49 protein-coding genes and 1 pseudogene (2 of these 50 cut by a window edge) are annotated in these 57,671 nt (G+C 38.0%); 29 read left to right on the top strand and 21 right to left on the bottom strand.

Annotated elements, in window-relative coordinates; all coding sequences use genetic code 11:
- From ACTJIV_RS08440 to ACTJIV_RS08425, 4 genes are all read left to right on the top strand, one after another.
- Window positions 1-9, top strand: partial view of a DegT/DnrJ/EryC1/StrS family aminotransferase gene (locus ACTJIV_RS08440; RefSeq protein WP_440626816.1) — the end only. The gene continues 1,116 nt to the left of window position 1, outside the view; the window shows 9 of its 1,125 coding nt (coding positions 1,117-1,125); the start codon falls outside the window, past its left edge; the stop codon is at window positions 7-9.
- A 4-nt stretch (window positions 10-13) separates the two neighbouring features.
- On the top strand, window positions 14-463 hold the full coding sequence (locus ACTJIV_RS08435; protein WP_440626814.1) for a hypothetical protein: 450 nt from the start codon (window positions 14-16) through the stop codon (window positions 461-463).
- A 21-nt stretch (window positions 464-484) separates the two neighbouring features.
- On the top strand, window positions 485-1,504 hold the full coding sequence (gene galE / locus ACTJIV_RS08430) for a UDP-glucose 4-epimerase GalE (RefSeq protein WP_440626812.1): 1,020 nt from the start codon (window positions 485-487) through the stop codon (window positions 1,502-1,504).
- Window positions 1,505-1,610: 106 nt separating this feature from the next.
- Entirely contained in the window at window positions 1,611-2,063 is a 453-nt protein-coding gene (locus tag ACTJIV_RS08425; RefSeq protein ID WP_111957629.1) for an adenylyltransferase/cytidyltransferase family protein, read from the top strand.
- A 39-nt stretch (window positions 2,064-2,102) separates the two neighbouring features.
- Here ACTJIV_RS08425 and ACTJIV_RS08420 read toward each other — a convergent pair whose 3' ends face one another.
- The 5 genes from ACTJIV_RS08420 to pnuC all read right to left on the bottom strand — a co-directional run bounded on the left by ACTJIV_RS08420 (window position 2,103) and on the right by pnuC (window position 8,119).
- Window positions 2,103-4,658, bottom strand: coding sequence for a TonB-dependent receptor domain-containing protein (locus ACTJIV_RS08420; RefSeq protein WP_111957627.1), 2,556 nt, complete (start codon window positions 4,656-4,658; stop codon window positions 2,103-2,105).
- Window positions 4,659-4,826: 168 nt separating this feature from the next.
- Window positions 4,827-5,852, bottom strand: coding sequence for an endolytic transglycosylase MltG (mltG, locus tag ACTJIV_RS08415; protein ID WP_440626809.1), 1,026 nt, complete (start codon window positions 5,850-5,852; stop codon window positions 4,827-4,829).
- A 30-nt stretch (window positions 5,853-5,882) separates the two neighbouring features.
- Window positions 5,883-6,650: a diaminopimelate epimerase gene (dapF, locus tag ACTJIV_RS08410; protein ID WP_223558814.1), complete on the bottom strand. Its 768-nt coding sequence runs from the start codon at window positions 6,648-6,650 to the stop codon at window positions 5,883-5,885.
- A gap of 90 nt (window positions 6,651-6,740) precedes the next feature.
- The gene (locus tag ACTJIV_RS08405; RefSeq protein WP_440626806.1) at window positions 6,741-7,445 is read right to left on the bottom strand and encodes a hypothetical protein; all 705 of its coding nucleotides are present in this window, start codon (window positions 7,443-7,445) and stop codon (window positions 6,741-6,743) included.
- Complete coding sequence (pnuC, locus tag ACTJIV_RS08400; protein ID WP_440626804.1) at window positions 7,442-8,119, bottom strand: nicotinamide riboside transporter PnuC; 678 nt, start codon at window positions 8,117-8,119, stop codon at window positions 7,442-7,444. Before pnuC ends, ACTJIV_RS08405 begins: the two co-directional genes overlap by 4 nt.
- Before the next feature lie 166 nt (window positions 8,120-8,285).
- Between pnuC and ACTJIV_RS08395 the strand changes: the two genes are divergently transcribed.
- From ACTJIV_RS08395 to hemN, 3 genes are all read left to right on the top strand, one after another.
- Window positions 8,286-9,830, top strand: a complete 1,545-nt coding sequence (locus ACTJIV_RS08395) for an APC family permease (protein ID WP_111957619.1) — start codon at window positions 8,286-8,288, stop codon at window positions 9,828-9,830.
- A gap of 53 nt (window positions 9,831-9,883) precedes the next feature.
- Complete coding sequence (locus ACTJIV_RS08390) at window positions 9,884-10,897, top strand: WD40/YVTN/BNR-like repeat-containing protein (RefSeq protein ID WP_111957617.1); 1,014 nt, start codon at window positions 9,884-9,886, stop codon at window positions 10,895-10,897.
- A gap of 179 nt (window positions 10,898-11,076) precedes the next feature.
- Window positions 11,077-12,435, top strand: coding sequence for an oxygen-independent coproporphyrinogen III oxidase (gene hemN / locus ACTJIV_RS08385; RefSeq protein ID WP_223558816.1), 1,359 nt, complete (start codon window positions 11,077-11,079; stop codon window positions 12,433-12,435).
- Between the two features lie 50 nt (window positions 12,436-12,485).
- Here the strand turns inward: hemN and ACTJIV_RS08380 are convergent, their stop codons facing one another.
- A complete protein-coding gene (locus tag ACTJIV_RS08380; RefSeq protein ID WP_440626801.1) occupies window positions 12,486-13,856 on the bottom strand; it encodes a PQQ-dependent sugar dehydrogenase in 1,371 nt (456 codons plus the stop codon).
- 218 nt (window positions 13,857-14,074) lie between these two features.
- On the opposite strand from ACTJIV_RS08380, the gene secD reads away from it, so the two are divergent.
- The 6 genes from secD (at window position 14,075) to ACTJIV_RS08350 (ending at window position 21,111) form a co-directional block, all read left to right on the top strand.
- Complete coding sequence (gene secD, locus ACTJIV_RS08375; RefSeq protein ID WP_440626799.1) at window positions 14,075-16,984, top strand: protein translocase subunit SecD; 2,910 nt, start codon at window positions 14,075-14,077, stop codon at window positions 16,982-16,984.
- Window positions 16,985-17,295: 311 nt separating this feature from the next.
- Window positions 17,296-18,531: a TCR/Tet family MFS transporter gene (locus ACTJIV_RS08370; RefSeq protein ID WP_111957609.1), complete on the top strand. Its 1,236-nt coding sequence runs from the start codon at window positions 17,296-17,298 to the stop codon at window positions 18,529-18,531.
- Window positions 18,532-18,851: 320 nt separating this feature from the next.
- Window positions 18,852-19,187 carry a Sec-independent protein translocase subunit TatA/TatB gene (locus tag ACTJIV_RS08365; RefSeq protein ID WP_111957607.1) on the top strand — a complete coding sequence of 112 codons (336 nt, stop codon included), beginning with the start codon at window positions 18,852-18,854 and terminating at the stop codon, window positions 19,185-19,187.
- A gap of 3 nt (window positions 19,188-19,190) precedes the next feature.
- Window positions 19,191-19,757, top strand: a complete 567-nt coding sequence (locus ACTJIV_RS08360) for a phosphatase PAP2 family protein (RefSeq protein WP_111957605.1) — start codon at window positions 19,191-19,193, stop codon at window positions 19,755-19,757.
- Window positions 19,754-20,566, top strand: a complete 813-nt coding sequence (locus tag ACTJIV_RS08355) for a tetratricopeptide repeat protein (protein ID WP_111957603.1) — start codon at window positions 19,754-19,756, stop codon at window positions 20,564-20,566. Before ACTJIV_RS08360 ends, ACTJIV_RS08355 begins: the two co-directional genes overlap by 4 nt.
- Window positions 20,567-20,652: 86 nt before the next feature.
- Entirely contained in the window at window positions 20,653-21,111 is a 459-nt protein-coding gene (locus tag ACTJIV_RS08350; RefSeq protein ID WP_440626796.1) for a tRNA (cytidine(34)-2'-O)-methyltransferase, read from the top strand.
- A 38-nt stretch (window positions 21,112-21,149) separates the two neighbouring features.
- On the opposite strand, the gene ACTJIV_RS08345 is transcribed toward ACTJIV_RS08350, so the two are convergent.
- The gene (locus tag ACTJIV_RS08345; protein WP_111957599.1) at window positions 21,150-21,623 is read right to left on the bottom strand and encodes a 23S rRNA (pseudouridine(1915)-N(3))-methyltransferase RlmH; all 474 of its coding nucleotides are present in this window, start codon (window positions 21,621-21,623) and stop codon (window positions 21,150-21,152) included.
- Window positions 21,624-21,967: 344 nt separating this feature from the next.
- Here ACTJIV_RS08345 and ACTJIV_RS08340 point away from each other — a divergent pair, with 344 nt between their 5' ends.
- The gene (locus ACTJIV_RS08340) at window positions 21,968-22,978 is read left to right on the top strand and encodes a YihY/virulence factor BrkB family protein (RefSeq protein ID WP_111957597.1); all 1,011 of its coding nucleotides are present in this window, start codon (window positions 21,968-21,970) and stop codon (window positions 22,976-22,978) included.
- Here ACTJIV_RS08340 and nhaA read toward each other — a convergent pair.
- The 12 genes and pseudogenes from nhaA to ACTJIV_RS08280 form a co-directional block, all read right to left on the bottom strand.
- Window positions 22,975-24,153, bottom strand: coding sequence for a Na+/H+ antiporter NhaA (gene nhaA, locus ACTJIV_RS08335; RefSeq protein WP_440626794.1), 1,179 nt, complete (start codon window positions 24,151-24,153; stop codon window positions 22,975-22,977). The two genes, ACTJIV_RS08340 and nhaA, sit on opposite strands and share 4 nt — an antisense overlap.
- Window positions 24,154-24,155: 2 nt before the next feature.
- Window positions 24,156-26,366 (bottom strand): RelA/SpoT family protein, encoded by a 2,211-nt coding sequence (locus ACTJIV_RS08330; protein WP_111957593.1) that lies wholly within the window; start codon window positions 26,364-26,366, stop codon window positions 24,156-24,158.
- Window positions 26,367-26,478: 112 nt separating this feature from the next.
- A complete protein-coding gene (locus ACTJIV_RS08325; RefSeq protein WP_111957590.1) occupies window positions 26,479-26,844 on the bottom strand; it encodes a hypothetical protein in 366 nt (121 codons plus the stop codon).
- Window positions 26,845-27,154: 310 nt separating this feature from the next.
- A pseudogene (gene acs, locus ACTJIV_RS08320) lies at window positions 27,155-29,068 on the bottom strand (acetate--CoA ligase); the annotation flags it as partial.
- A 54-nt stretch (window positions 29,069-29,122) separates the two neighbouring features.
- Window positions 29,123-31,009: an AMP-binding protein gene (locus tag ACTJIV_RS08315; protein WP_440626791.1), complete on the bottom strand. Its 1,887-nt coding sequence runs from the start codon at window positions 31,007-31,009 to the stop codon at window positions 29,123-29,125.
- A 171-nt stretch (window positions 31,010-31,180) separates the two neighbouring features.
- Window positions 31,181-31,543 (bottom strand): response regulator transcription factor, encoded by a 363-nt coding sequence (locus tag ACTJIV_RS08310; RefSeq protein WP_111957584.1) that lies wholly within the window; start codon window positions 31,541-31,543, stop codon window positions 31,181-31,183.
- Between the two features lie 6 nt (window positions 31,544-31,549).
- Complete coding sequence (locus tag ACTJIV_RS08305) at window positions 31,550-34,246, bottom strand: ATP-binding protein (protein ID WP_440627550.1); 2,697 nt, start codon at window positions 34,244-34,246, stop codon at window positions 31,550-31,552.
- Window positions 34,239-34,433, bottom strand: a complete 195-nt coding sequence (locus ACTJIV_RS08300; protein WP_034731116.1) for a hypothetical protein — start codon at window positions 34,431-34,433, stop codon at window positions 34,239-34,241. The genes ACTJIV_RS08305 and ACTJIV_RS08300 overlap by 8 nt, the downstream gene beginning before the upstream one ends.
- A gap of 68 nt (window positions 34,434-34,501) precedes the next feature.
- Window positions 34,502-34,729, bottom strand: a complete 228-nt coding sequence (locus ACTJIV_RS08295; protein ID WP_111957580.1) for a DUF6814 family protein — start codon at window positions 34,727-34,729, stop codon at window positions 34,502-34,504.
- 44 nt (window positions 34,730-34,773) lie between these two features.
- A complete protein-coding gene (locus tag ACTJIV_RS08290; RefSeq protein ID WP_440626788.1) occupies window positions 34,774-36,354 on the bottom strand; it encodes an MFS transporter in 1,581 nt (526 codons plus the stop codon).
- A gap of 50 nt (window positions 36,355-36,404) precedes the next feature.
- Window positions 36,405-37,784 carry a porin gene (locus tag ACTJIV_RS08285; protein WP_111957576.1) on the bottom strand — a complete coding sequence of 460 codons (1,380 nt, stop codon included), beginning with the start codon at window positions 37,782-37,784 and terminating at the stop codon, window positions 36,405-36,407.
- Between the two features lie 285 nt (window positions 37,785-38,069).
- Window positions 38,070-38,486: an IS1/IS1595 family N-terminal zinc-binding domain-containing protein gene (locus tag ACTJIV_RS08280; protein WP_111957574.1), complete on the bottom strand. Its 417-nt coding sequence runs from the start codon at window positions 38,484-38,486 to the stop codon at window positions 38,070-38,072.
- Window positions 38,487-38,646: 160 nt separating this feature from the next.
- Here ACTJIV_RS08280 and ACTJIV_RS08275 point away from each other — a divergent pair, with 160 nt between their 5' ends.
- The 8 genes from ACTJIV_RS08275 to argH all read left to right on the top strand — a co-directional run bounded on the left by ACTJIV_RS08275 (window position 38,647) and on the right by argH (window position 47,373).
- Window positions 38,647-39,252 carry a GNAT family N-acetyltransferase gene (locus ACTJIV_RS08275; RefSeq protein ID WP_223558826.1) on the top strand — a complete coding sequence of 202 codons (606 nt, stop codon included), beginning with the start codon at window positions 38,647-38,649 and terminating at the stop codon, window positions 39,250-39,252.
- Window positions 39,221-40,414, top strand: coding sequence for an argininosuccinate synthase (gene argG / locus ACTJIV_RS08270; RefSeq protein WP_440626785.1), 1,194 nt, complete (start codon window positions 39,221-39,223; stop codon window positions 40,412-40,414). The genes ACTJIV_RS08275 and argG overlap by 32 nt, the downstream gene beginning before the upstream one ends.
- Window positions 40,415-40,476: 62 nt before the next feature.
- A complete protein-coding gene (gene argC / locus ACTJIV_RS08265; protein ID WP_440626783.1) occupies window positions 40,477-41,439 on the top strand; it encodes an N-acetyl-gamma-glutamyl-phosphate reductase in 963 nt (320 codons plus the stop codon).
- A 270-nt stretch (window positions 41,440-41,709) separates the two neighbouring features.
- Window positions 41,710-42,849 (top strand): aspartate aminotransferase family protein, encoded by a 1,140-nt coding sequence (locus ACTJIV_RS08260; RefSeq protein ID WP_440626781.1) that lies wholly within the window; start codon window positions 41,710-41,712, stop codon window positions 42,847-42,849.
- Window positions 42,850-42,897: 48 nt separating this feature from the next.
- Window positions 42,898-43,857, top strand: coding sequence for an acetylornithine carbamoyltransferase (locus ACTJIV_RS08255; protein ID WP_223558830.1), 960 nt, complete (start codon window positions 42,898-42,900; stop codon window positions 43,855-43,857).
- Window positions 43,858-43,939: 82 nt separating this feature from the next.
- Entirely contained in the window at window positions 43,940-44,734 is a 795-nt protein-coding gene (gene argB / locus ACTJIV_RS08250) for an acetylglutamate kinase (RefSeq protein ID WP_440626779.1), read from the top strand.
- On the top strand, window positions 44,709-45,791 hold the full coding sequence (locus tag ACTJIV_RS08245; protein WP_440626777.1) for a M20 family metallo-hydrolase: 1,083 nt from the start codon (window positions 44,709-44,711) through the stop codon (window positions 45,789-45,791). The genes argB and ACTJIV_RS08245 overlap by 26 nt, the downstream gene beginning before the upstream one ends.
- A 277-nt stretch (window positions 45,792-46,068) precedes the next feature.
- A complete protein-coding gene (gene argH / locus ACTJIV_RS08240; protein WP_440626775.1) occupies window positions 46,069-47,373 on the top strand; it encodes an argininosuccinate lyase in 1,305 nt (434 codons plus the stop codon).
- A gap of 163 nt (window positions 47,374-47,536) precedes the next feature.
- Here argH and ACTJIV_RS08235 read toward each other — a convergent pair whose 3' ends face one another.
- Window positions 47,537-47,998 carry an Lrp/AsnC family transcriptional regulator gene (locus tag ACTJIV_RS08235; protein ID WP_111957554.1) on the bottom strand — a complete coding sequence of 154 codons (462 nt, stop codon included), beginning with the start codon at window positions 47,996-47,998 and terminating at the stop codon, window positions 47,537-47,539.
- A 241-nt stretch (window positions 47,999-48,239) separates the two neighbouring features.
- Here ACTJIV_RS08235 and ACTJIV_RS08230 point away from each other — a divergent pair, with 241 nt between their 5' ends.
- The 7 genes from ACTJIV_RS08230 (at window position 48,240) to ACTJIV_RS08200 (ending at window position 57,288) form a co-directional block, all read left to right on the top strand.
- Complete coding sequence (locus ACTJIV_RS08230; protein WP_223558834.1) at window positions 48,240-49,130, top strand: aspartate carbamoyltransferase catalytic subunit; 891 nt, start codon at window positions 48,240-48,242, stop codon at window positions 49,128-49,130.
- Between the two features lie 106 nt (window positions 49,131-49,236).
- Window positions 49,237-50,310: a carbamoyl phosphate synthase small subunit gene (locus tag ACTJIV_RS08225; RefSeq protein WP_111957550.1), complete on the top strand. Its 1,074-nt coding sequence runs from the start codon at window positions 49,237-49,239 to the stop codon at window positions 50,308-50,310.
- 41 nt (window positions 50,311-50,351) lie between these two features.
- Complete coding sequence (locus tag ACTJIV_RS08220; RefSeq protein ID WP_440626772.1) at window positions 50,352-50,705, top strand: four helix bundle protein; 354 nt, start codon at window positions 50,352-50,354, stop codon at window positions 50,703-50,705.
- 59 nt (window positions 50,706-50,764) lie between these two features.
- Entirely contained in the window at window positions 50,765-53,947 is a 3,183-nt protein-coding gene (gene carB, locus ACTJIV_RS08215; protein ID WP_440626770.1) for a carbamoyl-phosphate synthase large subunit, read from the top strand.
- A 171-nt stretch (window positions 53,948-54,118) separates the two neighbouring features.
- The gene (locus ACTJIV_RS08210; RefSeq protein ID WP_440626768.1) at window positions 54,119-55,288 is read left to right on the top strand and encodes a serine hydrolase domain-containing protein; all 1,170 of its coding nucleotides are present in this window, start codon (window positions 54,119-54,121) and stop codon (window positions 55,286-55,288) included.
- A 180-nt stretch (window positions 55,289-55,468) separates the two neighbouring features.
- The gene (locus ACTJIV_RS08205; RefSeq protein ID WP_440626766.1) at window positions 55,469-56,239 is read left to right on the top strand and encodes an isocitrate lyase/PEP mutase family protein; all 771 of its coding nucleotides are present in this window, start codon (window positions 55,469-55,471) and stop codon (window positions 56,237-56,239) included.
- A gap of 2 nt (window positions 56,240-56,241) precedes the next feature.
- Window positions 56,242-57,288, top strand: a complete 1,047-nt coding sequence (locus tag ACTJIV_RS08200) for a bifunctional transcriptional activator/DNA repair enzyme AdaA (RefSeq protein WP_440626764.1) — start codon at window positions 56,242-56,244, stop codon at window positions 57,286-57,288.
- A gap of 10 nt (window positions 57,289-57,298) precedes the next feature.
- Here the strand turns inward: ACTJIV_RS08200 and ACTJIV_RS08195 are convergent, their stop codons facing one another.
- Window positions 57,299-57,671, bottom strand: the 3' portion of a protein-coding gene (locus tag ACTJIV_RS08195; protein WP_440626762.1) for a hypothetical protein. 482 nt of this gene lie beyond the right edge of the window; the window shows 373 of its 855 coding nt (coding positions 483-855); the start codon falls outside the window, past its right edge — the gene reads right to left on this strand; it ends in the stop codon at window positions 57,299-57,301.

Genomic DNA, 57,671 nt, shown 5'->3' with positions numbered 1-57,671 from the left:
ATGAAGTAAGACTATGCTTCACGATGAAAGAATACTTAAAAATAAGTTTGCTTATTTTTTTGCAATTATTTTCGTCCTTTGCTGGATGATATTTTTTGCATATAATATGTTTAAAATTTTTTTAAGAGGATATGGATTGGCAGAAGAGTATACTGCATTTAAAATACCTATTTATGCATTATATTTTTTAATACTTCCATTATTATCTGTTACATTTGTGAGTATATTTAAAGAATCTAGGAAAATGTTTTTCTATTTAAACATCTCTTTATTCTTAATGATTATTTTTCATGCAATAATTTTTTATGTTAAATATCAAAGGACTGCCAGTCCTGCAACATATTTATTTTTATATGTTTTTTCAAATTTATTATTTGTTGTAGGTCCAGTTGTACTTATAAATTATTTTAAACATATTCCAGCAAAAAACGAAATAGAAAACATAGGAAAACACAACGATTAAAAAAAATATTAAACAAAAAAAATGGCAATACTTGTTACAGGAGGATTAGGATATATAGGTTCCCATACGGTAGTAGAACTTATCAATAATGGCTTTGATGTTGTCATTGTTGATGATCTATCCAATTCTGAAAAATTTATTTTAAAAAATATCGAAGAAATTACAGGTAAGAAGCCCGTTTTTTATCCTTTCGATTTAAAGAGGAGAGAGCTCCTTACTCAGGTATTTGATGCTCACCCAATTGAAGGATGCATCAATTTTGCAGCTTCCAAAGCGGTTGGAGAAAGCCAGGTAAAGCCTGTGGATTATTATGAAAATAACTTATTCACACTCATTAACATTCTTCAGGAGTTTAAGGAAAGAGGAATTTCAAATTTTATTTTCAGCTCTTCATGCACGGTGTACGGACAGGCAGAGAAAATGCCGATTGATGAAAATACACCATTGAAAATGCCTGAAAGCGTTTATGGTAAAACAAAACAGATGGGAGAAGAAATTCTGATTGATTTTGCGAAAGCTTATAACAGAAGAATTTCTCTTTTGAGATATTTTAATCCAATCGGAGCTCACCCGTCTGGAAAATTAGGAGAACTTCCATTGGGAGTTCCTAATAATTTGATTCCATATGTTACTCAAACTGCTGCAGGAATCCGCGAGAAGCTGAATATCTGGGGTGATGACTATGATACGGAAGACGGAACTGCGGTTCGTGATTATATTTATGTTGTCGACCTAGCTAAAGCTCATGTAAGTGCACTTAAGAGCTTGTTACAGAGCAGTGAAGAAACAGTAATTGATATATTTAACCTGGGAACAGGAAAAGGATCATCTGTTCTGGAAGTTGTGAAAGCATTTGAAACGGCTAATGACGTGAAAGTCCCTTACCAGATCTGCGCCAGGAGAGAAGGGGATATTACCATTGCTTATGCTAATGCGGATAAGGCTGAAAAAAAACTTCATTGGAAGTCCGAAACTTCATTAGAGGAATCTTTAAGAACAGTCTGGAAATGGCAGCAGTATCTTGACTCAAGAGCTGTTTAGAAAAGAACTTAAAAAACAATTATAATAACAAAAATCTTTTCCTGCAATAGGAGCTCTTTTATCAGTTTAAAATAGCAATTATGCCGGAATTTTAATTGACACTATTATGAAAACACAAAAAATAGGTATTACATTTTCCTCATTCGATCTGCTGCATGCCGGTCACATTAAAATGCTTGAAGAAGCTAAAACAGTATGCGATTATTTAATTGTAGGGCTGCAGATAGACCCTTCCCACGACCGTCCGAATAAGAACAGACCGAGTCAGACCATTGTAGAAAGATATATTCAGTTAAAGGCTGTAAATGCTGTTGACGAAATTATCCCATATTACACAGAAGAAGATCTTGAAGATATTTTAAAGTCTTTTGTTATTGATGTAAGAATTATTGGTGATGATTATATGGACAGGGATTTCACCGGTAAAAAGTATTGTGAAGAGAAAGGAATTGAGATCTTTTATAATAAAAGAGATCACAGGTTTTCCACCAGCGACCTTAGAAGAAGAATTTATGAAGCTGAAAAGGAAAAATCCGAACACCCTGAAACCGTAAAATAAAAAAAATCCCGAAAAATATTTTTCGGGATTTTTTGTGTATTACATTGGAGCTTGCTGATCGTCGCCAGCTGCATTGGAATTGATATCTTTTTTCCTTTTAGGCTGTTCTACCTTCTCACCCTGTTTGAACCTGTAGGTCAGGGAAACTGAGAACTGTCTCGGCTGCCATTGCATATAAGAATCTCTTACGCTGTTTGCTGTATATGTTGTAGATCTCATCGCTCTGGTATTGAAAATATCCTGAACGTTAAACGCTAAAGTTCCGTCACCTTTCCAAATTGTTTTAGATGCACCGAAGCTGATGGCATACATATCTTTTCTATCCTGGTAAGCCGTTTTCTGGCCTCCTCTGTAGAATCCTTGTAGTTGGAAACTGAATGTTTTATCCACTTTAATGGTTGAAGAAAGTCTCGCTCTTGTTGAAAAACCTTTGCCATTAAAATCAGCAACAGCCTGAATAGGGTTTCCATCTTTATCAAAGGTGTCATATAGAGTGCTGCCTTTTGTATTGTAACCAAACATATCTACATTTCCTAAGAATTTCAACCAGCTTGTTGCATCCCAGTTGAAGTTTAAATCTAAACCGAAACGGTCATCTGTACCAAGATTAAGTGGTTTTGTGTGAGATTCTATACGCTTTGGATCAATAATAGCCCCATTTTCATCTGTAGCCAAAATATTATACACTAACATTTTTGTATCATCAGTCTGATGTCTGTAATACAGCGTAGGGTTAATTGTGAATTTCTTTTTTGAAATGCTGTACCCAAATTCAAAAGAATCTACATATGATGGATTAAGATCAATGTTTCCGTCAAAAATATTTTGGTTATCATTATAACTTGGGTTAGGAATCATAAAGAATGATCTTGGGCGGTCTATTCTTCTTGTGTAGTTTAATAGCAACTGATTATCCTTAGCGAATTCATAACTTAAATAGACGCTTGGGAATAAGTTATTGTAATTTTTAGTAGTTGCAGGTACATTTTTCTTGGGATCAAGGCTTAGGTAATTAATGTCTACATTCGACAATTCATCTCTTACACCCACCTGATAACCTAATTTTCCGATTTTACTTTTGAACTGTAAATAAAAAGCATTGAAAGTCTCCTTATATGTTGCATCATAAGTATATGGCTTAAGGAAATCTAATGGCTTTGTTGTCGTGCTCTCACGAACATCATTACTATAATCATTGGTATTGATATCAATTCTATATCCTGCTTCTAATTTTGAATATTCACCAATAGGCAACTCATAATCAGCCTTACCAATAACAGATCTGTTGATGGTATTTTGATTAATGATATTTTTCAGATTATCATTAGTATCATCAATATTAGTATCGTTGTATGATCGGCTTCTCTGTAAACTTAATGATAATGATAAATTTTGTCCTTTATCATCAAATTTATGATCTAGTCCGAAATCACCTTGAAAAGCGAGGTTGTTGTTTGTTCCGAAAGTACTTCTGTTTGATGTATAAAAAGGATTTGTAAGAGGAGTGTAGCGATAATCAATATTTCCGAAATTTTCACTGTCAAAAGTTCTTACGGTTCCGGATGCGTTTACTGAGGTTTTTTCGGAAATGTCATAAACGATACCTGCAGAAGCGTTATAGTTGTTATTTTTACTTTTAGTTTCAGAGTCGGTATTTCTTTGTACCAAATCATCCTTTAATACAGCATTGTTAAAATAATCATCATTTCTACTGGTATTTTTTGATTCTCTGTAACCTCCGCCGCCATTTAGAAACCATGTAAAATTTCCTTTTCTCCAGTTAAGATTCGCATTAAGGCTGGTTTGGGGAAGATAACCTAAAGCCCCGATAACACTACCATTAAAACCGGTCTTCTTGCTTTTCTTTAAAATAATATTCAAAATACCCGCTGTACCGCTAGCCTCGAACTTAGAAGAAGGGTTGGTGATTACTTCAATTTTCTCGATCTGGTCTGCAGGAATACTCTGAAGTGCATTGGCACCATCATCTATCCCAAGAAGGGCAGAAGGCTTCCCGTTGATCAGGAACTTTACATTGGAGCTTCCTCTCATCGAAACAGTACCATCAGTATCCACGGAAACGGAAGGAACATTGGAAAGCACATCCTGAAGATTTCCTCCCTTGCTTACAATATCCTGGGAAGGATCGTAAGTCCTTTTGTCAAGCTCCACTTTATAAGGTTTTGTTGCCGCTGCAGTGATCACCACGCCTTGTATTTCCTGGGTTTTGCCATCCAGAGTTGTTGCTGCTTCCGGCTGAATGGATAAAGCTCCAATATTTCCGGGACCTGCAATGCTTTTATTGACCACACTTTTCTTGTAGTCGATGGCTTCTACTGTAATGTCGTAATTTCCAGGAGCCAGTTCCAGCTTGTACTGTCCTTTTTCATCGGTCAATACAGCATCGCTTAATGTTTTGTTCGCTTTATTGCTGAACGTCACAGAAGCGTAAGGAACCGGCTGGTTGTTTTTGTTGACAATCATTCCCGTAACTCCTGCTTTTTCCTGGGCAAATGCCATGGCAGCTGCCGAAAGTACAAAAGTAAGCGCTAGCGTTTTTTTTGTGAAAATGTTGACAATTTCCGTCTGATTCATAAGGTATTTTTTGTGTAAAATCGTAAAAGTATAAGTCTTAATATTGTGAAATCATTAATTGGTTCTGATTCCAGATATTACGATTTATGTATTATTTATAGATGTATAAGTCGTATAGAAGTGTTAAAAGTTAATTATCATATTGTTAATAAAAGTTAAATTTATCTTTTATTTTATATTTTTTGAATTCAGCCAGTCCTGATAAGCTTTCGCATTGATGGCATGCTCTTCAGCGCTTGCTGTAAATTTATGATAGCCAAATCTTGCAGGGTCAGCACACATAAATATATAATTGTTGTTTTCTGCATTCAGAACCGCATCTACAGAGCTTTTATCTACTACGCAGATAGGCCCTGGAGGAATTCCTGCATTTGCATAGGTATTGTATGGTGATGGCGTAGACAAATGTTTATAAAGTACTCTTTTGATCGGATCTTTAAAATTGGTCTGTTTGTTAATTGCATAGATCACCGTAGGGTCAGACTGTAGCTTCATTCCTTTTCTATAGCGGTTCAGATATAATCCTGCAATCGTTTTCATTTCATCCTTTTTCCCGCCTGACTCTTTATAAACGATAGAGGCCAGCGCATAGATCTGATCTCTCGTCAGGCCGGATTGCTGTTCCTTGTTTTTTCTTTCAGCTGTCCAGAATTCATTGTACTGTTCATCAAACTTTTTGAAAAATTCTCTCGGGCTTACCGTCCAGAAAAAATTATAGGTATCAATGAAAAAATATTTTTTTAAATCTTCTGCATTTTTGTACCCCTTTTCTGCTGCTACTTTATCCAGGTCGTTTACAAAATGTAAAGAGTCCAGCTCCGTTTTTTTTGTAACCTTTCCTATCATCTGGTACATATCTCCAAAATCACCGATTCTGAAACTGTTTTCAGACTGATTTCCTGCTTTAATCATGTTCACAAGGTTGGTATTTCCTGCTCCTGACTGGAAATGATAGCGCCCCGGTTTAAAAAACTTATCAAGATCTTTATCCCTGGCAACCGCTTCAAAAACTTCCTTATCTTTTACATATGGACCCACAGAATCAAGAATCTGCTTGAAATCCGCTTTATGGGGAATCAGAACATATCCGTCTTTCTCTACGTTGTTTCCATAATATTTATTATAAAATCTCAAACCAAAAAATCCTGCCGCTCCTACAATAATGAGAGCGATAATGAGAACAGTTTTTTTCATTATTAAAAATTTGATTAAAAAGTTTAGTTTTTAAATAAGATCTATTTTACCTCTAAAAACTTGCTTTGCGGGACCTTCAAGCCAAATGTTTTGGAATGAATTTCCGTTTTTTTCAGCATGAACCTTAAGATTTCCTCCTAAAGTTTTAACTTTTACGGAAATTAGATTGTTTTTTTGCAGAAAAGTTAAAGCAGAAGCTGTAACTCCTGTTCCGCAGCTGTAAGTTTCATCCTCAACGCCTCGTTCATAGGTTCTTACGAAAATTTCATCATCAGTAATTTTTTCTACAAAATTCACATTGATGCCTTTTTCCTTATAATTTTCCGAGTTTCTGATGCCGTGTCCTTCTGCAAAAACATTGTAATTCACCAGATCTTCTACATATTTTACATAATGAGGCGACCCTGTATTCATCACAGTGTCTTCACCATCGCCGGAGATGGTATCCACATCAATCATCTTTAATTTAATGATACCGTTATGGATCTCTGCTTCATGTTCACCATCTGTTGCAATGAATTTACATTTATCTTCAAAAATATCCAGAAAGAAAGCAAATGCTACCAGGCATCTTCCGCCATTTCCACACATGGTGCTCTCGCCACCGTCAGAATTATAATAGACCATTTTGAAATCATAGGCATCATCATTTTCCAGGAGGATAAGTCCATCGCCACCAATTCCGAAACGTCTGTCACATAGTTTTTCAATAAGATCTTTCTCTTTAGGGAACTGCAGATCCCGGTTATCAATCATGACAAAATCATTTCCAGTCCCTTGATATTTATAAAATTCCATATTTTTAGTCTAAAATTAACGAGCAAAATTAATATATTTAAAATGAAAAACGAACAGTGTTAGCTGTCCGTTTTCTTATTTATAATCGTTTTATCTAAATCCACCTCCGCTTGACTGCTGTCTCGTAGAACCGCTGCTTTGCTGAGTGTTACCCTGGGTGCTTGTACTTCCTCTGAACCCACCGGAAGACTCTGTTCTGGTACTGTTCTGGTTCTGGTTGTACTGTTGTGTATTTCTGAACCCACCACTGCTTTGGTTATTCTGGCTTCTCTGATTGTTCTGAGAATTTCCGCCTGAATTTCTAAAGCCTCCGTTATTTTGGTTGCTCTGTGGTCTTTGGTTGTTATTAGAATTGCTGTTATTCGAATTTCTGAATCCGTTATTACTGCTGTTATTTCTTGTGCTGGTTCCTCTGTTGTTATTGAAACCGTTATTATTATAATTACCTCCGTTGTTAGTATTAGTACGGGTATTCTGGAATCCGTTATTTGGTCTCTGTGAAGTTACCGTAGTTCTTCTTTCAACGTATACTTTTCTTCTGCTGTCACCTGAATTATAGTAATAATAAGGAACACCGTTATCATAATAATAATTGACATCGTTTCTGTAATAATAGCCGTCATTTCCATAATAACCGCCGTTTCCGTAATATCCGGAAGGTGCATAGTAATATCCGTTATTATAATACGGATCTCCGTATCCGCCATTGTTTGCATATCCGTCACTATACGCCAAACACGATGTTAAACTGCTTATAGCTACGATACTGAATGCTATTTTAAATAAATTTTTCATGACTTTATTGTACTTTTTTCTTTTAAACTTTTTTTCCAATTAAGGTATCCTAAGATAGCCATTATAGTAAATACCAAATATTGAACCGAAGTGATACCAAGTTCCTTAAAAATCATCATAGGGATACAAATAAAATCTCCGATGATCCAGAAAATCCAGTTCTCAATGCGTTGTCTGGCCATGAACCACATACCTACTAAAAATATAGAGGTGGTGATTACATCCAGCCAATTCGCCCAATCCAGATGATACAATCCTAAATGAGTACCCTCCATAGAAAATTGATTGTCAATATAAGGTTTGTAATAATAAATAAGGGTAACCAGTGCCATGCTTAGTACAAAAAGCACTCCTGCGAATATTCTCTCTTTTTTTGTTGCCCAGCTTACCTCTACATGAATATGGTCTTCAGAATTTTTCGACCAAAGAATCCAGCCGTAAATACTCATTGCGGTATAATACACATTAATCATGCAATCTCCCAGAAGACCAAAATTAAACAGAATATAAACGTATATCAGCGTAGAAATAATGCCGGTAGGGTATACCCAGATATTCTTTTTTATTGAAAAATAGACGCTCAAAATTCCGAAAAATGTACCGGTGGCTTCCAGCAGAATTTGTAGACCACTGTAGTTTTCATACGGCTTTACAAAAAGATCATATAAATTCATGCGATCAAAAATAAGCAAAAATTAGCACTTTTGAAAATAAATTAAATAATGTGTAAATCAGTTTTTTAAATATTTTTATTTAAAATAAATTACGAAAGTTTATTAATAAACGTTAAGGTTTGTAATTTTTTTATATTTTCGTAAATCTTTAATTAAATAAAAAAACATGTCTAAAATTTGGGTTAAGAAGCCAATGAGCGCTTATGAAGCTGATATCAAAAAGAGTCAGCTGAAACGCGTTCTGGGAAAATGGAGCCTTACTGCTATCGGAATCGGAGCAATCATTGGAGGAGGAATTTTTGTACTTACAGGAACAGGTGCGTATTATAATGCAGGGCCTGCACTGGCACTTTCATTCGTAATTGCAGGGATAGCCTGCGTATTTGCAGCACTTTGTTATGCAGAATTTGCTTCCATACTTCCCGTAGAAGGTTCAGCTTATGCTTATGCTTATGGTACAGTAGGAGAAATTTTTGCATGGATCATAGGATGGGGACTGATACTTGAATACGCTATGGGATCTATGACGGTCGCCGTATCCTGGTCAGGATATTTTGCCAAACTTCTCAAAATGTTCGGGCTGCATCTTCCTGCTTATCTTACCTCAGATCCGCAAACCTATATTGCAGCAGGAAACTCCGGATTTTCTATGAATTTGCCCGCATTTTTGATTGTTTTCTTTGTGATTTCTATTCTGGTAAGAGGAACAAAAGGTGCTGCTAAAGCCAATAACTTTATTGTAATACTTAAAGTTTCTGCCATTATTTTTGTAATCGTTGCAGGAGCATTTATCATTTTAAATTCAGCTGAACCTTTTAAAAACTGGGTTCCTTTTATTCCTGATCCAACCACTATTACCGAAAATGGAGTCTCGCATTCCGCTTACGGTCTGGCAGGTGTGGTTGCGGGAGCATCAGCTATTTTCTTTGCATATGTAGGTTTCGATGCAGTTTCCACACAGGCGGGAGAAGCTATTAACCCTAAAAAAGACGTACCATTTGCGATCATCGCTTCTTTGATCATCTGTACGCTTTTATATATCCTTGTTTCTTTGGTGTTAACAGGAATGATGCATTATACAGACTTTAACCCGCTGGGTAAATATCCGGATGCAATCAAAGCACCTGTAGCATATGCATTTGATATTGCCGGATATGCATGGGCTGGTTACATTATTACCATTGCTGCTACAATAGGATTGATCTCTGTACTGATGGTAATGATCATGGGACAGTCAAGAATTTTCCTTGGAATGTCTAAAGACGGATTGATCCCGGCTACTTTTTCAAAAGTAAACCCTAAAACTGGAGTACCTACAAAAAACCTTCTTATTTTAGGAGTGGTAATTGCTATTATTGCCTCTCTTACCCCGATTAATGATCTTGCCCATATGACCAGTTTCGGAACTTTGTTCGCGTTTACAATGGTATGTGTAGCAGTTTGGGTATTAAGAGTGAAAGAGCCTAATTTACAGAGAAACTTTAAAGTTCCGGCTTTACCTCTTATTGCCTGTTTAGGTATCGCGATCAATGTTTATCTGATCTTTAACCTGAGCAAAGAAGCGCAGATGTATTCTTTTGCATGGCTGATCATCGGATTCTTTGTGTACTTCCTGTACAGTAAAAAGCATTCCAAGCTTCAGAACGGAGGTTTTGGAGAAACTTTTAAAGCAGAACAGGAGCCTTTAGAAAAACCTGATATAGATTTATAAAAAATATCAACTTAAAATCCACAGAATTCTGTGGATTTTTTATTTTTGTCTCTATGAAAAAAACTTTTTCCATTTTATTGGTATGCTTGGGGATATTTATGTTTTCCCAGCAAATAGAAAGCTTTACCACTATTTTAAATGACAAGATAAGCATAAGAGCTCTTGAAGTTTATGATAATAAAGTCTGGTATACCGGAACAGATTCAAAGTTTGGCTTTGTTGATCTTAAAAATAACAAGGACCAAAAACAGCTGGGTCTATCGGATAAAAAGCTTCAGTTTAGAACGCTGGCACAGGATAAGAGTTCTTTTTATGCTATTAATATTGAAAGTCCTGCCTATTTTTTTAAGATTGATAAAAAAGATCTGAAGTCAGAAATTATCTTTACTGATACTGTGAAAACTGCTTTTTATGATGCTCTGCATTTCGTGAATCATCAGATGGCTTATACTTTCAGTGATGCAGATAAGGATAATCTATTGAAACTGGCTGTTTACAGTAATGGAAAATGGAGAATGTTCAAAAGTGATATAAAACTGAACAGCGGTGAAGCGGCTTTTGCAGCAAGCAATACCAATATCGCTTCAACAAAAAAGTATCTGTGGATTGCAACTGGCGGAAAAGCATCAAGAATATTAAGAATGGATTTGAAAAAAGAAAGTATCCAGGTTTTCGAAACTCCTTTTATCCAGGGAGAATCTTCGCAGGGAATGTATTCAATAGATTTTTATGACAACCGATTCGGGATTGCAGTAGGCGGAGATTATACCAAACAGGACGCAAATATCAATAATATTGCAACCACCCATGATGGCGGGGAAACCTGGCAGGTACAGTCTTCCGGAAAGAATGCCGGCTACACGACCTGTGTAAAAATTAAACCGGGATCAAAAGGAAAAGAAATCATTGCTGTAGGCGATAAGCACATCAGTTATTCTTCTGATTTCGGAAAAACATGGAAAAAAATTTCTGATGAGAAAGGATTTTTTGTCTGCAGCTGGCTAGAGGGCAATACCGTTGTTTTTGCAGGAAAAGACAGAATCTCAGTCATGAAATTAAAATTTTAAATCTTAGGGATAGAATTTATCATTATTTGAAGAATTCCAGTAGCGATCATATTTAGACTCATTATAAAATACAGCCTAATATATTTCATGGTTTAAAATTCATTCGTAATGGTTAATTTTGCAGGATGAAATTTATTTTATGTTAAATTTCATGATTCGATAATATTTTAAATTTTGAAATGAATTCTTTAATAGATAAGTATAATATTCCCGGACCACGCTACACATCATATCCCACTGTTCCTTATTGGGACGAATCTACATTTTCTCCTGAAAAGTGGAGGGAGACCGTGATAAGGTCATTTCATGAGAGTAATGCAGAAGAGGGAATTTCTATTTATATTCACCTGCCTTTCTGCGAAGCATTGTGTACGTTCTGTGCCTGCCACAAGCGTATCACAAAACAACACAGTGTTGAAATTCCATATCTGGAAAGTGTTTTGAAGGAATGGAAGCTTTATCTGGAACTTTTTGAAGAAAGACCCAAGCTTAAAGAACTTCACCTTGGAGGCGGGACCCCTACATTTTTTTCGCCAAAAAATTTAAAAACCTTATTGGAAGGTATCTTTGAAACCGTAGAAATAGCAGAACACCCTGAGTTTTCTTTTGAAGGACATCCGAATAATACGACAAGGGATCACCTTCAGACTTTATACGATCTTGGCTTCAGGAGGGTAAGTTTTGGCGTTCAGGATTATGACCCTAAAGTTCAAAAGGCAATCAACAGAATACAATCCTTTGAAAATGTAAAAAATGTAACGGAGTGGGCTAAGGAAATTGGTTACAGAGGAATCAGCCATGATTTGGTTTTCGGACTCCCGCACCAGAGCTGGGATGCCATGGAGAATACCATCAGAAAAACAATGGAACTGAAGCCGGACAGGCTTGCTTTTTATTCCTATGCACACGTTCCGTGGGTAAAAGGGGTAGGACAGAGAGGTTTTGATGAAAACGATTTACCTAGCGGTGAAGAAAAACGCCGTTTATATGAAGACGGTAAAAGACTGCTTGAAAATTTAGGATATATAGAAGTAGGAATGGATCATTTTTCTCTTGAACATGATGACCTGTACCAATCCCTGATTCATAAAAAGCTTCACAGGAACTTTATGGGCTATACTTCAAGCAATACCCAACTGATGGTAGGTCTTGGAATGTCTGCTATTTCAGATTCCTGGTATGCTTTTGCCCAGAATGTAAAAACGGTGGAAGAGTACCAGAAGATTATTGAAGAAGGAAAAATTCCTGTGGTAAAAGGTCATATTCTTGATGATGAAGATCTTACGGTAAGAAGACATATTCTGAATCTGATGTGTCAGCTTGAAACAACCTTTACTGATAAGAATTCTTTCCCGGAACTGGAAAATGCATTTGAAATGCTGAAAGAAATGGAAAAAGATGAATTGGTGGAGATTTACGACAATCAAATCAGGATCACAGAAAAAGGAAGAGCATTTACGAGAAATGTTGCCATGGTTTTCGATCTCAGGATGATGAGGAATAAACCGGAAACAAGAATTTTCTCTATGACGATATAAAACAAAAGCGGTTCCATCGGAACCGCTTTTTTATTGAAGTAAAATTTCTGTCATTTAATAATAAGTTTCTGGCTGTAAGATTTCACATCTCCCGATTTGATGATCAGGTAATAAACTCCGGCAGGAATTCCTGTAATGTCTACGCTGCCGTCGTTTTCAATTTTTGCTTTTTCCAGAACTATTTTTCCTTCTGTACTGAAAAGATCTGCAGTGCTGTTCAGGTCTTCCAGACCTTCAATGAACACTTTTTCAGAAGCGGGATTAGGATGAATATACAAAGAATTTGAGCGGTCTGTCTCGTCTGTTGCCAGCGCGCCTGTTGTGATTTTAAATATTTTTCCGCTGTTTACCGCTGCCACAAACAATTCTTTCTGAGAGTTCTGCCCGAAAGTAGAAAAATTGTTCCCCGAACTTGGAGAATTCCACACAATAGAATTATCCGGATTCATGATTCCGATCTGTTCAGAACAGTAATCTGCAAAGAAGTATTTTCCCTGAAGGGCAGGATATTGGCTTCCTCTGTAAATATACCCACCGGTTATAGAGCATTTCCCACCGGAATGATCATAAACGGCAACCGGAAATGTCATTGTGGACATAGGGGCACATCCTGCTGTATTGTAAGCGTTATTGCCTTCATAACATCGCCATCCGTAATTGATTCCAGCTTGGGTAGCAGGCATCCTGTTGATCTCTTCAATGGCTCCCTGGCCTACATCAGCAATGATTACATTCCCTGTATTTGTGTCAAATGAAAATTTCCATGCATTTCTAAGTCCATATGACCAGATTTCGTCGGCTCCGGTTACTAAATTTCCTGCAAAAGGGTTTCCGGGCGGAATATTATACGGCCCTGTAGCATTCACATCGATTCTTAACATTTTTCCCAGAAGTGAATTGATGTTTTGAGCATTATTGTTGGGGTCTCCGCCGCTTCCCCCATCTCCCGTAATGATCCAAAGATTTCCGTCAGGACCGAAATGAATACTTCCGCCGTTATGATTGTCAAACGGTTTTGGAATATTCAGAAGGATCTTTTCAGAAGCTGGATCTGCAACGTCAGGGTTAGCAGAGCTTACAGAATACCTTGCTACAATGATATTTCCGGCGGTATTGTTGTAATACACAAAGAAATACCCGGTGGTTGAATACTGAGGATGAAAGGCAAGACCAAGAAGGCCTCTTTCCCCTCCGTAAAGAACTTTGGAGCTGATATTCATAAAATCGGCACTGTTAATCGTTCCGTTGGGCTGAATGATCTTAATGATTCCGTTCTGCTGTACGACGAAGAGACGGGTGTCATTGGCGTTCGTAATTTCAACTGGACTGGTAAGCCCGGACGCAAATTCTACTAAATTAATGCTTTGAGAATTAACGATTAAGGAAGAAAAAACGCTTAGGGTAAAAAATAGTTTTTTCATAATATTTTGATATTTAGTGTATTGATAAATGAATGAAAATTTTATACCAATCGGAATTTGAAAATTTCATTACGATAAGGAGGAAAAATTATTAAATCTTAAATAGAAGTTAAAACCCCGATATATCTGAAAATAAACCGTTTCTGTTGTTAAAAAATTCATAAAATAATAATAAAATCATTATATTTGCCGACTTAATTTAACGTAGTTATAACAAAATGCAAGGAAAAGGACTTATTACAATTGTTGCTATTGTACTAGGGTTAATTTGCTTAAATGAGCTATTACCAACTTGGTACGCCAGCAAAATTGAAAGGCAGGCGACTGCTGTTGCAGGAGACAATCCGGAAAAGTATCAGAAAGAAATTACAAGACTTTCTAAAGATACTTTGAACCTGGAATTCACAAAACTTTATTACACTAAAGCCAAAGACAAGGAAATGAAACTTGGTCTTGACTTGAAAGGAGGGATCAACGTTCTTTTGGAAATCAACCAAAGAGATTTGGTAAATGATTTAACCAATTATTCTACCAATCCTGTTCTTATTGAGGCTTTAAACAAGACGGATGAAGTTCAGAAGAATTCTACAAAATCTTACATCGATAATTTCTTCGATCAGTTTGAAGCGATCAACAAAGCAAAAGGAACGAACCTTAAGCTGGCTGATCCTGAACTTTTCGGAAATACTAATTTATCGGAGATCAAGTACAATACGACTGATGATCAGGTAAAAAGTATCATCAAAAGAAGAATTGATCTTTCTGTAGGTACTGCTTTTGAAGTAATCAGAACCAGAATCGATAAAATGGGTGCGGTGCAGCCAAACGTTCAGAGAGTACCGGGTACGGCAAGAATTTCTGTTGAAATGCCAGGTATGAAAGATATCGACAAGGTGAAGAAAATGCTTCAGACTTCTGCAAAACTTCAGTTCTGGGAAGTACAGCAGGTTCCTGAAATAGCGCCATATTTCCAGACATTGACTACAATGGTAGGCATAAAAGGTGATTCTATGGGAGTTGCGAAGAACATCAACTTCATGAGTCTTTTAAACCTTGACAAATTAAGATCAAACGGTGTTGCAAGCGTAAAACTTTCAGATACTGCTGCTGTAAACAAAATTTTGAACAGCAAAGTAGGTCAGTCATTACGTCCGGCTAACATTAAATATACACAGTTTATGTGGGGATACAAACCTGAAGCTACAGATGCTGAAAGTTTAGTATTGTATGCAATCAGAGGTAATATCAACCAAAAAGCTCCGGTAGACGGTGCTGTTGAAACGGCAAGCATTGGCTATGATGAGCTAAGCAGAGTGGTAGTAGACATGCAGATGGATTCCAAAGGTGCTAAAGAATGGAAAACATTAACTGAAAAGAACGTAGGTAAGCCGGTAGCGGTAACATTGGATGGCAGAGTATATACTGCGCCAAATGTTGTGAACGCTATTCCAAACGGGAGAACCCAGATCTCTGGTAACTTCTCTCAGGAAGAAGCTAAAGAACTGGTAGATGTTTTGGGAGCAGGTAAATTACCGGCTGGTGCAAAAGTAGTTCAGGCTACAGTAGTAGGACCTTCATTAGGACAGGAATCTATTAATGCAGGGGTTATTTCATTTGCTATCGCATTTTTAATTATTATTGTTTATATCATTTTCTATTACGGTGGTGCAGGGGTGTATGCTGTAATTGCAATGATCATCAACTTATTCTATATTTTCGGAATTATGGATTCCGGAGACTTTACACTAACACTTCCTGGTATCGCGGGTATCGTTCTTACGATGGCGATGGCGGTCGATACGAATGTAATTATCTATGAAAGAACCAAAGAAGAGTTATTTGCAGGAAAGAGCATCCTGGAAGCTTACAAAGACGGTTTCAAACATGCACTAAGTGCGATCGTAGATGGTCACTTAACGACATTATTAACGGCTGGTGTACTTTTCTTATTCGGAACAGGACCTATCAAAGGATTTGCTTTGACTTTAGGAATTGGTATATTAATGACATTCTTTACTTCCGTATTACTTTCAAGAGTAATGATCTTCACAAGATTGAATAAAGGAAAACATCTTTCTGTCTGGACTCCTCCAACGAAGAACCTGTTCAGAAATACATGGATCGATTTTATCGGAAAAAGAAAATATGCCTATATCATTTCTGGTGTTTTAACTCTAGTTTGTATTGCATCTATTGCCATCCACGGTTTCAAATACGGAATTGATTTTACAGGAGGTAGAAACTATGTAGTAAGATTTGATAAAGCGGTTAATGCTGAAGATATTGAGCAGAACCTGGTAAAAGTATTCAAAACTGAAGATGGTAAAAACTCTTCTGTTGAAGCTAAAACTTTCGGAAACGACAGACAGTTGAAAATCTCAACAGATTACCTTATTGAAGATGAGTCTTTAAAAGCTGACCAAACTGTAGAGCAGAAATTATACGAAGGATTAAAGGCAAGCTTGCCTGCCAAGACTACATTGAGTGATTTCAAATCTGCGGATAAAGAGCATGCAGGAATTATCTCTTCTGAAAAAGTAGGACCTACGGTAGCAGATGATATCCAAACTCACGGTATTCTTGCTGTAGTAGCTGCTTTAGCGGGTATTTTCATCTATATCTTGTTAAGATTTAGAAAATGGCAATTCTCGTTGGGTGCTGTTGTAGCTTTGTTCCATGATGCGGTAATTATTTTGGGAGCGTATTCATTGCTTCATAAATTTATGCCGTTCAACATGGAGATCAACCAGGATTTTGTTGCAGCAATCCTTACCGTATTAGGATACTCAATTAATGATACCGTTATTATCTTCGATAGAATTAGAGAGTATTTAAGAGAGAAGAAGGCTTTAACATTGGCAGGATTATTTGATGACTCTATCTCAAGTACATTAGGTAGAACATTCAACACTTCATTTACAACGATTCTTGTGATTCTGGCGATCTTCATCTTTGGTGGAGATAACCTGAGAGGATTTATGTTTGCCATGTTGATCGGTATCGGATTTGGTACCTATTCATCCATCTTTATTGCATCGGCTATTGCTTATGATTTCCTTAAGAAAGGAAAAGAAGATGAGGTGCACGGGAAGACAACAAGTACCAAAGAAGTACTTGCTTCAAAGTAATATCAACTACAATAAATAAGTAAAGGCCATTTCGAAAGAAATGGCCTTTTTTGTGCGGATGGGGGTAAAAATATCAGGGATTTTGGGCTCAAAGTTTTTGAATTACGGATTACCGCATTCTTGGTTTCAAGATCTGGATTTCAAAAATTTAATATTAAAGTTCAAGGTTTAAATTTATATTTGCGTAGCCCAAATCTGGAATCTGATGTCTGAAATCTTTCATCTAAAATCTTGACTCTTGATTCTTGACTCTCCCTTAAATCCACAATTTAGAATCATTATATTTCAGATTTCATTAATTTTGCAGCATTATGGAAAACTCAAGGAAAAAAGCAGCCATCGGCTTTATATTTATTACTTTATTGATTGACATTACAGGATGGGGAATTATTATTCCTGTTGTTCCCAAATTAATTGAGGAACTGATCCATGCTGACATCAGTGAAGCAGCAAAATATGGTGGCTGGCTAGGTTTTGCCTACGCATTTACTCAGTTTATCTTTTCACCGGTGGTAGGAAACCTGAGTGATAAATACGGGAGAAGGCCTATTATCCTGATTTCCCTTTTTGGATTTGCAGTAGATTATATTTTTCTTGCTCTTGCACCCACGATCTGGTGGCTTTTCCTGGGCCGGATTATTGCCGGGATCACAGGAGCCAGTGTAACAACCGCCAGTGCTTATATTGCTGATATTTCTACAGATGAAGACAGGGCTAAGAATTTCGGTCTTATCGGGGCCGCATTTGGTCTTGGATTTATCATCGGACCTGTATTGGGAGGAGTTTTGGGACATTATGGTGCCAGAGTGCCTTTTTATGCAGCGGCAGGTTTATGCCTTTTAAATTTCCTTTACGGTTATTTCGTTCTTCCTGAAAGCTTAGATAAGGATAAAAGAAGAGAATTCGACTGGAAACGGGCGAATCCTGTTGGTTCATTTAAATTTTTAGGTAAGCATCCGGAAATTTCAGGACTGATCTTTGCCCTTATCTTAATTTATATTGCGGGCCATGCCGTACAGAGTAACTGGAGCTTTTTCACCATGTACAAATTTAGCTGGACGGAAAGGATGGTTGGAATTTCATTAGGGGTTGTAGGACTTTTAGTAGGTCTGGTTCAGGGTGTTCTGATACGCTGGACAACTCCAAGATTAGGAGAGGAAAAAAGTATTTATTACGGATTGGCTTTGTATGCATTAGGGATGCTTTTGTTCGCCTTTGCTACAGAAGGCTGGATGATGTTTGCGTTTTTAGTTCCTTACTGTCTGGGTGGAATCTGTGGACCGGCATTGCAGTCAGTAATTACGAAAAGTGTTCCTTCCAACGAGCAGGGAGAGCTCCAGGGAGCATTGACCAGTTTAATGAGCGCTACTTCTATTATAGGGCCACCGTTGATGACTAACCTTTTTTACTTCTTTACCCACGACGAAGCCCCATTTGAATTTTCAGGAGCACCGTTCTTCCTGGCATTTATTTTAATGGCGATAAGTGTGGTGATGACTTATTATGCATTTCAGAAAAAAGATAAAAAGCTGATCAAAAAGCTGTAATTAAAGCAAAGTCTGAAAAGATTAATTATTTAAACCCGAATTAAGATAAGTGTTGAAAATAAGCAGTAGCTTTACAAAGCATGACAGCTTTAAATATTGAACTAAAATCAAAGAGTCAAAAATGCTGGATTTAGATTCGGAATCGAAACTATTATCTGCAAAAAATAATTTACAGCCAGCAACAAAATTCAACAGCTAATCGAAGTGTACTTGATTCTTAAATTCTTGAACTTCATAGCTTTAATCTTATAAAATCTTAAAATTTGTTTAAAATTTTAGTTTCCTGTAAATAAATGTATAATCTTTTGTAATTTTACGGCATGGAATTAAGCATTGGAGAAATGGCTCTGATCGCGGTAGCGATTGTTGTTTTATTCGGTCCGGATAAACTTCCTCAGATAGCGCGTGACCTTGGGGCAGGTGTTAGAAAGATGCGTGGTGCAGTGGAAGACATTAAAACTGAGATCATGAAGGAAACTGATAATCCTGTTTCTGAGATCAAACGTGAAATTGAGAAGGTAAAAGACGCTGCAAAGGACTTCAACCCCATGAAGAACATTGAAAAAGATATCATGACAGAACCTTCCGCAACTAATGAACCTCCGAAACTAAAGCCTGCCGACGATGAAACCTACGAAGGGCCTGTAAGCAGATAATTCATGGAGGAAATCATTCAGGAAGACAAAAAGGTTTTTCTATACCTTAATAATTTGGGCGATACTTCTTTCGACCAATTTTGGATGCTCATTTCCAGTACATGGATATGGGTACCGCTATACATTATATTTCTTTACTTTTTATACAAGAACTATAAGCTAAAATCCTTAGTTTTTATCCTTATATTCATTGCACTTGGAGCTACGGTTTCCGACCAGCTGGCAAGTGTTTTCAAATATGGAGTGGCCAGGCTTCGGCCCTGCCATGATCCCAGTTTAGAACATTATATGAGGATCGTGAAGTGCGGAGGGCAGTATGGATTTTATTCTGCCCATGCTTCCAATACCTTCTTCCTGGCAGCTTATTTAAGCATTTTATTGAAAAAGAAGCTCAATTGGTTTCCATATGCTATATTTGTATGGGCTGTGATAGTTTCTTACAGCCGCATATATTTAGGAGTGCATTTCCCGATAGATATTTTGGTGGGGGCGTTTGTTGGATCTTTATTGGGAGTGATATTTGGAATACTCGCCAAAAAAGTCATCAACAAACAAAATATACCTTCATGAAAAAATCTTTATTACTGACAGCATTGATATGCTCCTCATTCATACTTTACGCACAGGACAAAATTAAAGCAGAAGAATGCTTTAAAAAAGCCGATTACAAATGTGCGGAAGAGCAATATACCAAACTTGCGGAAAAAGAGCAGATTCAGAAATATCAGTCTGAATATTACAATAATCTGGGAACAGCCCAAAGAAGGCTTGGAAAAACGGCATTAGCTTTGAAATCGTACGAATCCGCAATGAAAGCCAATCCCTTATCGGCTCCAGTATATGCCAATCTTGCATCACTGAACAGCCAGAAAGGAAATAAGGCTAAGGCATTAGAATATATCTCTACCGGCCTTAAGATTGATGCTGAAAATCCGGAATTTTATCTTACCCGTTCCAAAATCTATGACAGCCAGGGAAAAAAAGATCTTGCACTGAGTGATCTCAAACAGATCCTGAGCTTTGCACCGGATAATATTTTTGCGAAAACGGGACTGGCCAATCTGAAGAAAAATAATGGTGACCTGGACGGTGCCTTAAAAGATTACAATCAGCTGATCTCTGAAAAACCGGAATCACTGTTGTATAATGGCAGGGCAGATGTTTATTTCAAAATGAAAAAGTCTAAAGAAGCTCTTACAGATGCTAATAAAGCTATTTCCATAGATCCTAAATTTTCCCATTCCTATGTAACCAAAGCATTGATCCTATTTGATACGGCAAAACCAAAAGAGGCCTGTGAAAACCTGGATAAAGCAGTAAGCTTAGGATATGAAAAAGCTATTTTGGCAGATTATTATGCTAAATGTGTGAAAAAATAAATCTTATAGTAAATACATTCTTACGGGCGCGGCATGAAATGCCGCGCCCGTAAGAATGAAATAAGCCATAAAATAAAGAAATATAGATGTTAAACATTGTTCTTGTAGAACCTGAAATACCCAACAATACAGGCAATATCGGACGGCTATGTGTAGGGACCGAAAGTAAACTGCACCTGGTTCATCCGTTTGGATTTGTAATCAATGATAAAAATCTGAAAAGGTCCGGTTTAGATTATTGGGTACATCTTGATGTTACTGAATATGCAAATGTTGAAGAGTGGGTGAAGAATATTCCCGATCCGTCCCGCGTTTTTTTAATGAGTTCACATGCTGAAAAATCCTATCTGGAAAATAACTTTCGGGATGGCGACTGGCTGGTTTTCGGCAAAGAAAGTGTGGGGTTGAGTAATGAAGTCCTGGATCAGTTTGAAAACCATTTGACGATTCCCATGTCAAAATTAATCCGAAGCTTTAATATTGCCAATTCCGTTGCTTTTGTAGTAGGTGAGGCAAAAAGACAGATTGGTTTACAGGTTAAGTAAGAATAAAGTTTTAACTGACAGTAAAAATTTACAAAGATTTAATCATTATGGTAAGGCTTTCCCTGCAGGATCTGGTCGGCACGGTAGAGTTGTTCCACGATAAATAAACGGATCATCTGGTGGGTAAAAGTCATTTTTGATAAAGACATTTTTTCATTGGCCCGGCTGTAGACATCTTCTGAGAAACCATATGCACCCCCGATAAGGATATGAACTTTCTTTACTGAAGAATTCATCCACGCATCAATTTTTTGTGAAAATTCACGGCTGGTGAACTGCTTGCCTTTCTCATCTAAGAGTACAACTAGGTCATTTTTGTCAATATAATTGAGGAACAGCTTGGATTCTTCCTTCTTCAAAAGTTCAGGTGAGAGGTTTTTTGCGTTTTTTACATCAGGAATTTCGGTGATTTCAAAATTCCAGTGCTTGGGAAGGCGGGTAAGGTAGTAGCTGATTAAAGAGGTAATCTCCTTATCATCCGTTTTGCCGATACAAAGTAAGCTGATTCTCATGTATGGAGGATTTCAAAAGGCAAAGATACCATTTTATGCCGGAAAACAGCTGAAGCCAGTAAAGCCAGGCTGAAAATGTTAAAAATAGAAAGACCAATGATTTCTAGTATTTTCAATGTTTTGGCTATTTAATTTTTAAATTCTTTTCTTGCCCATCATTTCTGTTTATCTACATAAACAGATCCATTGAACCATTAAAAAATTGTTATTTATTCGTTCCTGTGGTATTGAAATAAGAAAAAGGAAAATGTTTATATTTGTATAAAGACTTATTAAAAACAGCAGATCTTCTCCTTCTCAAGAGATGAACAGGAGGATTTTATTAAGTAAAATACACCAAATAGATGAGTATAAAAGTTCCTAGATTTATCTTGAAGATTCAAGAGTTTTTTGACGGTATACATATTCCTGTTTTGGGCATATCGCTCTGGCAGATGTTCCAGATCTATATTTCCGGAATTTTCAAAGGCAATATCGGAAGAAAGGCGGCAGCCATTTCCTGGAGCTTCACCATCAGTTTATTTCCTTTTCTGCTCTTCCTGCTTTCCGTTTTGCCGTACATGCCGCATTATGACAAGCTGCAGTTTTATATTTTTGAAGTTCTGATGCACAACGTTTTTCCTTCTAGTATGCAAGGGGATATACGTGGGTATATTGAGACTAATATTATTCCTAATATGAAAGGAATCAGTAATCTCACTATTGTGCTGGCTTTGATTTTTGCTACGAATGGGACTTTTTCTCTTATCAATGGGTTTAATGAAAATTCAGATGAAAAGCTTAGTGACGTTAAAGAATTTATTCTTTCATTTTTTATAACGATTGGCTTTATTACCATTGTATTTTTTGCACTTTTTGGAGTGTATTATGCGGAAGTTGTCATAAAACCTTTCACTCCGGCTTACGATATTTCATGGTTGGTCAAAAACCTTTCCAAAATCATTGGGTTTGTATCTTTTCCGCTGTTTTACTTCATCCTTTTAACGCTTTTTTACTGGTTGGGAACGGTGAAAATTGCCAGGTTCAGACAGGCTGTACCGGGAGCTATTTTAACGACGGTCCTGTTTGTTCTTACTACTTTTATCTTCGCGATCTATGTGAAAGATATTGCCAGATATAACGTCCTTTACGGATCTATCGGAAGTATGATCCTACTGATGGTTTGGGTGAATGTGAATGTGTATCTTCTGCTGTTCGGAAACGAGCTTAATATGGCCCTCAGAAAACTCCGAATCGAAAAGCTGCTGTCTGATGAGATCAAAAGAGAAGCAGCTCATTATCATGCACAGGTGACAGAGCCTAATCTGGAAAGCGATGAAGAGCACAAAAGAAAGCTGGAAGAGGGAAAAGATTAATTTTCCACGGCGTTCATATCTTTTTTAGAACTCATACTTAATATGACAAACCCTAAAACTGCTGCTAAGAAAGAAGCGATCAGGATGGCAAATTTAGCTTCATCCTGAATTGGAATACTATCTTTAAAGGAAAGAAGTGCAATGAAAATCGACATGGTGAAGCCTATTCCCGCCAGTAATCCAACACCGACCATTTGTAGCCATGTACTGTTTTGAGGCAGTGTGCTGAGCTTTAATTTAATGGCGATAAAAGAAAACAGATTAATTCCGATCAGTTTTCCCAATATCAGTCCACAGATAATTCCCAGACCCAATGTACTTGTCACACCCGCTACCATTTCACTGGTAAAAGCAATATTGGTATTCGTTAAAGCAAATATCGGCATGATCAGAAAACTTACGGGAAAATGAAGCTTGTGCTCCAGTTTTTCAAGAGGAGAGGTTTCTACATCAGATACATTCGTAGGAATGGAAAATGCCAGCAGAACTCCGGCTATTGTTGCATGAATCCCGGAATGATGCAGGAAATACCACAAAAATAACCCTGGAATAATATAAAAAATAAGACGGGTAACTTTCAGGAAATTTAAGAGAAACAGCAGTGCTGCTGTTCCAAACGAAAGTAGGAGATAGGCCCAGTGAATTTGTTCAGTATAAAAAATAGCGATCACCAGGATGGCGCCGAGATCATCTACAATTGCCAGCGCTGCAAGAAATATTTTAATAGAGTTGGGAATCTTTTTTCCCAGCATTGAAATGATAGCCAGTGAAAAAGCAATATCCGTAGCCATAGGAATTCCCCAGCCGCTGCTATATTCTGTTCCGGAATTGAAGAAGGTATAGATTGCTGCAGGAACCAGCATTCCTCCTACGGCTGCAAATATAGGAAGGGAGGCATTTTTGAAAGAAGACAGTTCACCTTCCACCATTTCCCGTTTAATCTCGAGGCCTACAAGTAAAAAGAAAACGGCCATCAGCCCGTCATTGATCCATATGCTCACAGGATAGGTAAGATGAAAAAGCTGAGTTCCCACTTCTTTGTCCAGAAAATTCTGGAAACCTTCTCCTGCGGACGAATTGGCAATTAATAATGAGACAAGCACACAGAAAATAAGTATAATTCCCGATGACTGATTGCTGCTGAAAAATTTTTTAAAATATAAAGATAAATTCATGTCTATGATTGTAGTCGTCTCACTCTTGAAACTCCATCAATGCTTTTGAGTTTTTTAAATGTTTCTTCCAGTTGGCCTTTGTTTTTAACTTCAAGATTGATATTGCCCATAAAAACACCATTGTTAGATTCTATGGACATACTTTTCATATCCATTCCCATACTTCCGCTGATCACGGTTGTAATATCGTTAATCATTCCCATTCTGTCGAGACCTTCGATTTCGATCTTAACTCTGTTCTTAAAGCTTTCCGCATTCACCCATTTGGCCGGGATGACACGGTAATCGTATTGTGCTCTCAGATTGATTGCGTTGGGACAATTGTCACTGTGGACCTTGATACCGTCTGAAATGGTAATAAACCCAAAAATTTTATCACCGGGAATTACCGTACAGCATTTGGCATAGCTGTAGTTCAGTTTCTCTTCGTCTTTCCCGAAAACAATCATATCAAGGTTCTGTTCTTTCGGTTCCTCAAAATGTACGTTTTTCGTCGGGGATTTTCTGAACCTTGAAAGTAAATTATTAAATACATTTTTACTTTCGATATATTTTCTCAGACTGCTGACATCCAGTTCATTGCTTTGAAATTTAAGGAACAGTTCCTGAGAAGACTTCAGATTGAAAAACTTCTGAAGCTTGTTCACTTCTTCATCATTAAAATTAATCTTTGCATGGCGAAGTTTCCTTTGAAGAATTTCTTTTCCATCTTCCACCAGCTGGTTCTTCTGGGAATTCAGGTAGCTTTTGATCTTGGACTTGGCTTTGGATGTCACTACAAATTCCAGCCAGTCCGATTTAGGCTTCTGATTTTGTGAAGATAAAATATCTATCTGGTCACCATTCTGAAGAACATAAGAAATAGGAACCAGTTTCCCGTTGATTTTTGCTCCAAGACATTTCATTCCAAGGTCGGAGTGAACGGCAAAAGCAAAATCCAGAGCGGTAGCATTTGTTGGAAGGATCTTGATTTCCCCTTTTGGAGTAAAAACAAATACTTCCTTAGAATATAAATTGAGTTTAATATTATCTAAAAGTTCGGACGTGGAAAGATTTTGCTGCTGTTCAAGAATATCACGGATTTCGGTAACCCATCTTTCAAAATTCCGGTCATCAGAACTCTGTTTGTAGCCTTCTTTGTATTTGTAGTGGGCTGCCACTCCTTTTTCTGCGATTTCGTCCATTCTTTCGGAACGGATCTGTACCTCAATCCATTTTTTGTCCGGTCCCAGTACAGTCAAATGGAGACTTTCGTACCCTGTAGAACGTGGCTGTGTGATCCAGTCCCTCATTCTTGAAGGATTGCTGTGGTAAACATCCGTTACGATAGAGTAGATCTTCCAGGCCAGGAACTTTTCGTTCTTTGCATCCGATTTATAAATAATCCTGATCGCATAGTTATCGAATACCTCTTCAAAAGAAACTCCCTGCTTCAGCATTTTTCTGTAAATAGAGGAAATAGCTTTCGCACGGCCTTTGATGGTGAAATTTAAACCTTCTTCTTTTAATCTTTCCGAAGCTTCTTTCTTGAATTCCTCAATATATCTTTCACGGCTTTCTTTCGCCAGTTCCAGCTTTTCTGTGATCTCATTATAAACTTCAGGATTGTTGTATTTCAGGGAAAGATCTTCCAGCTCCGATTTGATATTATACAGCCCCAGACGGTGTGCCATAGGTGCATAGATATAAACTGTTTCCGAAGCAATCTTTTTCTGCTTGTCCGGAGCCATACTTTCCAGTGTCCGCATATTGTGAAGACGGTCAGCAATCTTGATGAGAATAACTCTGAAATCTTCAGACAGTGTCAATAACAGTTTTCTGTAATTTTCAGACTGTACGGAAATGTTCTGGTGATTCATAATGGAGATCTTTGTGAGCCCGTTCACAATATTGGCGATCTTTTCTCCAAAAATCTTTTTAAGATCTTCATAGGTATAATCGGAATCTTCTATAACGTCATGCAGCAGGGCGCAGGCGATAGATGTGGCTCCAAGACCAATCTCTGTTGCTACAATTTTAGCAACAGCAATAGGGTGGTAGATGTAGGGTTCGCCGGATTTTCTCCTTTGATCTTTATGGGCATCCAATGCAATATCAAATGCCTTCCGGATGAGCTTGTTATTTTCCTCGTCCAGAGTCCTGTATGTATTCGAAATCAAATCCTTATACCGGGCAAGGATCTCTTTGTTTTCCTGTTCTAAATCGTAACTCATTTGTGCTAATGCCTATAATTAAACGAAAATACGAAATTTTTTAAACTTTTCCACCATAAAAAATCCGCAGAGCGTTCTGCGGATTTCCGGTTATTAGATTTTGTGTTTTCTGTCAGAATTTAACTTCTGAATCCATGCCGCTGCTTGATGCCTTTATTTTCACATCAGGGCTGTTATGGATGTCGGCTCTGTTTCTGGCATCAATAAATCGTTTAATTTGATCGTAATGTGCCTCTCCAATACCCATATTCTCGAATAAATAGGTCTTCAGTACTGAATTTTGGTTGAAAATATTTCTCGCGCCATCAGTTTGGTTATTATCTTTTACCGCAACACTCGCAAGATACTGAGAGGTATCAGAGCCGCTATGAAGATATACTATGTAATCTGAACTTTCAAATCCTGAATTTTCCAGATCGGCTTCAAGCTTTTTGTAATCGCTGTGATGTGCAAATAATCCAGCTAATATATTTGACATAAGCAATAGTTTTTAAATTGTACCTAAAGATAATAAATATTTTTCAATATTGTTATTATTAATTCATTAAAATTTATAATTTATTGTTTTATCTATAATGTAATGTTAAAATGTTTGAAAATGTCTATTGAACACCTGTTTGATTTTAATGATGCTATGAAAACGAGCAAGATGAGCCGGAGGAGCTGGCTCAGCCTATTTCTGAATGGGTGTTTTACAGGTTCTATTGATTTTTTTCATCTGTGAAAATCTGCGGGAAATAAAAAAATAAAAAAACGGGCCGAAGCCCGTCCGTTGAATATCATTAATTTTATATCCTTTCATTTTTAATTTCCTCCACAATTTCAGGATTTAGCAGTGTAGAAATATCTCCGAAATTACTGAAATCTCCTTCTGCAATTTTTCTCAGGATTCTACGCATAATTTTTCCGGAACGTGTTTTCGGAAGCCCTGAAACAAACTGTATCTTGTCAAGTTTGGCAATGGGTCCTATCTGGTCTGAGATCAGCTGATTAATCTCCTTTTTGAGATTTTCCTTGTCACGGCCTTCTCCGGTTTCTTTTAAGATCACAAACCCATATAAAGCGTTTCCTTTGATGTCATGAGGATAACCAACAATAGCAGATTCTGCAACAGCTGGATGTTCATTGATGCTGTCTTCGATAGGTGCTGTTCCCAGATTGTGCCCGGAAACAATAATCACGTCGTCTACACGGCCTGTAATTCTGTAATATCCTACTTCATCCCTTAGTGCACCGTCGCCTGTGAAGTATTTTCCCGGAAAGGCACTGAAATAAGTTTCCTTATACCGCTGATGGTCACCCCAGATCGTTCTTGCAATTCCCGGCCATGGAAAGCGGATGCATAGGTTTCCTGTTACCTGGTTTCCTGTAATTTCGTTACGCTTATCATCCATCAGAACAGGCTGGATTCCTGGTAAAGGAAGTGTGGCATAAGTGGGTTTGGTTGGGGTAACGAAAGGAAGTGGGGAGATCATGATTCCTCCTGTTTCCGTCTGCCACCATGTATCTACAATAGGACATTTTTTATTTCCGACATGATCATTGAACCAATGCCAGGCTTCATCATTGATAGGCTCACCTACGGAACCGATCACCTTCAATGAGCTCAGGTCATGTTTATCTACCCATTCCGTGCTTTCTTTGGCCAATGAACGGATGGCGGTAGGAGCGGTATAGAACTGGGTGATTTTATGTTTTTCAATCACTTCCCAGAAACGGTCCGGTTCAGGATAGGTAGGTACCCCTTCGAAAATTACTGTAGTAGCTCCGTTAAGAAGCGGTCCGTAGAGAATATAGGAATGTCCTGTGATCCATCCGATATCTGCTGTACACCAATAGATATCATTCTCTTTATAATTAAAAACATTTTTAAAAGTGTAGGCGGTGTATACCATGTATCCTGCAGAAGTGTGAAGCATTCCTTTCGGTTTTCCGGTAGAACCTGAGGTATACAGGATGAAAAGGGGATCTTCGGCATCCATGATAACGGTCACGAAATCTGCGGAGGCTTTTTCATACAGATCCGCCATCCAGTGGTCTCTGCCTTCTTTCATTTTAATTTCGTTGTGTGTTCTTTTCACAACCAGAACGGATTCTACGCTTGGTGTTTTTTCCAATGCTTCGTCTACAATGCTTTTCAGATCAAGAACTTTGTTTCCCCTGTAGCTGCCATCAGAAGTAATAATCATTTTGGCATTACAGTCATTAACCCTTGAAGCCACGGCGGAAGCTGAGAATCCTGCAAAGATAACAGAATGTACTGCTCCCAGTTTGGCGCAGGCAAGCATGGTAACGGCCAGCTCGGGGATCATGGGAAGGTAAATGCAGACTCTGTCGCCTTTTTCAATTCCCATTTCACGCAGAACATTGGCGGTTTTATTAACCCGTTGATACAGTTCATTATAGGAAATATGCTGAGCTTCTTCTTTAGGGTCGTTGGGTTCCCAGATAATTGCTGTTTTTTCACCTCTTACGGCAAGGTGCCTGTCTATGCAGTTTTTAGTGATATTTAATTTGGCATTCTTAAACCATGTGATTTTGGCTTCATTCATATCATACTTAACCACCTTGCTCCATCTCTGGTACCACACGAAATTTTGGTCCGCAATCTTATCCCAGAATTTTTTAGGATTTTTGATAGACTTTTTATACTCTTCAAAATAATGTGGCAAATCTTCAATTAAGTAATTTCTCATATCCCTTTGTTTTTTGAAATTTGAATTTTATTAATATTAAATATATGTTTAATTTATGGCTTAAGCCCTATAGTCATTGATTTTTTCCTGAATTTCTTCAATGATTTTTTCATCATCTATCGTGGATGGAACCTGGAAATCTTTTCCATCCAGCAAGGTTCTGATCAGTTTTCTTAGAATCTTTCCTGAGCGGGTTTTGGGTAAACGTTTAACAACCATTGCATTCTTTAAAAAAGCCACAGCACCAATCTTTTCGCGAATCATTCTGATGATATCTTTTTCTATTTCTTCCTCAGAGATTATTGTTCCGTTTTTTAAAACAACCGTAGCAAAAGGAACCTGCCCTTTGAGTTCATCATCTATTCCTACAACAGCACATTCTGCCACATCGGGATGGGAAGAGACAATTTCTTCCATTTCTGAGGTGGAAAGCCTGTGTCCGGCTACATTAATGACGTCGTCCACTCTTCCGGTAATGAAAATATAGCCGTCCTCATCCTGAATAGCACCGTCTCCCGAGAAATAATACCCTTTGTACTGTGAAAGATAACTGTTCTGAAAGCGCTCATCGTCATTCCAGATGCCTAAAAGCGCGCCGGGAGGAAGCGGAAGTTTGATAATTAAATAACCTTCCTGATGGGCATCAAGCTCATATCCGTTCTCATCAAATATCTTAATGTCGTATCCGGGAATCGGCTTTCCGGCAGATGCTCTTTTAATCTGATAATTATCGTCGAATGTCATTAGGCCCAGCATTGGCCATCCGGATTCTGTCTGCCACCAATGGTCAATAGCAGGAATTCCTATATGCTCTGCAAACCAGTCTAAAGTGGCCACATCGCATCGTTCGCCAGCTAAAAACTGCTTTTTGAAATGGGACAGGTCGTATTTTTTTACCAGTTCTCCATCCGGATCTTCTTTTTTAATAGCCCGGATGGCTGTAGGGGCAGTAAACATTGCAGAAACTTTATATTCTGAAATAATTCTCCAGAACGTACCTGCATCAGGAGTCATAATGGGTTTTCCTTCGAAGATGATGGTTGTATTTCGGTTGATAAGCGGACCGTACACGCTAAAGCTATGTCCGACTGCCCACCCGAAATCAGACGCTGCCCAGTAAGTTTCTCCGGGTTCAACACCGTAAATATATTTCATGGAGAATTTCAATGCGGTTGCATAACCTCCGGTGTCACGGACAATTCCTTTAGGTTTTCCCGTGGTTCCAGAAGTGTAAAGAAGATACAGCGGATGAGTTGATTCTATGGAAACACAATCTACAGGCTTTGATTTTTGAACCAGTTCTTCATAATCAATCAGTCCGTCGAACATTTCATGCTGGTTATCCACCAGTTTTCTGTTGTAAACAATAATGTTGTCTACTTTGTCCTGCGCCAGTTCAATGGCTTTTTCGACAAGTGGCAAATAGGGAATTCTTCTCGCTATTTCTACACCGGCAGTAGCGGTGATCAGGGCTTTTGGCTTACAGTCATCAATTCTTACCACCAATTCGTTCGGTGCAAAACCTCCGAAAACCACATTGTGAATCACCCCGATTCTTGCACAGGCCAGCATTGCAAAAAGAGTCTGTGGGATCATCGGCATGTAAATAACGGCTGTATCACCTTTTTTTAAACCTAATGAAACGAGACCTCCTGCGAATTTTGATATTTCTTCTTTGGCCTCATCAAAAGTGTAGGTGATTTTCTGATCTGTAACCGGAGAATCATAAATAATGGCGGTCTGATTTCCAAAACCGTCTTCGATGTGTTTATCAATGCACAGATAGCACACATTGAGCTTTCCGTCACAATACCACTGCGGATAATCATTTTTACCATTGGAAAGAATCTGTTCCGGAAACTTAAACCACTGTATTTCTCTAGCCTGTTCCTTCCAGAAATTTTCCTTGTCTTCTATGCTTTGCTTAAACAAGTTATCTGCGTCCATATTAATTTTGTGTTTTATGTTTTTTTTGTCATTGCGAAGAGCGAAGCGACGAAGCAATCTCTAAAGTAAAGCTGAGACTTAAGCTCTTAAAAACTTTAAGAATTAAGATTATTAAGAAATTGCTTCGCTTTGTTCACAATGACGATGTATTATCTTGATTCTTGAATCTGTCTACTCAAACATCTCCTCAATCTGCTGCTGCAGTTTTTTAATGGAATAGGGCTTCGTGACATAAGCATCAGCGCCCATTTTCAGTCCTTTTTCAATATCTTTAGGATTATTTTTTGCGCTCAGAAAAATGACTTTTGTGTCTTTCATTCTTTCATCTTCTTTGATGGCTTCCAGGGTGCTGTATCCGTCCAGGTTGGGCATCATGATATCCAGAAGAATAACGTCCGGAACCATTGTTTTCAGGAACTCCAGAACTTCTGTTCCGTCTCTTGCGATGTAAACGTCGTAGCCGTTTTTCTTAAAGCTGTATTCAAGTGACATTAATATTTTATGTTCGTCATCGGCAATAATGATCTTTCTCATAGATGGTTATTGGTTTTGTTCAACTTCATTTTTTGTTATGCTGTAAGGAATGCTTATCGTAAAAGTTACGCCAAGACCGCTGTTTTCTGCTTTTATGGTTCCGCTGTGTGCCTGTACAATTTTCTTTGAAATAGCCAGTCCGAGTCCGCTTCCTGTTGGTTTTAAGATATTCTGGTTTTTTGACTGATAAAATTTATCGAAAATCATTTCCAGATCCTCTTCGGGAATATGCTGTCCGGTATTGAAAATGGTAATGACCAGGTGATCTTCTTTTTCAGCCAGTTTGGTCTGTATTGTTCCCTGGTCATCGGTAAATTTTAAAGCGTTTCCGAGGATATTCTGGAAAAGCTGGATCATTCTCGCTTCATCATATTCAAATACGGTTTGATTCAGAAGATTCACTTCACTTAAATGAATGTTTTTTTGCTGTATCAGATGGAGTAGTGGGTTTAAAGCTTTTTTGTAGGTTTCAAGAATATTGTTTTCTTTAATATTCAAAGCAATTTCGCCATGTTCCAGTTTATCAAGGTAAAGAATATCGTTGATGATTTCACTCAGCCTGTCGGATTCCGTGATGATATTGTTTAAAAATTCCTGCTTAATGTCTGTTGGAATATCATCATCGTCCGCTAAAATTTCGCCTGCCGAACGGATGGCGGTGATCGGGGTTCGTAATTCATGGGCTACAGAATCTAGGAAATCATCTTTCTGACGGTCTTTAACAATTAGGTTTTCGTTGGCCTTTCTCAGGTCATTGGAAAGCTTCTGTAATTCTTCCGACTGTTCGGTGAGTTTTTTGTTAAGGATAATATTTTCTTTAGATTCCTCTAAAATGTTTAAAACTTCTCTTAAAGATATTTTATCTTCTTTCGTTACACCTTCGATCAGAATTTTTGCGGATGCGGTCCCGATTCTTCCTGCCAGAAGGTTCTCAGAGAATTTGATAAATCTTGAATCTGCTGTTTCAGTGTTGGAATCGATGTTGTATTTCAAATTAAAGATCCTTAAAGCCTGTTCCGTTTTATTTTTGCCCAGAAATCTTTCCAGAATATTTCTGATATCTGAAACATAAGCAGTTCCGCGCCAGACAAAAGCATTTTCATGATTTAAAATATGCTTATCGATATCCACATATAATTCTGCAAAATTTCTTTCCCGGTAGTTGCCTTTAACACTTACGGAAATGATGGTAAACAAAGCTGTGTTAACAAAAATGGACCAGAAAAAAATCTGTGAGATCCTGCTTAGAAAAGGAATATTAAAAAATGTAAAAACATCATACATTTCACGGATAATCCCTTTGAATTCCTGGTTGTACGAGAAATAATACTGCGGAATGATCAGTCCGAAGTAGCAGATTGCTAATCCTGCAAGAAGTCCCGCTACGGCACCTTTATAACTTCCTCTTCTCCAGAATATCGCACCGAAAAATGAAGGAGCCAGCTGTGCGATTACAACAAATGAGATAAGTCCTACAGAATCCAAAGATGTTTTCAGGATAAAATATTTATAGAAAACAAAAGCCATGATGATCAGGGCAAAGATGCTGAATTTTCTAATGTTTGTAATGTTTCTTGTATTCTGAACCTCATTGTCAGATTTGAATTTCCCCAACAAACCGTAAGGGATGATGAGGTTATTGGAAAGCATGATGGATAAGGTAATAGCTGAAATGATGATCATGGAAATACATGAGCTCAGTCCGCCTAGAAATACAAAAACTGTGATTAAAGTATTGTCAAAATGCTGTGGAATCAGAATAGAATAGAACTCCGGATTTACCTTCTCTCCGTCAAAAATTAATCTTCCGCCCCAGGCGATCGGGAAAATGAAGATCGTGAAGATCAATAAGTAAAGAGGAAAGAACCAGATTGCAGTCTTGATATGCTTCTCCTGTCTGTTCTCAATAATTGCAGTATGAAATTGTCTCGGAAGAATGCAGATGGCTGTGGCAGAAATCATACACAGAACCATCCAGTTCATAGCATCTTCAATTCCCTTAAATGTATTTTTTTCTTTAAAATCTTCAAACTTGCTTGCCTTGTCATAGATGTCTGAAAAACCGTCAAATACAAAATAAATGACAAATATGCCCAAAATGATGATAAAGAAAAGCTTTAAAAAGCTTTCCAGGGCAATGGCGGAAATAATACCCAAACGTTTTTCTGATGCGTCTACATATCTGGTTCCGTAATAGGAAGAGAACAGGGCAATTAAAACAACTACAAACGTTGCATTGTCGGTCAGTATATTATTGGATATTGAAGTCTCAGTAACCAGGTGAAAAGTTTCGGAAATAGCTTTGATCTGAAGCCCGATATAAGGAACAATGGCTAACAGGCAGACAACTGTGATGATTGCACTGAAGCTTCTGCTGTTTCCATATCGTAAAGAAATAAAATCGGCAAGGCTGCTGATTTTGTTGACTCTGGAAATTCTTACAATCCTTGTATTGATGTAGATCCATGCAGGGATAATCATAATAGGACCAATGTAGATGGGTAAATAATTCAGTCCGCTTGTAGCTGCAACGCCGATACTTCCGTAATACGTCCATGCTGTGCAGTAGACTGCCAGAGACAATGCGTAAATGTAAGGATTGTTCACCCACCGTTTGCTTCTCTTCTTCTCTGCCAGATGGGCAACTAAGAACAAAAGGGCGAGATAGAGTAAAACAACAGCAAATAACGCGAGGCTACTCATCATATTTTTTTACGATTACAAAAGAGATAATGATGGAGATCATCCAGACCGCGAACAGATAGATCAGAATCATCGGGTAGCCAAAAACATCTTTTTCACTGTTGAAAAGCAGTGAAATAGGAATGCTGAAAGCCATCATCAGCCCGATGCTCAGGATAATCAGTTTTTGTTCGTGTCTTTTCTTCATACATGATGATTGATAAAAGATAATTGATGAGTGCGGGTACTCATCAATTATCATTAATCGTTTATAAATTAAATTTTATCGTCTGAATATTCTCCTATCAGCGAATAGTACCCGAAAATAGCCATTCCACCGGAAACAATCGGCACCAGTATAAAAAGTATAATGATACCGAAAACAAGATCTTCCTGTTTTCCTGAAGTTATTTTAGGGATTCCCATCACGGTAATTCCGAAGTACGCAACAACCAGTGCAACCAGAATCCATACAATGCCTAATATTTTTTTTAATCCGTTCATTTTAGTAGATTTAAAATTAATAAATTTCTGAATGATTATCTCTATTAATCGTGGATATTGTTGTTCTTATTTTTAAGATAAATCAATCCGATGACTAAACAGACTACAGCAACTCCAATCGGGTACCAAAGTCCTTCCAGGTACCATGTTGCATGCCCTGCATCCTTTCCTTGGGTGACCAGGTAGGTTGCCACAGCCGGAAGAAGCCCTCCGAATACTCCATTACCAATGTGATACGGTAGAGACATCGAGGTATAGCGGATTCTTACCGGGAACATTTCAACAAGGAATGCTGCGATCGGACCGTATACCATCGTCACAAAAATCACCTGAATGAAAACCAGGAATACCAGATACCATCTTGTATCATTGCTTAGTGTAATCGATTTGGTAATCTTCGGCTCTTCCACTTTTCCGTCTTTCATCACAGGACCGGCTGCAGACCAGTGTACAATGCTGTCTTTTTTAATGAAAGTTCCGTCTGTAAACGTAGTTTCTTTGTGAAATGTAATTAGACTGTCCGATGCAATATCTTTATGGATTGCAGCACTTCTTGTCTCTTTGATTCCATTGCTGGCAACGGTTTTAGCTTCGATATTTACGCTTTTATACATGCTGTCGTAAATAGGCCTGTAGGCTAAAATCGCCACCAGCATACCTGCCATCATAATCGCTTTTCGTCCGATTTTATCCGAAAGCCAGCCGAAGAACACGAAAAACGGTGTTCCCATTAACAATGCTGTAGCCATCATATAATCGACCTGCATCGAGTCTATATTCATCACTTTTTGTAGGAAACTCATCGCATAGAACTGTCCGGTATACCAGATAACACCCTGTCCCATCGCAGCACCGAACAGTGCCAGTAAAACAAATTTGAAATTGAATTTATTCCCGAAACTTTCTTTCAACGGGTTTTTAGATGTTTTTCCTTCACTTTTAGCCTTTGCGAAAAGCGGAGATTCTTTCATGTTTTTTCTGATGAAATAAGATACTCCCACCATTAAAATTGAAATCCAGAACGGAACTCTCCACCCCCAGGAATCAAATTCTGCTGCAGATAGCGAGTTTTTAGTAATTAAGATGACAATTAATGAAATAAAAAGTCCTGCAGTGGCTGTAGTCTGAATCCACGAAGTCCAGTAGCCTCTTCTGTGTGGCTGTGCATATTCTGCAACATAGGTCGCAGCACCTCCGTATTCTCCTCCCAATGCCAAACCCTGTAAAAGCCTTAAAATTAAAACTAAAACCGGTGCCAGGAATCCAATTGTTTCGTATCCGGGAATACACCCGATCAGGAAAGTGGAGAATCCCATGATCAGCAAGGTGACAAGGAATGTATATTTTCTTCCGATAATGTCGCCTAATCTCCCGAAGAACAAAGCTCCGAAAGGCCTTACCACAAATCCGGCTGCAAAAGTCGCCAGCGTAGATAAAAATGCGGCAGTAGGATTATCAGCAGGGAAAAATTTGGTCGCTAAAACGATAGCTAAACTTCCAAAAATATAAAAGTCATACCATTCTATCAGTGTTCCGAGTGATGAGGCGGTGATCACACTCCAGATGGTGCGGTTCTTCTGCCGGTCGGTCATATTCTCGTAGTTTTCGTGGTGATTTTCGCTCATGTTGATTGATTTTGATGTTAATGGATTAAGATATTGAGTTCATCCTGTGTTTAAAGATAAATTTGAAACTGTACAATGAATTCGCCTTTTGAGGAAGGGCTTTCCGTAGGACTGGTGTAAACCGGTCTTGTGGAATATTGCGTAGTAATCTTTGCGTGATGTCCGTCTATGAACCAGTTGGCACCCACATCAAACTGCGAAGATGATTTATCGAATGCTTCAAAGTTTTTGTGTGTATACGCTGCGAAAGGCTGTATTCTGATCTTTGGTTTTTCTGTTTGGTTGGGTAGAAGTAAGCCTGCCTGAGCATACACTACATTTCCCGTTCCGATCATAGGTTGTAAATTTCCAGGCCCTGCAATGGCTCTGTTTCCTGCAAAATTAGGATCATTGGCGGCAATATTCATGGTTCCCAGATTTCTTATGTAGTTGGGACCGAAATTGTAGTTATAATATCCGGCATAGGCAGAAACAGCCATTTTGTGTTTCGCATTTCCCAAAGGAATGTCTGCAAATGCATCCACTGCTACAAGCGTGATATCATGTTTTTCAATATTGGAATTGATAGAAGTTCTGGTCCCGTCAGCCTGATGATAAAAACCTGCGCCTATATTGAATACTTTTTTTGTCCCCAAATAGGAGCCTACTTTGAAGGGGAGCGTATTGGATTCTTCATCCAGAAATTGGTATTCAACATAACCTGCTTTTGAAAAGCTAGGATTTCCATTATTGTCAACAGCTGCAGCTCTTGAAGGATCTGTAACATTCACAGGAACCAGATCTGTTGCAAAAGGTTTGTTTAAGCTGAAGCGGTATTCCAGTTTACCATATTTTCCTTTAGCGAACATTCCGAGTTGTCTTGCAAATTGATCAGAGTTATCAATCAACGGCCATGAGAAAATAGGAGAGTCTACAGTAAGAAAATTCAGAGTTGAAGCCATGGTCATGCGGGAAAGTCCCATATAGTAATGAAGCCCAGCTCCTAAAGATAAACTGAATTTTCCGGCTTCTCCAGGTAAAATAACTGCATATTCATTCCATGCATCATGAAAAAACAGCTGTGGTTTCTTTCCATTTCCATAACCTCCTGTTCCAGTGGTGCCTGTAGCTCCTCCGTTGATGAAGGTTTGGTTATTGATCCCGAAATGGGCCAGGATCATATATCTTTTGGAGATTTGTGCGTATACTAATGCACGTAATCTTCTGTTTCCTAGGCTCCAGGAGTTGTCGGTGGCTTCTCCTGCTACCATACTTCCGGGGTTCATTTGAGTATTTCTGAGCCAGAACTGGTCCCATAAAATAAATCGGATGTACTTATCTCCTTCCGGATTGAGGTTTAATTTTAATCCGCCTCCGTAATCAGGAGAACCCTGTGAATATAAAGAACTGCTTATTAAGGCTAATCCAATAAATGAAAGTAATTTCTTCATAAATTATCAATTTTTGGCGTTGTTTTTTGTGAAAGCCAAATTGTAATTAATAATTTATTTACAAAAATTTAATATATATTAGTGGTAATAGTATAGTTTTTCTGTAATGATCTGGTTTTTAGATGTGAGTTACGAGTTACGGGGTTGGAGAGTTCGAGTATTGGGGATAAATGAGTCTGAAGAGGTTTTTTAGTTAAATGATGATTAGTGAGAGTGTATGTGGCTGAAGCTCCCGAAGCTGATGTCTTGCATCTTGATTCTTGGCTCTTGGCTCTTGAATCTTCCCTACTTCTTAAACCTCTCCCATTTAATCAGCATGTACTTATCTGCAAACTGAGTAATGATAAGCCCGGAGTTTTTGATGTTGTCTTCCTTGGCAATATATTCTATCAATTCATTTTGTTTTAATATTTTATAAACGGGATGGAATTCAGAATGGGGTGGTCTTGTGATATTGTATTTTTTGATCCAGGAGCTGATCGTAACGTGGGAAACCCCGATAATCCTTTCTATTTCACGGAAACTTAATCCTTCAAGATAAAGTTGTAAAGCCTTGGTTACGTAATAGTCATCGATCTGTTTCCCTATTTTTTTGACCGTAAAGTAATATTTGCAGTCTTTGCAGAGAAAACGTTGTTTCTCGTTGATGATTCCGCTTTTTACAATTGTACTTCCACTGCATTTAGGACATTTATTTTCCATAGCTATATGTTTTTAGCAAATATATAATAATTTAGCAATATTATAATTTCCAATAAAGATAAAATTACCTGTATATTCTATTAAAACAAAAAAAATATCTTTTTAATTTGGTTTTTAAAGTTATTATGCTTTAAATTTGCCAAAAAATTCAGATAAATAAATGGAAATAGAAATTTCCTCATGCGAACATCTAATGTATGTGAGTGAAATACAGCAGGAAATGTATGATTCTGCACAGCGTAGAGGAACGGGCATCGCAAAACGTTCCATCGAATATTTAACGAAAAAGATTTCAGAAGGCAATGCTGTGGTTGCTACTGAAAACGGCAAATGGGTGGGGTTCTGTTACATTGAGACCTGGTCGCACGGTCAGTTTGTAGCAAACTCAGGACTTATTGTATCTCCGAACTACAGGAACAGGGGAGTCGCCACTTTGATCAAGAATAAAGTTTTCCAGTTATCTAGAGAAAAATATCCCAATGCAAAAGTATTTGGGTTGACCACAGGACTTGCGGTCATGAAGATCAATAGCGATCTTGGTTATAAGCCAGTAATTTATTCTGAGCTCACTCAGGATGAAGAATTCTGGAACGGTTGCAAGAACTGTGTGAACTATGAAATTTTAATGAAAAAGGAACGTAAAAATTGTCTGTGTACAGCGATGCTTTTCGTTCCTGAAAATAATAATAAAGTAAACGGGACTGAAATTCAGCAGTCCGAAATTGATGAGTACAATGGAGAAAAAGAAAGTCGTCTTAGCGTTTAGCGGAGGTTTGGATACCTCTTACTGTGCAAAATATCTTAGTGAAACACTGGGATATGAAGTGTATGCAGTGACTGTAAATACCGGAGGTTTTTCTAAAGAAGAAGAAAAAGAACTGGAGAAAAAAGCCTTCAATCTGGGGGTGAAAGAATACAGGTGCGTTGACGCTCAGGAAGATTATTATAATTCTTGCGTAAAGTATCTGATCTTCGGGAATGTGCTGAAAAATAACACTTATCCATTATCTGTAAGCGCTGAACGTACGGTTCAGGCGCAGGAAATTGCAAAATATGCTATTGAAATCGGTGCAGACGCCATTGCTCATGGGAGTACCGGAGCTGGTAATGATCAGGTTCGTTTTGATCTGATTTTCCAGGTGATGTGCCCTGAAAAGGAAATCATTACACCGATCCGGGATATGAGCCTGTCCCGCGAAGAAGAAATTGAATTCCTGAAAAATCATGGGTATGAAATGGAGTTCCATAAAGCACAGTATTCTGTGAATAAAGGATTGTGGGGAACATCAGTTGGAGGAAAAGAAACGTTAACATCGAGAAATTCTCTTCCGGAAGAAGCTTTTCCATCGCAAATTAAAGAAACTCAGCCGTCAGAACTGGAAATTGAATTTAAAAACGGTGAGGTTGTAGCGGTAAACGGAGAACATTTTGAACATTCCGTGAAAGCAATTCAAAAAATTGAAGAACTGGCTTCCGCTTATGGAATCGGTCGTGATATTCATGTTGGAGATACTATTGTTGGAATTAAAGGAAGAGTAGGATTTGAGGCAGCAGCGGCATCAGTGATCATCAAAGCGCATCATTTATTGGAAAAACATACGCTTTCAAAATACCAGCAGATGATGAAGTCCCAGCTTTCCGACTGGTATGGAAACTGGCTTCACGAAGCATTATTCCTGGATCCTGTGATGAGAAATATTGAATCTTTCCTAACGGATTCTCAGGAAACAGTCAGCGGAAAAGTATTTGTAACCCTTTATCCATATAGGTTTGTTTTAAACGGAATTGAATCTAAACATGATTTAATGTCTGATAAATTCGGAAGCTATGGTGAAGCCAACAGAGCCTGGACGGGAGAAGATGTAAAAGGATATACAAAAATTGTAAGCAATTCTTTAAACATATACCACCAGATCAATTCAAAATAAAGAGTTTTAAAAGAGGGATTTAACCAATGATAGGATGAACTCCTGTCGATCAAAAAAATCATATGAAAAAAGTAGGAATTGTAGGCGCCAACGGCTACACAGGAAGTGAATTGGTCCGTGTGCTGGCGTTTCATCCCAATGTGACATTGAGTTTTTTATATAGCCGTTCCAATTCGGGAACAAAGATTTCAGATTTGTACCCGGATTTAGCGGCAGTTTGTGAGCAGGTTTTAACGGACAGGCCGCAAGATGTGGATATTTTATTCCTATGCCTTCCTCATAAGGAAAGTCAGAACTGGTTGAGCCAGAATCCTGTTAAAGATGAAACTTTAGTCATTGATTTAGGAAACGATTTCCGTCTGGATGGAAGCTTTGGAAACAGAAATTTTATCTACGGACTTCCTGAAATCAATAAAAAAAATCTGGCAGGAGCAAGAAGCATTGCCAACCCGGGATGTTTTGCAACAGCTATTCAATTGGCTCTTCTTCCATTAGCAGAAGAAGGTTTGCTGGATGAGGTTTATACAACAGGAATTACAGGTTCAACAGGTGCGGGACAATCTTTACAGGCAACGACTCATTTTACGTGGAGGAACGATAATATTTCGGCATACAAAACATTGACGCATCAGCATGTGGAGGAGGTTTTAAAGCAGTTGGTTTCATTCAACCATAAAGCTGTCAGTCTGAATTTTGTTCCATGGAGAGGTGATTTTGCAAGAGGAATTTTTACAAGCTCTACAGTGAAAACGGAATTAGTACTTTCAGATATCATTCAGTTGTATCAGGATTTTTATGAAGAGGAGCCTTTTGTGAAGGTAAGTGAAAATGCAATTGATTTAAAGCAGGTTGTCAACACCAATCGCTGTGTGATTCATATAGAAAAGAGTGGAAATGTAGCAGTCATTCACTCAGCGATTGACAATTTGTTAAAAGGTGCCTCCGGACAGGCCGTACAAAATATGAATATAGCGATGGGTTGGGAAGAAAACCTGGGATTGAAATTAAAGCCGATAGCATTTTAAAAAAGTGAATGGTCAATAAGTCAATTGTGAATTGAAAAACCGAAATATTCGACTTAGGAAAATGGAGCGTTAAGAAAATTTTTTCTATGAACGTTAAGAAAATTCTACTGTTTGAAGCGCGACAAAAATGTTGAACCGAAAAACAAATGCTGAATTCGCGCAAGTTTTAGAATTTTTAGAGAATAGAAATAATTTTTAGCGGAAGTTTCCAGGTCTTGAACTTTTGTTTCTTTTGTTTCAATACAAAAGAAATTAATTAAAACAAAAAAAATGAATTTATTCAACGTATATCCATTATTCAACATAAACCCTGTAAAAGCCCAGGGATCTTTCCTTTGGGATGATAAAGGAGAAAAATATCTCGATTTTTATGGCGGTCACGCAGTGATTTCCATCGGACACAATCATCCGCATTATCAAACTCAATTGAAAGAGCAGCTGGAGAAAATATCTTTCTATTCAAATTCGGTTCAGAATGAACTACAGACTGAACTGGCTGATAAATTGGGCAAGCTTTCAGGCTATGAAGATTACAATCTTTTTCTGTGTAATTCAGGAGCTGAAGCTAATGAAAATGCATTAAAACTGGCATCTTTCCATAACGGGAAAAGTAAAGTGCTTTATTTCTCAGGATCCTTCCATGGAAGAACTTCTGCGGCGGTTTCTGTGACAGATAATCCAAAAATTGTTGCTCCGGTTAATTTTTCTGAAAGATTTATCAAATCTGAATGGAATGATATCGAACAGCTTGAAGAGATCTTTGAAACTCAGGGAAGTGAAATTTCATCCGTCATTATTGAAGGAATTCAGGGCGTAGGTGGAATTATGATCCCAACAGCAGAATTCTTATCCAAAATTAAAGAATTGTGCGAAAAATATGATGCAGCTTTGATTCTTGATGAAGTTCAGTCAGGGTACGGAAGAAGCGGATATTTCTTTGCCCATCAGGAATTTGGGATCGAACCGGATATGATCACGACAGCAAAAGGAATGGGAAATGGTTTCCCGATCGGAGGTGTTTTGATTCATCCGAAGTTTGAGGCAAGTAACGGTTTATTGGGAACCACTTTCGGAGGGAACCACTTAGCCTGTGCTGCTGCAATTGCGGTTCTGGATGTGATGAAGGAAGAAGATCTTATGGCAAATGCCCAGAAAATGGGTGATTATATTGAAAACGAAATTAAAGGCCTTCCCCATATTAAATCCATCCGAAGGAAAGGTTTAATGATTGGAGTAGAGTTGGATCAGGACTGTTCCGAAGTGAGAAAAAGTCTGTTGTACGATCATCACATTTTTACAGGAAATTCCAATGATAAAAGTGTCTTAAGGATCCTTCCGGCTCTCAATATCGGCAAAGAAGAGACAGATCTTTTTGTCGGTGCTTTAAAAGTAGTTTTAGATAAGGTTTAAACCACAAATGGGGTTAAGATTATCACAATTAATTAAAAAAATCATCAAATGAAAAAATTCACCTCTGTAAGCGATGTAGAAAACTTACAGGAAATCATAAAAAAAGCTTTACAAATTAAAGAAAACCCTCATTCCGAAACAGAAAAAGGAAAGGGAAAAACAATAGGCCTGGTATTTTTAAATTCAAGTTTAAGAACACGTTTAAGCAGCCAGATTGCCGCACAGAATTTAGGATTGAATGTTCTGACCTTAAACGCTGCTCAGGAAGCCTGGAATCTGGAGTTTGCAGACGGAGCCGTAATGAACGGTGACACCGTTGAACATATCAAAGATGCAATAGAAGTATTAAACCAATATTGTGATATCATCGCAGTACGCTGTTTTGCGGGAATGAAGTCTAAGGAAGATGATGTTAATGAAAGTATCCTGAGTCAGTTTGAGCAGCACGCTAAAGTGCCTGTGATTTCTCTGGAATCGGCAACGCGACACCCGCTTCAAAGTCTGGCAGACTGTATTACCATCACAGAAAACTGGAAGGAAGACCGTAAACCGAAAGTGGTTTTGACATGGGCACCGCACATCAAGCCGATTGCCCAGGCTGTTGGAAACTCTTTCGCAGAATGGATGCAGGAAATGGATGTTGATTTTGTGATCGCTAATCCCGAAGGGTATGATCTCGATAAGAAATTTACAAAAGATATTAAAGTGATCCATAGCCAGGATGAAGCTTTAAAAGATGCAGATTTTATCTATGTCAAAAACTGGTCTTCTTTCGATGACTATGCAGCTATGCCGGAAGTGAAAGACAGCTGGATGCTGACCGGAGAAAAGCTGGAAAATACGAATCATGCAAAAGTAATGCACTGTCTCCCTGTCCGTCGTAATGTAGAACTAAGCGATGAAGTAATGGACGGAGAAAACTCCATTATCTATCAGCAGGCCAAAAACAGAATTTTCTCTGCGCAAGCGGTTTTTTCAGAAATTTTGGATGAATTGAATTCTAAATAATGGAAATCAATCCTTGTCAAGGTTCTAAACCTTGACAAGGACAAGGATTAGAAAAAGAGCAAGAATTTCAAAAACGTTGACAATGAAAGAAAAATTATACATCATAAAAATAGGTGGTGCTTTGATCGACGATCCAGAGTTGCTTGACCAATTTTTAGAGCAGTTTTCTGAAATTAAGGAAAAGAAAATTTTGGTTCATGGAGGCGGAAAATTAGCAACCACTTTAGCAGATAAATTGGGCGTTGAACAAAAAATGATCAACGGACGAAGAATTACGGATAAAGATACGCTGGATATTGTGGCGATGGTGTATGCAGGAGGAATCAATAAAAATATTGTGGCAAAACTTCAGCAGAAAAAATGTAGGGCAATAGGTTTTTCCGGAGCTGATGCGAATTTGATTAAAGCCAAAAAAAGAGAACATGCAGAGATAGATTTCGGATTTGTAGGCGATATTGAGAAGAAAAGTGTGAACAGGAAATTGATCTCAAAATTGATTAAACTAAAACTTGTCCCTGTTTTTTCAGCGATTACCCATGACAAAAAAGGAAATCTTTTTAATACCAATGCAGATACGATTGCTTCGGTCATTGCCCAGGCTTTATCTTCAAAATATGATGTGGAATTATTGTATTGTTTTGATAAAGAGGGAGTTTTGGAAAATGTTGAAGATCCAGAATCCGTTATAAAAAGGGTATCCGCAGAAGAGTTTTCTGCTTTAAAAGAAGCGGGAAAACTTCATAAAGGAATTTTACCCAAACTTGAAAATGCTCTAGGAGCTGTAAAAAATAAGGTAAACAAGGTGTTCTTAATTAAAGAAACCCAATTAAAAAACCATATACAAAACCATCATGGAGGAACTGAAATCTGTTTATAGTAAAGAAGAGCTACTGACTCAGGCAGTTGAATTGCTTAAAAAACTGATTGCAATTCCGTCATTCAGCAAAGATGAATATAATACGTCTGTGGAAATTGAAAACTTTTTTAAGAAACATCATATTCCTGCAAAACGTTTTAAAAACAACATCTGGGCAGTTAATAAAAACTTTGATGCATCCAAGCCATCTGTTTTGCTGAATACCCACCATGATACGGTAAAGCCCAATAAAGCCTACACGATAGATCCGTTTCTTCCGGTTGAGCAGGACCGAAAACTGTACGGTTTGGGAAGTAATGATGCCGGAGCTTCTCTGGTTTCCATGGCTCAGGTCTTTTTACATTTTTATGAGAAAGAAGATTTAAAATATAATTTAGTGATTGCTTTGACAGCTGAGGAGGAGATTTCAGGATTTGATGGAATTGAGGCCTTATTTCCACAGCTTCCGAACATCGAATTTGCCATTGTAGGAGAACCCACGCAGATGAATCTGGCGATCGCAGAAAAAGGGCTGCTGGTGATAGATGGGGAAATGAAAGGAACTCCTTCTCATGCTGCTCATCCGAATGATGATAACTCCATTGTAAAATGTATGGAGGATCTTCACAATATTCTGAATTTCAGATTTCCGAAGATTTCCGATTATTTAGGGGAAGTTAAGGTTACATTGTCAGGCATTCACGCTGGTGTTCAGCATAATGTAGTTCCGGAAGCCTGCACTTTTACTTTGGATGTAAGGGTTACCGATGAATATTCCAATAAGGAAGCTTTTGAGATCATTCAGTCACAGATGAAATCATCATTAAAGGCCAGGTCTTTAAGGTTAAATTCCTCAAAAATTGAGATGGATCACCCTTTTGTTCAGGCAGGTCTGGAAATTGGAAGGACAACATACGGTTCACCAACATCATCTGACCAGGCCATCATTCCATGTACGTCCGTGAAAATTGGCCCTGGTGACAGCAGGCGCTCCCACACGGCAGATGAATATATCTATATAAAAGAGATTGAAGAAGGAATCGAGATCTATATAAGGATCTTAGAAAAAGTTTTATAAAAAGAGAAGTTAGAGGTTAGAAATTAGAAGTTAGATTCCGGAAAATTATACATACACTTTAGTACTGATATCTAATTTCTAACTTCTAATATCTAAAAAAAATAAATGTTTTAACCAGGCTCAGCAGGCAAAAAAGTCTAGTTTTTAATAAAGATTTATGCAAAAAAGAAAATTAAAGACGAAGGCTTTTGAATGTGGAGATGTTTTTTTATAGTTTAATAATAAGGATGCTCTGCTGGGCAGGTTGAAACGAATTGAATATTGTAAAAAGAATATTATGAAAAAAATATGGCAGAAGGATGACTTGGCCACCAATATATTAGTCAACAAATTTACAGTCGGGAAAGATCTTGACTTTGACGAACGTTTAGCAAAATATGATGTTAAAGGTTCCATGGCACACTGCCAGATGTTGGCAGAAACCGGAATTATCTCCGGTGAAGAATCAGAACAGATGCTTTCTGTTTTGGCAGATATTTTAAAAGATATCGAGAACGGAAACTTTGAGATCGATAAAGAAGCAGAAGATATCCATTCTCAGGTTGAAGCGATATTAATTGAAAAATTAGGCGATACCGGAAAAAAAATCCATACGGCAAGATCCAGAAATGACCAGGTTTTATTAGATATCAAACTTTATCTGCTGGATGAGATCCGCGAAATAACATCTTTGACTGATGAGTTTTTCCAGATTTTAATCAAGCTGGCCGATCAACACAAAAATAAATTGCTTCCAGGCTATACCCACCTTCAGATTGCAATGCCGTCTTCGTTTGGATTATGGTTTGGAGCCTATGCTGAAGCATTGCTGGATGATGTTGAACTGTTGTTTTCGGTGAAGAATATTATCAATAAAAATCCTCTGGGTTCAGCAGCAGGATACGGTTCCTCTTTCCCGATTGATCGTGAAAGTACGACCTACAACTTAGGTTTTCAGTCTATGAACTATAATTCTGTATACGCGCAGATGACCCGCGGGAAATCCGAAAAAATGCTGTCTATGGCAATGGCTACTTTAGCAGGAACGCTTGGGAAATTTGCTTATGATGTATGCTTATATTTAAGTCAAAACTTCGATTTTATAAGCTTTCCCAAAGAATTTACAACAGGAAGCAGCATTATGCCTCACAAAAAAAATCCGGATATTTTTGAGCTGGTTCGTGCACGATGCAACAGAATTCAATCTTTGCCGAATGAATTGATCTTACTGACAAATAATTTACCGTCAGGTTATCACAGAGATGTACAGCTGACAAAAGAAATTCTTTTCCCGGCTATCGATTCATTGAAAGAATGCCTGGAAATCTTAAGTTACACCCTTCCGAATATTCAGGTTAAAGATGGAATTTTGGAAGATGAGAAGTACAAATACCTTTTCAGTGTTGAGAAGATTAATGAAGAGGTGAAAAAAGGAAGCTCATTCCGTGATGCTTATGTAAAAGTAGGGCAGGAGATTGAAAATAATGAATTTGAGTTTGAAGTTGGAAATCTAAATCATACCCATCAGGGAAGCATAGGAAATCTTTGTCTGGATAAAATAGAATATCAGTTCAACAAACTGAAGAATAAATTATTGGGTTAATAATTTTTAATCACTTGGATTTTTAAAGTTGATTAAAAGTTTGATCAGATGCTTCGGCTCCGCTCAGCATGACCAATCTAATACTAAACGTCATTTTGTAGCGATGTCATGCTGAGCGGAGTCGAAGCATCTTTAATATAAGGTATATTGATCTGGCAAAGAATTAGTCCAGATCAATTTTAAACTTAGTGGATTTTTTCACCTCGTGAAGGACAATAGAACTATGGTACTGGCCAATATTTGGAATATTTGAGATCACATTCACCGCAAAGTCATTATAAGAATTAATGTCCTTTGCAATGATCTTCAGCATGTAGTCGTATTCACCGGAAAGACTGATGATTTCCTGGACTTCATCATGTTTCATAATGTTTTTTTCAAAAGTTTCCAGTACTTTCTGAGATTGCTCTTTAAGACGGACATTGCAGTAGACGACAATGTTCAGACCCAGTTTTTCACGGTTCAAAAGACCAACATATTTCTCAATAATACCCTGCTTCTCTAATTGTTTGATGCGTTCATAAGTTGGAGTAAACGTAAGACCGATCCTTTCTGAAATTTCTTTCACAGATAAAGTAGAGTCTTCCTGAATAATACTGAGAATCATTTTGTCTTTTAAATCCATAGAACAGGTTTGAGTTTTAACAAAATTATCAATTATAAATGAAAATAAGGAATGATTAAGAGGTTTTAATTTATTTTAAACTTTGGTTTTGTAGGTTCGTGAAATTTTTGTATCTTTGCACCTAATGAATAAAAGAGTATTTATATCATTAGATTTACCGGGCGAAAGCGCCCTTTACGATATTTATTATTATTAGCGAAGATGTTGTCTTCGCTTTTTTTATGCTCAAAAATTAAGAATTATGTTTACGATTACAGAACTAAGCACCGAGAGAATCAACAGTATACTGACAGAAGCACTGGCTTTTGCCAACGGGAAAACTGCAAAAATTGAAGGAGAAATTTTCTGCTCAAATCTTTTCTTTGAAGACAGTACAAGAACAAAGACAAGCTTTGATATTGCAGAAAGAAAGCTGGGCCTGCAGGTAGTGCCTTTTGATGCCTCCCACAGTTCTGTAAACAAAGGGGAGAGTCTTTATGATACTGTTAAGACGATTGAAAGCCTGGGTGTAAATCTGGTAGTAATCAGAGATAAAAAAGACAGGTATTTTGAAGAGTTAAATAACATTAATATTCCGGTGATCAACGGAGGAGACGGAACAGGAAACCATCCCTCCCAGTGCATGCTGGATCTGATGACGATCTTTCAGGAATTCGGAAAATTCGAAGGGCTGAAAATAGGAATTGTTGGAGATGTAAAGCACAGCAGGGTAGCCAACTCCAATGCACAAGCATTAAGAAAATTAGGGGCTAAAGTATATTTCTCCGGACCGGAGGACTGGTTTGATGAAGGTGCTTTAATTAACGGAACTTACTTACCTGTAGATCAGCTAATTTCTGAGGTAGATGTACTCATGTTATTAAGAATCCAGCATGAGAGACACGATGCAAAAATGAGTTATTCCGCTTCCGAATACCACAGAAAATATGGTTTGACGAAAGAAAGGGAAAAAGCAATGAAAGACGGTGCGATCATTATGCATCCCGCACCCATCAATAGAGGTGTTGAGATTGATACAGACCTTGTAGAATGTGAACGTTCAAGAATTTTTAAACAGATGCAGAACGGCGTATTCGCAAGAATGGCAATTTTGAAAGAAACCCTGGAAAAAGAAGGGTATACCTTTAAATAATTGTAAAAAGTATAATGTACAAAGTGAACATACACTATACAACCGACATTATATATTGTACAAAATAAATTAGACAGAATAAAAATAGAATAAAGAGATAAATAAAATGAAGAAAAAATTAATACTGGAGTCCGGTGAAGTATTTCATGGAGAAGGTTTCGGAGCAGAATTGGAAACTGCCGGAGAAGTAGTTTTCAATACCGGAATGACAGGTTATCAGGAGTTAATCTCCGATCCGTCATACTGCGGTCAGATTGTTTGCATGACCTATCCGCTTATCGGAAATTATGGTATTAACCGTGATGATTATGAAAGTATCGAGCCGGCTATTAAAGGACTTATCGTAAAAGAGCTTTGCGATCTACCCTCCAATTTCCGTACTCAGATCACTTTAGATGAATTATTTAAAAAGAAAAACCTTTCAGGAATTTCAGGAATTGATACCAGAAAACTCACCAGAATCCTTCGTAATTCAGGTGTTGTGAAAGGCAAAATCGTAAACGTTGAAGCTGATGAAAATGAAGTTGTTGCAGAATTAAAATCTACAACTTTCCCAACTAATCAGGTAGAAACTGTTTCTACAAAAACAGCTTACGCCAATCCGGGAAGAGGATTTAAAGTAGTGTTGGTGGATTTTGGTTCCAAACTAGGAATTATCAGAGAGCTGTCTCAAAGAAACTGTGACATCACTGTAGTTTCCCACGACACAACAGCAGAAGAGATCCTATTGATGGATCCGGACGGAATTATGCTTTCAAACGGTCCCGGTGATCCTGAAGACAACCCAAAGGCACTAGAAATGATCCGTGGATTATTAGGAAAAGTTCCCATCTTCGGAATCTGTTTAGGACATCAGCTGATCGGTTTGGCTTGCGGTGCAAAAACTTTTAAACTGAAGTTCGGACACAGAGGAGGAAACCACCCGGTACTGGATCTGGAAAAAAACAAAGTATCCATCACTTCTCAAAACCATGGCTATGCTGTAGATCAGGAAAGTCTTAAAGGAACAGACCTTGTTGAAACCCACATTGCACTGAATGACAGAACCAACGAAGGTCTGAAACACAAGATCCATCCTTGCTTCTCTGTTCAGTACCATCCGGAAGCAAGCCCGGGCCCAGAAGATGCAAATTATTTGTTTGATGAGTTCATTGATTTAATGGAGGGATTTAAGAAGTAAGCAAGATTTCAGATATTAGACATCAGATAACAGACTTTACCATGCACAATTTTGAGAAATTACTTTTCTGGCAGAAATCAATAGAACTTGCGAAAGAGGTCTATATAGTTTGTACAGAATTACCAAAAGATGAAAAGTTTGGTTTGATCTCTCAAATTAAAAGATCTGCAGTTTCCATCCCTTCAAATATAGCTGAAGGAGCAGGAAGAAACAATGACAGTGAATTTTATCACTTTTTGGGTATTGCCAATGCTTCTTCCTTTGAATTACAAACCCAGTTAATTTTAACAAGAGAGTTGAACTTGTTGGATGCTCAAAAAGTTAACAGTCTGATATCAAGTATCAATGAAATCCAAAGAATGATTTATACATTCAAATCTAATTTAAAAAAGTAAAACACAACGCTGGAAGTCTGAGATCTGAAATCTGACATCTGGTATCTAAAAAAAGAAAAATGGCAAAACGTACAGATATAAAAACAATTTTAGTAATCGGTTCAGGACCCATCATCATCGGTCAGGCAGCTGAATTTGATTACGCAGGAACACAGGCTTGCCTGTCTTTGAGAGAAGAAGGCTACAAGGTGATTTTGATCAACTCAAACCCGGCAACCATTATGACGGATGTGGAAATCGCAGATAAAGTATATATTGAACCGATTTCCCTTCAGTTTGTAAGCCACATCATCAGAAAAGAACGTCCCGACGCTTTGCTGCCTACATTAGGAGGTCAGACAGGTCTGAATATGGCGGTAGAACTGGAAAAATCAGGAATTCTTGAGGAATGTAAGGTAGAAGTATTAGGAACTACACTTTCTGCGATCAACAGAGCGGAAGACAGAGATCTTTTCCGTGAGCTGATGAGAGAACTGAATGAGCCGGTTCCGGAATCAGACATTGTAACTACAGTAGAAGGAGCGATCCGTTTCGCTGATGAGATCGGGTATCCGGTAATTGTTCGTCCTGCCTTTACCATGGGAGGAACCGGAGGAGGTATTGCCTCTACCGAAGCTGAGCTGAAAGAAATTGCTGAATTAGGATTAAAGTACAGTCCGGTGACGCAATGTCTTATTGAAAGATCAATTGCAGGTTTCAAAGAAATTGAATACGAAGTAATGCGTGATGCCAACGACAATGCGATTGTGGTTTGTAACATGGAAAATATAGATCCGGTAGGAGTTCACACGGGAGACTCTATCGTAGTGGCGCCTTCTCAGACACTTTCCGACAGAGAGTATCAGTTATTGAGAAATGCTTCCCTAAAGATCATCAGAGCCTTAGGAATTGAAGGAGGTTGCAATGTACAGCTGGCTTTAGATCCGCATTCATTCAACTACTATATCATCGAGGTGAACCCTAGAGTTTCCCGTTCATCAGCATTGGCAAGTAAAGCGACAGGATATCCGATCGCGAAAATTGCAGCAAAGATCGCAGTTGGTTTGACTCTTGATGAGATCATGAATCCTGTAACAGGAAAAACATATGCATGTTTTGAACCAGCCCTTGACTATGTGGTGACAAAATTCCCGAGATTCCCTTTCGATAAATTTGAAACAGCGGACAGAAGACTGTCTACACAGATGAAAGCGACCGGAGAAGTAATGGCCATCGGGAGAAATTTCGAGGAATCATTACAGAAAGCCGTTCGTTCTTTAGAAACAGGTTTAAGACACCTGGGATTAAAAACAAAACAGGCTGCCGCTTTAACGGACGAAGATATCGAAAGAAGAATCAGAGTTTGTGACGATGAAAGACTGTTCATTATCTGTGATGCTCTGAGAAGAGGTTACGATTGGGAACAAATTGTAGAATGGAGTAAAATTGATAAATTCTTCATCTGGAAATTAAAGAAACTTGTTGATTTTGAAAAAGAAATAGCTGCTCATCAATTCGACAAAGAAATTTTAATTCAGGCTAAAAAATTAGGTTTCTCAGATCAGAATATCGCTCATTTATGGGGATCTTCCCAGAGAGAAGTATATAATTTCAGAAAAGAAAACGGGGTGATACCGGTTTACAAAATGGTAGACACGTGTGCAGCAGAATTTGAAAGTGAAACCCCTTATTTCTACGGAACTTATGAAGAAGAAAATGAAAGTATAGTAACGGATAAGCAAAAGGTGGTCGTTCTGGGTTCAGGACCTATCAGAATCGGGCAGGGAGTTGAGTTCGACTATGCAACGGTTCATTCGGTTTGGGCGATCAAAGAGATGGGTTACGAAGCGATTATCATCAACAACAACCCGGAAACGGTTTCTACAGACTTCTCGATTTCAGATAAATTATACTTCGAACCTTTAACGGAAGAAGATGTAATGAATATCATTGATCTTGAAAAACCAATGGGAGTGGTGGTTCAGTTTGGAGGTCAGACAGCGATCAATTTAGCAGATAAACTGGCAAGTTACGGCGTGAAAATTCTGGGAACTTCACTGGAAGATTTAGACCGAGCTGAAAACAGAGATAAATTTGAAAAGGCCCTTCAGGAAATGGGAATTCCACAGCCTTTAGGAAAAACGTCAACATCAAAAGAAGAAGCCATTAAAATAGCCAGTGAGATCGGGTATCCGGTTTTGGTTCGTCCAAGTTATGTTCTGGGAGGTAGAGCAATGGAAATTGTTTACACCGAAAGCGAATTGGCCCATTATATGGAATTTGCGGTAGATGCCAGCCCGGAGCACCCGGTTTTGGTAGACCGTTACATTACCGGAAAAGAAGTGGAAGTAGATGCCATTTGCGACGGTGAAACGGTAATTATCCCTGGGATTATGGAACATATCGAAAGAGCGGGAGTTCACTCCGGAGATTCTATTGCAGTGTATCCGCCTCAGAATGTTTCACAGCAGGAAATTGATACTCTGGTAGATTATACCCAGAGACTGGCCAAAGGATTGAATGTGATCGGTTTAATGAACATCCAGTATGTTCTTTTCGAAGGAAATGTATATGTGATTGAAGTGAATCCGCGTTCATCAAGAACAGTTCCTTTCTTATCTAAAATTACTGAAGTACCGATGGCTAACCTGGCAACAAAAGCAATTTTAGGTCAGAAACTGAAAGATTTGGGGTACAAAAATGGATTAGTTCCGAATAAAGAAGGAGTCTTTGTAAAAGTTCCTGTGTTCTCTTTCTCAAAGCTGACAAAAGTAGATATCTCCCTGGGACCAGAAATGAAGTCTACAGGAGAAGTAATGGGGAAAGACACCACATTGGAGAAAGCCCTTTACAAAGGACTGATCGCAGCAGGAAGAAAAGTTCCGATGCACGGTTCAATTTTGTTTACCGTTGCAGACAAGCACAAGCAGGAAGCTGCGGATCTGGCGACAAGATTCCATGAAGTTGGCTTCAGAATCTGGGCAACAGAAGGAACAGCTAAATTCTTCGAAGAAAAAGGAATTCCTTGTAAAATCGGATACAAGATAGGAGAAGATGATGTGAACCTTATCGATCTGATCCAGAAAGGTAAAGTACAGTATGTAGTGAATACCATGACCAAAGGTAAGCAGGTAGAAAGAGACGGATTCCAGATCAGAAGAATGAGTGTGGAAAACGGCGTTCCTTGTTTAACATCCATGGATACGGTAGAAGCCATCCTGAAAGTAATTGAAAGCATGAGTTTCAAAATGGAGACGATGTAATTTCGGATTCAAATGATATAATTTAAAACCCCGTAAGTATTCTTGCGGGGTTTTGTTTTGTGAAGATTTTAATTACCAACTGATTATGGAAATTTGTACATTGCATACATTTGGAATATCAGCGAAAATTTTAAAGACATTGAAAATTATTTTAATAGTAATACAGCCTAAATGATAAACATCAAATCTAATTTCTTATGCACTATTATATGTATTGGAATCCTTTTTTCCTGCACCTCTGCAAAGCATATTGCGGCTGAGTCTAGTGCTGGTGTTGCTTCTGAGAAAACAGATTCGCTCTATGCAGAAATTCAAAGACTTGGTTTGGAATATACCCAAAAAAGTAATGTTCCCGGAGTCGCTGTTGCGGTTATTAAAAACGGAAAAATTGCATGGGTACAATGCATTGGATATGCTGATGTAGCAAGCAAAAAGCCAGTGACCGCTCAGACCATTTTTAATGTAGGCTCTGTTTCAAAGGTAGTCGCTGCATGGGGCTTTATGCAACTGACAGAAAAAAGAATGATTCAATTGGATGATCCTGTTAACCAGTATTTAAGCCGTTGGAAATTACCTCAATCTTCATTTGATGTATCAAAAGTTACCCTCAGGCGAATCCTAAGCCATACAGCCGGACTTTCTGTACATGGATATGGAGGCTCTGAACAAGGGGCTAAACTGTTATCCCTGGAAGAGTCTTTATCAGGAAAAACAAAAAGAAACAGGGAAAGCGTTAGCGTTATCATGGAGCCCGGAACAAAATGGAAATATTCAGGTGGTGGTTATACGCTTGCACAGCTCTTACTTGAAGAAAGAACCAAAGAAAACTTTGCTGAATACATGAGAAAGAATGTTTTTAAGCCTCTGGGATTAAATCACAGTAACTACGATTGGACAGAAGAAATGAAAGCAAATTCCGCCACAGCGTATGATACATTAGGTAAACCTATAAAAAATAGGATATTTACCGAACAGGCTGCCGCAGGATTGCAGACAACAATTTTAGATTTTGCCCGTTTTGCTGAATTATCCATCACAGCTGATCCAAAAGAACTAAATAAAGTTTTAAAACCCGAAACGATACGATTGATGGAGCAGCCTGTCCAGCCCGGTTCCAGTGAAGGAGAAAGCGGCCTTGGATACCGGTTCTTCAATTTTGACAATCTTCCAACTGTCGGGCATACAGGTGAAAACGATGGTTGGTGTGCTTCTATGTTTTTGCATATGCCCACTAAAAGCGGTTTAGTTATTCTTTGCAATGGCTCTAACTGGAAAGATGATGTAAGGAATCCAATGTATAGTACTTGGGCAAAATCAATTTTAAAAAAACTCGGGAAATGATGATTTGATATGAACAATAACTGAAAAAATGTGATCTGGACTTCGATCCGGAAGGGAAAAAGACAGTATCATTTTAAACTCCGTAAGTTTTCTTACGGTTTTTTTTATGACCTAAAAATACTTGTCCGTTTTTCGGTTGCACAAAAACCGCATCTGTATTAATTTTGATAAAAAATTAAGATGACAGCAATTCAGAGATTCAGAGAACTGCATGAGCAGAATGATCCATTATTGATAGGAAACGTTTGGAATGTCCAGAGCGCTAAGGTTTATGAAAAACTGGGCTATCAGGCAGTAGCGACTTCAAGCTCGGCTGTAGCATTCAGCTTGGGATACGAAGACGGCGAAAACATAAGCTTTGATGAGTATTTTTATATTATTGAAAGAATTTTAAAGTCCGTATCAATTCCATTATCTGTTGACCTGGAAGGAGGCTATGGAAAAACGGCTGATGAGATAGTTTTAAACATTTCCAGACTGGCGAAGGCAGGTGTTGTCGGGATCAATATAGAAGATAGTGTTATTGTTGAAGGTAGCAGAAAATTATTAAGTGCAGACGATTTTTTTAATAAATTAAATGCAGTTATTCAAAAGTTAAAAGAGCAGAATATTGAAATTTTCGTCAATGTCAGAATAGATCCGTTTCTGCTCGGTGTAGACAATGCAGCAGAAGAAAGTTTGCAACGGATGAAAATCATAGAAGAAGTGGGAGCGGACGGGATTTTTGTTCCTTGCATTACTGAAACACAGGATATTGAACGCCTTACCGCTGCTGCAAAACTTCCGTTCAGTGTTATGGCTATGCCTGAACTTCCGGATTTTAATACCCTTAAAAAAGCAGGCGTTAAAAGAATTTCATCCGGAAATTTCTTAAATGGTTATATTTATGGGCAATTGGAAACTGCATTAAAAGATATTGGTGAGACCGGGAGCTTCTCCCCAATTTTTTAAACATGATAAAGCTTACAGAAGAAAGAATGTATCAGGCGTCTTTAGAGAAAGATTCCTCATTTGAAGGCATTTACTGGATGGCTGTAAAAACTACGGGTATATTCTGCCGCCCAACCTGTACAGCCAGAAAACCCAAAAGAGAAAATGTAGAATTCTTTATCAATACAGAAAAAGCAATAGAAAGCGGCTACAGACCTTGTAAAATTTGCAGGCCGCTCGAAAAACTGAATGAAACACCCCGATATATTCAGGATTTGTTGGATGAACTTCAGCAGAACGAATCATTAAAGATCAAAGACGCAGACCTTCTGAAAAGAAATATCGAACCGGTAACCATCAGACGCTGGTTCCTGAAAAACCATGGAATGACATTCCAGTCTTTTCAAAGAGAATTCAGAATGAATAAAGCATTCAAAAAAATAAAAAATGGCGAAAGCATCATAGAAGTGGCACTGGAATCAGGGTATGAAAGTTTAAGCGGCTTCAACGAGCGTTTTAAAGAGGTAATAGGTACTACACCTAAACATACAGGTCACCGGACCATTATTGATCTGAAAAGGATTGAGACCCCATTAGGGCCCATGTTTGCCTGTGCCTGTGATGAGGGAATCTGTCTGCTGGAATTTACAGACCGGAAAAATATAGACAGGCAGTTTGTCCATTTGTCCAAAGTGATGAATGCAGAAATCGTTCAGGGTGAAAATAAACACTTCAAGCAGTTGGAAGAAGAACTCAATGAGTATTTTGATGGAAAACGGATGAAGTTTGATGTACCGATTTATACCACCGGAACGGATTTTCAGAAAAAAGTCTGGAACCTTTTAACTGAAATACCCACAGGAGAAACCCGAACTTACAAACAGCAATCCGAAGTTTTGGGCAACCCTAAAGCCGTACGTGCCGTAGGAACAGCTAATGGAATCAATAAAATAGCGATCATTATTCCCTGTCACAGGGTGATAGGGTCAGATGGTGACCTGGTAGGCTATGCGGGAGGAATATGGCGAAAGCAAAAACTTCTGGAACTGGAAGGAGCTATCTTATTTTAAATAGGCTCCGCTAATTGATTGTATAATAGGGTTCTGAAAAATACTTACTCGGTTTGATATATGCCGTTTTTCTGTCAGAATCAAAGATCCAGTTGAATCTTCGCAACAGATCCGCACCTAAATAATTAACCGTCTGTTTTTTTAAATCACCAATAAAAAAACCTGCTGAAACATCTTTTAAAATACTATTTCCTATTTTCAAAAAAGGAAGGATACCCTGTTTCGTAATAATGCTTTTTCCGCTTGAATTTTTTAATGTTTTTTCTCCTGTGATCTTTAGTTTTTTGTCAAGTTCTTTTTCTGCAGCAAAATCGTTGCTGTATAAAAGTCCTCCTGAATATCCGGATTGAAGTAAAAAATAGGCTTCTTCTTGCTTATCTCCA

It is taken from the genome of Chryseobacterium sp. 22532, from assembly GCF_052044665.1.
Lineage (GTDB): Bacteria > Bacteroidota > Bacteroidia > Flavobacteriales > Weeksellaceae > Chryseobacterium > Chryseobacterium lathyri.
Note: the sequence above shows the minus strand (reverse complement) of the source record. Positions and strands in the feature narration are given on the sequence as shown.

What these genes read in the sequence shown, in the direction of transcription:
- ACTJIV_RS08365 (WP_111957607.1), top strand. Translation starts at nt 18,852, where the DNA reads ATGGAATTAAGCATTGGAGAAATGGCTCTGATCGCGGTAGCGATTGTT.
- ACTJIV_RS08325 (WP_111957590.1), bottom strand. Translation starts at nt 26,844, where the DNA reads ATGTCAAATATATTAGCTGGATTATTTGCACATCACAGCGATTACAAA.
- dapF (WP_223558814.1), bottom strand. Translation starts at nt 6,650, where the DNA reads ATGGAATTTTATAAATATCAAGGGACTGGAAATGATTTTGTCATGATT.
- ACTJIV_RS08230 (WP_223558834.1), top strand. Translation starts at nt 48,240, where the DNA reads ATGTTTACGATTACAGAACTAAGCACCGAGAGAATCAACAGTATACTG.
- ACTJIV_RS08425 (WP_111957629.1), top strand. Translation starts at nt 1,611, where the DNA reads ATGAAAACACAAAAAATAGGTATTACATTTTCCTCATTCGATCTGCTG.
- ACTJIV_RS08345 (WP_111957599.1), bottom strand. Translation starts at nt 21,623, where the DNA reads ATGAGAATCAGCTTACTTTGTATCGGCAAAACGGATGATAAGGAGATT.
- hemN (WP_223558816.1), top strand. Translation starts at nt 11,077, where the DNA reads ATGAATTCTTTAATAGATAAGTATAATATTCCCGGACCACGCTACACA.
- ACTJIV_RS08310 (WP_111957584.1), bottom strand. Translation starts at nt 31,543, where the DNA reads ATGAGAAAGATCATTATTGCCGATGACGAACATAAAATATTAATGTCA.
- carB (WP_440626770.1), top strand. Translation starts at nt 50,765, where the DNA reads ATGGCAAAACGTACAGATATAAAAACAATTTTAGTAATCGGTTCAGGA.
- ACTJIV_RS08380 (WP_440626801.1), bottom strand. Translation starts at nt 13,856, where the DNA reads ATGAAAAAACTATTTTTTACCCTAAGCGTTTTTTCTTCCTTAATCGTT.
- ACTJIV_RS08205 (WP_440626766.1), top strand. Translation starts at nt 55,469, where the DNA reads ATGACAGCAATTCAGAGATTCAGAGAACTGCATGAGCAGAATGATCCA.
- argB (WP_440626779.1), top strand. Translation starts at nt 43,940, where the DNA reads ATGAAAGAAAAATTATACATCATAAAAATAGGTGGTGCTTTGATCGAC.
- ACTJIV_RS08275 (WP_223558826.1), top strand. Translation starts at nt 38,647, where the DNA reads ATGGAAATAGAAATTTCCTCATGCGAACATCTAATGTATGTGAGTGAA.
- ACTJIV_RS08245 (WP_440626777.1), top strand. Translation starts at nt 44,709, where the DNA reads ATGGAGGAACTGAAATCTGTTTATAGTAAAGAAGAGCTACTGACTCAG.
- ACTJIV_RS08370 (WP_111957609.1), top strand. Translation starts at nt 17,296, where the DNA reads ATGGAAAACTCAAGGAAAAAAGCAGCCATCGGCTTTATATTTATTACT.
- ACTJIV_RS08220 (WP_440626772.1), top strand. Translation starts at nt 50,352, where the DNA reads ATGCACAATTTTGAGAAATTACTTTTCTGGCAGAAATCAATAGAACTT.
- ACTJIV_RS08255 (WP_223558830.1), top strand. Translation starts at nt 42,898, where the DNA reads ATGAAAAAATTCACCTCTGTAAGCGATGTAGAAAACTTACAGGAAATC.
- argG (WP_440626785.1), top strand. Translation starts at nt 39,221, where the DNA reads ATGGAGAAAAAGAAAGTCGTCTTAGCGTTTAGCGGAGGTTTGGATACC.
- ACTJIV_RS08225 (WP_111957550.1), top strand. Translation starts at nt 49,237, where the DNA reads ATGAAGAAAAAATTAATACTGGAGTCCGGTGAAGTATTTCATGGAGAA.
- ACTJIV_RS08435 (WP_440626814.1), top strand. Translation starts at nt 14, where the DNA reads ATGCTTCACGATGAAAGAATACTTAAAAATAAGTTTGCTTATTTTTTT.
- ACTJIV_RS08315 (WP_440626791.1), bottom strand. Translation starts at nt 31,009, where the DNA reads ATGGACGCAGATAACTTGTTTAAGCAAAGCATAGAAGACAAGGAAAAT.
- mltG (WP_440626809.1), bottom strand. Translation starts at nt 5,852, where the DNA reads ATGAAAAAAACTGTTCTCATTATCGCTCTCATTATTGTAGGAGCGGCA.
- ACTJIV_RS08235 (WP_111957554.1), bottom strand. Translation starts at nt 47,998, where the DNA reads ATGGATTTAAAAGACAAAATGATTCTCAGTATTATTCAGGAAGACTCT.
- ACTJIV_RS08200 (WP_440626764.1), top strand. Translation starts at nt 56,242, where the DNA reads ATGATAAAGCTTACAGAAGAAAGAATGTATCAGGCGTCTTTAGAGAAA.
- ACTJIV_RS08340 (WP_111957597.1), top strand. Translation starts at nt 21,968, where the DNA reads ATGAGTATAAAAGTTCCTAGATTTATCTTGAAGATTCAAGAGTTTTTT.
- galE (WP_440626812.1), top strand. Translation starts at nt 485, where the DNA reads ATGGCAATACTTGTTACAGGAGGATTAGGATATATAGGTTCCCATACG.
- ACTJIV_RS08260 (WP_440626781.1), top strand. Translation starts at nt 41,710, where the DNA reads ATGAATTTATTCAACGTATATCCATTATTCAACATAAACCCTGTAAAA.
- ACTJIV_RS08395 (WP_111957619.1), top strand. Translation starts at nt 8,286, where the DNA reads ATGTCTAAAATTTGGGTTAAGAAGCCAATGAGCGCTTATGAAGCTGAT.
- ACTJIV_RS08405 (WP_440626806.1), bottom strand. Translation starts at nt 7,445, where the DNA reads ATGAAAAATTTATTTAAAATAGCATTCAGTATCGTAGCTATAAGCAGT.
- ACTJIV_RS08295 (WP_111957580.1), bottom strand. Translation starts at nt 34,729, where the DNA reads ATGAACGGATTAAAAAAAATATTAGGCATTGTATGGATTCTGGTTGCA.
- ACTJIV_RS08360 (WP_111957605.1), top strand. Translation starts at nt 19,191, where the DNA reads ATGGAGGAAATCATTCAGGAAGACAAAAAGGTTTTTCTATACCTTAAT.
- ACTJIV_RS08350 (WP_440626796.1), top strand. Translation starts at nt 20,653, where the DNA reads ATGTTAAACATTGTTCTTGTAGAACCTGAAATACCCAACAATACAGGC.
- nhaA (WP_440626794.1), bottom strand. Translation starts at nt 24,153, where the DNA reads ATGAATTTATCTTTATATTTTAAAAAATTTTTCAGCAGCAATCAGTCA.
- ACTJIV_RS08390 (WP_111957617.1), top strand. Translation starts at nt 9,884, where the DNA reads ATGAAAAAAACTTTTTCCATTTTATTGGTATGCTTGGGGATATTTATG.
- ACTJIV_RS08210 (WP_440626768.1), top strand. Translation starts at nt 54,119, where the DNA reads ATGATAAACATCAAATCTAATTTCTTATGCACTATTATATGTATTGGA.
- ACTJIV_RS08300 (WP_034731116.1), bottom strand. Translation starts at nt 34,433, where the DNA reads ATGAAGAAAAGACACGAACAAAAACTGATTATCCTGAGCATCGGGCTG.
- argC (WP_440626783.1), top strand. Translation starts at nt 40,477, where the DNA reads ATGAAAAAAGTAGGAATTGTAGGCGCCAACGGCTACACAGGAAGTGAA.
- ACTJIV_RS08330 (WP_111957593.1), bottom strand. Translation starts at nt 26,366, where the DNA reads ATGAGTTACGATTTAGAACAGGAAAACAAAGAGATCCTTGCCCGGTAT.
- ACTJIV_RS08355 (WP_111957603.1), top strand. Translation starts at nt 19,754, where the DNA reads ATGAAAAAATCTTTATTACTGACAGCATTGATATGCTCCTCATTCATA.
- ACTJIV_RS08280 (WP_111957574.1), bottom strand. Translation starts at nt 38,486, where the DNA reads ATGGAAAATAAATGTCCTAAATGCAGTGGAAGTACAATTGTAAAAAGC.
- secD (WP_440626799.1), top strand. Translation starts at nt 14,075, where the DNA reads ATGCAAGGAAAAGGACTTATTACAATTGTTGCTATTGTACTAGGGTTA.
- ACTJIV_RS08290 (WP_440626788.1), bottom strand. Translation starts at nt 36,354, where the DNA reads ATGAGCGAAAATCACCACGAAAACTACGAGAATATGACCGACCGGCAG.
- pnuC (WP_440626804.1), bottom strand. Translation starts at nt 8,119, where the DNA reads ATGAATTTATATGATCTTTTTGTAAAGCCGTATGAAAACTACAGTGGT.
- ACTJIV_RS08420 (WP_111957627.1), bottom strand. Translation starts at nt 4,658, where the DNA reads ATGAATCAGACGGAAATTGTCAACATTTTCACAAAAAAAACGCTAGCG.
- argH (WP_440626775.1), top strand. Translation starts at nt 46,069, where the DNA reads ATGAAAAAAATATGGCAGAAGGATGACTTGGCCACCAATATATTAGTC.
- ACTJIV_RS08305 (WP_440627550.1), bottom strand. Translation starts at nt 34,246, where the DNA reads ATGAGTAGCCTCGCGTTATTTGCTGTTGTTTTACTCTATCTCGCCCTT.
- ACTJIV_RS08285 (WP_111957576.1), bottom strand. Translation starts at nt 37,784, where the DNA reads ATGAAGAAATTACTTTCATTTATTGGATTAGCCTTAATAAGCAGTTCT.